The 57,671-nt window shown below is 35.1% G+C and carries 59 protein-coding genes and 6 pseudogenes (2 of these 65 cut by a window edge); 18 read left to right on the top strand and 47 right to left on the bottom strand.

The window, feature by feature from the left end:
* Together AN957_RS07270 and AN957_RS07265 are read left to right on the top strand one after the other, a co-directional pair.
* Nucleotides 1-36, top strand: partial view of an IS1595 family transposase gene (locus AN957_RS07270; RefSeq protein ID WP_056683171.1) — the final stretch only. The gene continues 993 nt to the left of window position 1, outside the view; only the last 36 of its 1,029 coding nucleotides appear in the window; the start codon falls outside the window, past its left edge; it ends in the stop codon at nucleotides 34-36.
* Nucleotides 37-127: 91 nt separating this feature from the next.
* Nucleotides 128-496: a hypothetical protein gene (locus AN957_RS07265; protein ID WP_053474947.1), complete on the top strand. Its 369-nt coding sequence runs from the start codon at nucleotides 128-130 to the stop codon at nucleotides 494-496.
* A 168-nt stretch (nucleotides 497-664) separates the two neighbouring features.
* Here AN957_RS07265 and AN957_RS27570 read toward each other — a convergent pair whose 3' ends face one another.
* Together AN957_RS27570 and AN957_RS07260 are read right to left on the bottom strand one after the other, a co-directional pair.
* Nucleotides 665-823, bottom strand: a complete 159-nt coding sequence (locus tag AN957_RS27570) for a hypothetical protein (protein WP_172797602.1) — start codon at nucleotides 821-823, stop codon at nucleotides 665-667.
* Nucleotides 824-1,560: 737 nt separating this feature from the next.
* Nucleotides 1,561-2,322: a TraX family protein gene (locus AN957_RS07260; RefSeq protein WP_056683168.1), complete on the bottom strand. Its 762-nt coding sequence runs from the start codon at nucleotides 2,320-2,322 to the stop codon at nucleotides 1,561-1,563.
* A gap of 129 nt (nucleotides 2,323-2,451) precedes the next feature.
* Here AN957_RS07260 and AN957_RS28985 point away from each other — a divergent pair, with 129 nt between their 5' ends.
* Nucleotides 2,452-2,670, top strand: coding sequence for a hypothetical protein (locus tag AN957_RS28985; protein ID WP_342668511.1), 219 nt, complete (start codon nucleotides 2,452-2,454; stop codon nucleotides 2,668-2,670).
* On the opposite strand, the pseudogene AN957_RS28980 reads toward AN957_RS28985, so the two are convergent.
* From AN957_RS28980 to AN957_RS07235, 5 genes and pseudogenes are all read right to left on the bottom strand, one after another.
* Nucleotides 2,565-2,801 (bottom strand): annotated as a pseudogene (locus AN957_RS28980) (DUF3267 domain-containing protein); the annotation flags it as partial. The gene AN957_RS28985 and the pseudogene AN957_RS28980 overlap by 106 nt on opposite strands.
* 165 nt (nucleotides 2,802-2,966) lie before the next feature.
* Nucleotides 2,967-3,149, bottom strand: a complete 183-nt coding sequence (locus AN957_RS07250) for a hypothetical protein (RefSeq protein ID WP_053474944.1) — start codon at nucleotides 3,147-3,149, stop codon at nucleotides 2,967-2,969.
* Nucleotides 3,150-3,348: 199 nt separating this feature from the next.
* Nucleotides 3,349-3,864 (bottom strand): hypothetical protein, encoded by a 516-nt coding sequence (locus AN957_RS07245; RefSeq protein ID WP_245637770.1) that lies wholly within the window; start codon nucleotides 3,862-3,864, stop codon nucleotides 3,349-3,351.
* Nucleotides 3,865-4,085: 221 nt separating this feature from the next.
* On the bottom strand, nucleotides 4,086-4,613 hold the full coding sequence (locus AN957_RS07240) for a hemerythrin domain-containing protein (RefSeq protein ID WP_056683164.1): 528 nt from the start codon (nucleotides 4,611-4,613) through the stop codon (nucleotides 4,086-4,088).
* A 380-nt stretch (nucleotides 4,614-4,993) separates the two neighbouring features.
* Nucleotides 4,994-6,421, bottom strand: coding sequence for a dipeptidase (locus AN957_RS07235; protein WP_056683162.1), 1,428 nt, complete (start codon nucleotides 6,419-6,421; stop codon nucleotides 4,994-4,996).
* Between the two features lie 399 nt (nucleotides 6,422-6,820).
* Between AN957_RS07235 and AN957_RS07230 the strand changes: the two genes are divergently transcribed.
* Nucleotides 6,821-7,531 (top strand): anthrax toxin lethal factor-related metalloendopeptidase, encoded by a 711-nt coding sequence (locus AN957_RS07230; protein WP_075209103.1) that lies wholly within the window; start codon nucleotides 6,821-6,823, stop codon nucleotides 7,529-7,531.
* A 78-nt stretch (nucleotides 7,532-7,609) separates the two neighbouring features.
* On the opposite strand, the gene AN957_RS27565 is transcribed toward AN957_RS07230, so the two are convergent.
* From AN957_RS27565 to AN957_RS07220, 3 genes are all read right to left on the bottom strand, one after another.
* The gene (locus AN957_RS27565; protein ID WP_156341123.1) at nucleotides 7,610-7,780 is read right to left on the bottom strand and encodes a hypothetical protein; all 171 of its coding nucleotides are present in this window, start codon (nucleotides 7,778-7,780) and stop codon (nucleotides 7,610-7,612) included.
* A gap of 388 nt (nucleotides 7,781-8,168) precedes the next feature.
* Nucleotides 8,169-8,402, bottom strand: coding sequence for a DUF3953 domain-containing protein (locus AN957_RS07225; protein ID WP_056687098.1), 234 nt, complete (start codon nucleotides 8,400-8,402; stop codon nucleotides 8,169-8,171).
* A gap of 122 nt (nucleotides 8,403-8,524) precedes the next feature.
* Nucleotides 8,525-9,058, bottom strand: a complete 534-nt coding sequence (locus tag AN957_RS07220; protein ID WP_056683159.1) for a ClbS/DfsB family four-helix bundle protein — start codon at nucleotides 9,056-9,058, stop codon at nucleotides 8,525-8,527.
* Nucleotides 9,059-9,367: 309 nt separating this feature from the next.
* Between AN957_RS07220 and AN957_RS07215 the strand changes: the two genes are divergently transcribed.
* Entirely contained in the window at nucleotides 9,368-9,847 is a 480-nt protein-coding gene (locus AN957_RS07215) for a pyridoxamine 5'-phosphate oxidase family protein (protein WP_056683157.1), read from the top strand.
* Nucleotides 9,848-10,001: 154 nt separating this feature from the next.
* On the opposite strand, the gene AN957_RS07210 is transcribed toward AN957_RS07215, so the two are convergent.
* From AN957_RS07210 to AN957_RS07130, 18 genes and pseudogenes are all read right to left on the bottom strand, one after another.
* Nucleotides 10,002-10,337, bottom strand: coding sequence for a DUF6054 family protein (locus AN957_RS07210; RefSeq protein ID WP_056683154.1), 336 nt, complete (start codon nucleotides 10,335-10,337; stop codon nucleotides 10,002-10,004).
* 36 nt (nucleotides 10,338-10,373) lie between these two features.
* Nucleotides 10,374-10,544, bottom strand: coding sequence for a hypothetical protein (locus tag AN957_RS27560; protein WP_156341122.1), 171 nt, complete (start codon nucleotides 10,542-10,544; stop codon nucleotides 10,374-10,376).
* Between the two features lie 322 nt (nucleotides 10,545-10,866).
* Complete coding sequence (locus tag AN957_RS07205) at nucleotides 10,867-11,589, bottom strand: class I SAM-dependent methyltransferase (RefSeq protein WP_056683150.1); 723 nt, start codon at nucleotides 11,587-11,589, stop codon at nucleotides 10,867-10,869.
* Between the two features lie 25 nt (nucleotides 11,590-11,614).
* Nucleotides 11,615-12,136: a GNAT family N-acetyltransferase gene (locus AN957_RS07200; protein ID WP_056683147.1), complete on the bottom strand. Its 522-nt coding sequence runs from the start codon at nucleotides 12,134-12,136 to the stop codon at nucleotides 11,615-11,617.
* A gap of 282 nt (nucleotides 12,137-12,418) precedes the next feature.
* On the bottom strand, nucleotides 12,419-13,717 hold the full coding sequence (locus AN957_RS07195; RefSeq protein WP_056683144.1) for an alpha/beta hydrolase family protein: 1,299 nt from the start codon (nucleotides 13,715-13,717) through the stop codon (nucleotides 12,419-12,421).
* A 179-nt stretch (nucleotides 13,718-13,896) separates the two neighbouring features.
* A complete protein-coding gene (locus AN957_RS07190; RefSeq protein WP_056683141.1) occupies nucleotides 13,897-14,331 on the bottom strand; it encodes a DUF3021 family protein in 435 nt (144 codons plus the stop codon).
* 16 nt (nucleotides 14,332-14,347) lie between these two features.
* Nucleotides 14,348-14,785 (bottom strand): LytTR family DNA-binding domain-containing protein, encoded by a 438-nt coding sequence (locus AN957_RS07185; protein ID WP_056683138.1) that lies wholly within the window; start codon nucleotides 14,783-14,785, stop codon nucleotides 14,348-14,350.
* A gap of 72 nt (nucleotides 14,786-14,857) precedes the next feature.
* Nucleotides 14,858-15,616 carry an ABC transporter permease gene (locus AN957_RS07180; RefSeq protein WP_056683135.1) on the bottom strand — a complete coding sequence of 253 codons (759 nt, stop codon included), beginning with the start codon at nucleotides 15,614-15,616 and terminating at the stop codon, nucleotides 14,858-14,860.
* Nucleotides 15,613-16,356, bottom strand: coding sequence for an ABC transporter permease (locus AN957_RS07175; RefSeq protein WP_056683132.1), 744 nt, complete (start codon nucleotides 16,354-16,356; stop codon nucleotides 15,613-15,615). Before AN957_RS07175 ends, AN957_RS07180 begins: the two co-directional genes overlap by 4 nt.
* Nucleotides 16,353-17,075 (bottom strand): ABC transporter ATP-binding protein, encoded by a 723-nt coding sequence (locus tag AN957_RS07170; protein ID WP_425388873.1) that lies wholly within the window; start codon nucleotides 17,073-17,075, stop codon nucleotides 16,353-16,355. Before AN957_RS07170 ends, AN957_RS07175 begins: the two co-directional genes overlap by 4 nt.
* Before the next feature lie 83 nt (nucleotides 17,076-17,158).
* Nucleotides 17,159-18,169 (bottom strand): sensor histidine kinase, encoded by a 1,011-nt coding sequence (locus AN957_RS07165; RefSeq protein ID WP_056683125.1) that lies wholly within the window; start codon nucleotides 18,167-18,169, stop codon nucleotides 17,159-17,161.
* Nucleotides 18,166-18,842, bottom strand: a pseudogene (locus AN957_RS07160) (response regulator transcription factor). The gene AN957_RS07165 and the pseudogene AN957_RS07160 overlap by 4 nt, the downstream one beginning before the upstream one ends.
* A 103-nt stretch (nucleotides 18,843-18,945) precedes the next feature.
* The gene (locus AN957_RS28285) at nucleotides 18,946-19,140 is read right to left on the bottom strand and encodes a hypothetical protein (RefSeq protein ID WP_056683122.1); all 195 of its coding nucleotides are present in this window, start codon (nucleotides 19,138-19,140) and stop codon (nucleotides 18,946-18,948) included.
* 51 nt (nucleotides 19,141-19,191) lie between these two features.
* Nucleotides 19,192-19,686, bottom strand: coding sequence for a S4 domain-containing protein (locus tag AN957_RS07150; RefSeq protein ID WP_056683117.1), 495 nt, complete (start codon nucleotides 19,684-19,686; stop codon nucleotides 19,192-19,194).
* Nucleotides 19,687-20,162: 476 nt separating this feature from the next.
* A pseudogene (locus AN957_RS07145) lies at nucleotides 20,163-20,480 on the bottom strand (hypothetical protein); the annotation flags it as partial.
* Between the two features lie 8 nt (nucleotides 20,481-20,488).
* Nucleotides 20,489-21,196 (bottom strand): aspartate/glutamate racemase family protein, encoded by a 708-nt coding sequence (locus tag AN957_RS07140; RefSeq protein WP_056683114.1) that lies wholly within the window; start codon nucleotides 21,194-21,196, stop codon nucleotides 20,489-20,491.
* 542 nt (nucleotides 21,197-21,738) lie between these two features.
* Nucleotides 21,739-23,016, bottom strand: a complete 1,278-nt coding sequence (locus AN957_RS07135) for an ATP-grasp domain-containing protein (RefSeq protein ID WP_056683112.1) — start codon at nucleotides 23,014-23,016, stop codon at nucleotides 21,739-21,741.
* 14 nt (nucleotides 23,017-23,030) lie between these two features.
* Nucleotides 23,031-24,275: an MFS transporter gene (locus AN957_RS07130; protein ID WP_056683109.1), complete on the bottom strand. Its 1,245-nt coding sequence runs from the start codon at nucleotides 24,273-24,275 to the stop codon at nucleotides 23,031-23,033.
* Nucleotides 24,276-24,836: 561 nt separating this feature from the next.
* On the opposite strand from AN957_RS07130, the gene AN957_RS07125 reads away from it, so the two are divergent.
* Nucleotides 24,837-25,748 carry a DNA glycosylase gene (locus tag AN957_RS07125; protein WP_056683105.1) on the top strand — a complete coding sequence of 304 codons (912 nt, stop codon included), beginning with the start codon at nucleotides 24,837-24,839 and terminating at the stop codon, nucleotides 25,746-25,748.
* 444 nt (nucleotides 25,749-26,192) lie between these two features.
* On the top strand, nucleotides 26,193-28,481 hold the full coding sequence (locus AN957_RS07120; protein ID WP_056683101.1) for a nitric-oxide reductase large subunit: 2,289 nt from the start codon (nucleotides 26,193-26,195) through the stop codon (nucleotides 28,479-28,481).
* A gap of 382 nt (nucleotides 28,482-28,863) precedes the next feature.
* Here AN957_RS07120 and AN957_RS07115 read toward each other — a convergent pair whose 3' ends face one another.
* The 4 genes from AN957_RS07115 to AN957_RS28415 all read right to left on the bottom strand — a co-directional run bounded on the left by AN957_RS07115 (nucleotide 28,864) and on the right by AN957_RS28415 (nucleotide 31,598).
* The gene (locus AN957_RS07115; protein ID WP_075209102.1) at nucleotides 28,864-29,307 is read right to left on the bottom strand and encodes a GNAT family N-acetyltransferase; all 444 of its coding nucleotides are present in this window, start codon (nucleotides 29,305-29,307) and stop codon (nucleotides 28,864-28,866) included.
* A 186-nt stretch (nucleotides 29,308-29,493) separates the two neighbouring features.
* Nucleotides 29,494-30,336 carry a site-specific tyrosine recombinase/integron integrase gene (xerA, locus tag AN957_RS07110; protein WP_056683098.1) on the bottom strand — a complete coding sequence of 281 codons (843 nt, stop codon included), beginning with the start codon at nucleotides 30,334-30,336 and terminating at the stop codon, nucleotides 29,494-29,496.
* A gap of 268 nt (nucleotides 30,337-30,604) precedes the next feature.
* Nucleotides 30,605-30,853: a hypothetical protein gene (locus tag AN957_RS28420; protein ID WP_245637826.1), complete on the bottom strand. Its 249-nt coding sequence runs from the start codon at nucleotides 30,851-30,853 to the stop codon at nucleotides 30,605-30,607.
* 112 nt (nucleotides 30,854-30,965) lie between these two features.
* Nucleotides 30,966-31,598, bottom strand: a complete 633-nt coding sequence (locus tag AN957_RS28415) for a reverse transcriptase domain-containing protein (protein ID WP_056683092.1) — start codon at nucleotides 31,596-31,598, stop codon at nucleotides 30,966-30,968.
* Between the two features lie 730 nt (nucleotides 31,599-32,328).
* Here AN957_RS28415 and AN957_RS07095 point away from each other — a divergent pair.
* From AN957_RS07095 to AN957_RS07085, 3 genes are all read left to right on the top strand, one after another.
* Nucleotides 32,329-32,622 (top strand): hypothetical protein, encoded by a 294-nt coding sequence (locus tag AN957_RS07095; RefSeq protein WP_075209101.1) that lies wholly within the window; start codon nucleotides 32,329-32,331, stop codon nucleotides 32,620-32,622.
* 338 nt (nucleotides 32,623-32,960) lie between these two features.
* Nucleotides 32,961-33,308, top strand: a complete 348-nt coding sequence (locus AN957_RS07090; RefSeq protein WP_056683088.1) for a YkgJ family cysteine cluster protein — start codon at nucleotides 32,961-32,963, stop codon at nucleotides 33,306-33,308.
* 816 nt (nucleotides 33,309-34,124) lie between these two features.
* Nucleotides 34,125-35,363 carry an IS110 family RNA-guided transposase gene (locus AN957_RS07085; RefSeq protein ID WP_056683085.1) on the top strand — a complete coding sequence of 413 codons (1,239 nt, stop codon included), beginning with the start codon at nucleotides 34,125-34,127 and terminating at the stop codon, nucleotides 35,361-35,363.
* Between the two features lie 501 nt (nucleotides 35,364-35,864).
* Here AN957_RS07085 and AN957_RS07080 read toward each other — a convergent pair.
* Complete coding sequence (locus tag AN957_RS07080; protein WP_056683082.1) at nucleotides 35,865-36,920, bottom strand: alpha/beta hydrolase; 1,056 nt, start codon at nucleotides 36,918-36,920, stop codon at nucleotides 35,865-35,867.
* A gap of 436 nt (nucleotides 36,921-37,356) precedes the next feature.
* Complete coding sequence (locus AN957_RS28780; protein ID WP_281176491.1) at nucleotides 37,357-37,488, bottom strand: hypothetical protein; 132 nt, start codon at nucleotides 37,486-37,488, stop codon at nucleotides 37,357-37,359.
* A 331-nt stretch (nucleotides 37,489-37,819) separates the two neighbouring features.
* Between AN957_RS28780 and AN957_RS07075 the strand changes: the two genes are divergently transcribed.
* Together AN957_RS07075 and AN957_RS07070 are read left to right on the top strand one after the other, a co-directional pair.
* Nucleotides 37,820-39,067, top strand: coding sequence for an IS110 family RNA-guided transposase (locus AN957_RS07075; protein ID WP_056683079.1), 1,248 nt, complete (start codon nucleotides 37,820-37,822; stop codon nucleotides 39,065-39,067).
* A gap of 304 nt (nucleotides 39,068-39,371) precedes the next feature.
* Nucleotides 39,372-40,061: a YfjL-like protein gene (locus tag AN957_RS07070; RefSeq protein WP_056683076.1), complete on the top strand. Its 690-nt coding sequence runs from the start codon at nucleotides 39,372-39,374 to the stop codon at nucleotides 40,059-40,061.
* A gap of 111 nt (nucleotides 40,062-40,172) precedes the next feature.
* On the opposite strand, the gene AN957_RS07065 is transcribed toward AN957_RS07070, so the two are convergent.
* The 3 genes and pseudogenes from AN957_RS07065 to AN957_RS07055 form a co-directional block, all read right to left on the bottom strand.
* Nucleotides 40,173-40,538: a nuclear transport factor 2 family protein gene (locus AN957_RS07065; protein WP_053474854.1), complete on the bottom strand. Its 366-nt coding sequence runs from the start codon at nucleotides 40,536-40,538 to the stop codon at nucleotides 40,173-40,175.
* Nucleotides 40,539-40,662: 124 nt separating this feature from the next.
* Nucleotides 40,663-42,284: pseudogene (locus tag AN957_RS07060) on the bottom strand (Tn3 family transposase); the annotation flags it as partial.
* A 219-nt stretch (nucleotides 42,285-42,503) separates the two neighbouring features.
* A complete protein-coding gene (locus AN957_RS07055) occupies nucleotides 42,504-43,361 on the bottom strand; it encodes a LysR family transcriptional regulator (protein WP_053474853.1) in 858 nt (285 codons plus the stop codon).
* Nucleotides 43,362-43,598: 237 nt separating this feature from the next.
* Here AN957_RS07055 and AN957_RS07050 point away from each other — a divergent pair, with 237 nt between their 5' ends.
* Nucleotides 43,599-44,741 (top strand): MFS transporter, encoded by a 1,143-nt coding sequence (locus AN957_RS07050; protein ID WP_053474852.1) that lies wholly within the window; start codon nucleotides 43,599-43,601, stop codon nucleotides 44,739-44,741.
* A gap of 167 nt (nucleotides 44,742-44,908) precedes the next feature.
* On the opposite strand, the pseudogene AN957_RS28975 reads toward AN957_RS07050, so the two are convergent.
* Nucleotides 44,909-45,151, bottom strand: a pseudogene (locus tag AN957_RS28975) (hypothetical protein); the annotation flags it as partial.
* Between the two features lie 144 nt (nucleotides 45,152-45,295).
* Between AN957_RS28975 and AN957_RS07045 the strand changes: the two are divergent.
* The gene (locus tag AN957_RS07045; RefSeq protein ID WP_056683073.1) at nucleotides 45,296-45,487 is read left to right on the top strand and encodes a hypothetical protein; all 192 of its coding nucleotides are present in this window, start codon (nucleotides 45,296-45,298) and stop codon (nucleotides 45,485-45,487) included.
* 270 nt (nucleotides 45,488-45,757) lie between these two features.
* Here AN957_RS07045 and AN957_RS07040 read toward each other — a convergent pair whose 3' ends face one another.
* The 5 genes from AN957_RS07040 to AN957_RS07020 all read right to left on the bottom strand — a co-directional run bounded on the left by AN957_RS07040 (nucleotide 45,758) and on the right by AN957_RS07020 (nucleotide 48,897).
* Nucleotides 45,758-46,135 carry a hypothetical protein gene (locus AN957_RS07040; RefSeq protein WP_156341121.1) on the bottom strand — a complete coding sequence of 126 codons (378 nt, stop codon included), beginning with the start codon at nucleotides 46,133-46,135 and terminating at the stop codon, nucleotides 45,758-45,760.
* A gap of 138 nt (nucleotides 46,136-46,273) precedes the next feature.
* A complete protein-coding gene (locus tag AN957_RS07035; protein WP_056683068.1) occupies nucleotides 46,274-46,789 on the bottom strand; it encodes a hypothetical protein in 516 nt (171 codons plus the stop codon).
* 325 nt (nucleotides 46,790-47,114) lie between these two features.
* Nucleotides 47,115-47,690 (bottom strand): DUF6744 family protein, encoded by a 576-nt coding sequence (locus AN957_RS07030; protein WP_056683065.1) that lies wholly within the window; start codon nucleotides 47,688-47,690, stop codon nucleotides 47,115-47,117.
* 515 nt (nucleotides 47,691-48,205) lie between these two features.
* Nucleotides 48,206-48,565 carry a YhjD family protein gene (locus AN957_RS07025; protein ID WP_053474848.1) on the bottom strand — a complete coding sequence of 120 codons (360 nt, stop codon included), beginning with the start codon at nucleotides 48,563-48,565 and terminating at the stop codon, nucleotides 48,206-48,208.
* A gap of 2 nt (nucleotides 48,566-48,567) precedes the next feature.
* Nucleotides 48,568-48,897, bottom strand: a complete 330-nt coding sequence (locus tag AN957_RS07020) for a YolD-like family protein (protein WP_053474847.1) — start codon at nucleotides 48,895-48,897, stop codon at nucleotides 48,568-48,570.
* A 302-nt stretch (nucleotides 48,898-49,199) separates the two neighbouring features.
* Between AN957_RS07020 and AN957_RS07015 the strand changes: the two genes are divergently transcribed.
* Both AN957_RS07015 and AN957_RS07010 read left to right on the top strand, forming a co-directional pair.
* Nucleotides 49,200-49,676: a hypothetical protein gene (locus tag AN957_RS07015; protein WP_231690031.1), complete on the top strand. Its 477-nt coding sequence runs from the start codon at nucleotides 49,200-49,202 to the stop codon at nucleotides 49,674-49,676.
* Between the two features lie 405 nt (nucleotides 49,677-50,081).
* Nucleotides 50,082-51,159: pseudogene (locus tag AN957_RS07010) on the top strand (IS110 family RNA-guided transposase); the annotation flags it as partial.
* A 358-nt stretch (nucleotides 51,160-51,517) separates the two neighbouring features.
* Here the strand turns inward: AN957_RS07010 and AN957_RS07005 are convergent.
* Genes AN957_RS07005 through AN957_RS06995 form a run of 3 tightly spaced genes read right to left on the bottom strand, consistent with a single transcriptional unit; the run spans nucleotide 51,518 to nucleotide 53,405 of the window.
* The gene (locus AN957_RS07005) at nucleotides 51,518-52,168 is read right to left on the bottom strand and encodes an ABC-2 transporter permease (protein ID WP_053474823.1); all 651 of its coding nucleotides are present in this window, start codon (nucleotides 52,166-52,168) and stop codon (nucleotides 51,518-51,520) included.
* 2 nt (nucleotides 52,169-52,170) lie between these two features.
* Nucleotides 52,171-53,025 (bottom strand): ABC transporter ATP-binding protein, encoded by an 855-nt coding sequence (locus AN957_RS07000; protein WP_056683062.1) that lies wholly within the window; start codon nucleotides 53,023-53,025, stop codon nucleotides 52,171-52,173.
* Nucleotides 53,025-53,405 carry a GntR family transcriptional regulator gene (locus AN957_RS06995; protein WP_053474821.1) on the bottom strand — a complete coding sequence of 127 codons (381 nt, stop codon included), beginning with the start codon at nucleotides 53,403-53,405 and terminating at the stop codon, nucleotides 53,025-53,027. The genes AN957_RS07000 and AN957_RS06995 overlap by 1 nt, the downstream gene beginning before the upstream one ends.
* A gap of 299 nt (nucleotides 53,406-53,704) precedes the next feature.
* Between AN957_RS06995 and AN957_RS06990 the strand changes: the two genes are divergently transcribed.
* Nucleotides 53,705-54,256 (top strand): recombinase family protein, encoded by a 552-nt coding sequence (locus AN957_RS06990; RefSeq protein WP_056683059.1) that lies wholly within the window; start codon nucleotides 53,705-53,707, stop codon nucleotides 54,254-54,256.
* Between the two features lie 36 nt (nucleotides 54,257-54,292).
* Nucleotides 54,293-57,241: a Tn3 family transposase gene (locus tag AN957_RS06985; RefSeq protein WP_056683056.1), complete on the top strand. Its 2,949-nt coding sequence runs from the start codon at nucleotides 54,293-54,295 to the stop codon at nucleotides 57,239-57,241.
* Nucleotides 57,242-57,266: 25 nt separating this feature from the next.
* On the opposite strand, the gene AN957_RS06980 is transcribed toward AN957_RS06985, so the two are convergent.
* Nucleotides 57,267-57,671 carry the 3' portion of an anthrone oxygenase family protein gene (locus AN957_RS06980; protein ID WP_053474818.1) on the bottom strand. 27 nt of this gene lie beyond the right edge of the window, so only the last 405 of its 432 coding nucleotides appear in the window; its start codon lies off the right edge, out of view; its stop codon occupies nucleotides 57,267-57,269.

Raw genomic sequence — 57,671 nt, 5'->3', positions numbered from 1 at the left:
TATGATAGTTTGCGACTATCAAAATTCAAAATATAACTTTTTATAAAATGGTGGTTCGGTAAAATGTTCCATATGTTATAATATTTTTACAGAAATAACCGTAACTTATGGAAAGGAGATTCGTAATATGGATTATACAAGTGTGGCTATGATGGCTCTTATATGGGGTGCTTTATTAGTTTATTTTTTGACACCTTTTCAAAGAAAAACAGAAACAAAATCATACGTGAAAATGAATTTTTCTGATGCTTTAAAATACAGTTTTATTAAGGTAACATTCCATAAAAAAGCGATTTTAGCCTTAGCTTTTATATTAATTTCCTTATCTGTAACTTCTTGGTCGCAAAACCAAGACGATTATTATAATGAGATACATGGCATTAGTTCCCAAACACAACCTATAAACTACACTATGGGAATTGTTGTGTTTTCAGTAATGATTTATTTATTAATTGTAGGAAGAAAAACCATAAAACTTTTTAGGGACAAATTATAATGCAATGAAAAATAACAGTGGGAAATCCTATATTTGGGTTTCCTAAATTTATAGCTATTTTTCAACATTAAACATTAACAGAGCCTAAACTTTAATAAAATTTTCGTTTTTCAAAGCTAATTATCCAGTGAAGCTATGAGAAAATAAAATTATCATCACAGCAATGTTTCAGCATTTTGTGGAAAACTTAATTGTCCAGGCTAGTGCTTTATTTGATACCTCGTTTGCTCGATCAATATCACTAATGATAAATGCACAAACAATGGCAATTAATATTAATGGCGGCCAAAAAAGTACATGGTCAATTTTCATTTTCTTTTTTTCCAAAGCAATTCGACTTCCTTCCCTTAACATTATTGTGAGTACTGGCCTTGTCACTCAATTTGAATGTTTCAACTCACTTTGAAACTATGCTTTTTCTTACAACCTCCTTCCATTCACTTTGTGTTTGTGAAAAAATGAGCAAATAAAACATCATTTCCCCTTGTCGCTAATATATAATGCAAGTAACGTGCCAAAATTTAAGAGAGAATTTTTATAAAAAAGGCTCTAAAACGCGTATTTTCGGATAGAATGACCACTAAAAAAATGGATTTCTTTTATCTTGTTGTTAAATATTTTTTACATGTTAAATATTTTTACCAGCAGGGATCGCCATGTATCAAACAAGAGCTACTAGTCGTTAAATTTTTTTCACAAGATTTCTTTAAGCCTGCAACCAAAGATATTAGAAAACAAGTATTAGCGGTGCCTAATCTGTTTTATTTCCTTTAATCTCATTTTTTTGATCTTTTTCTCAATGTTTCAATCGAATCTTGAAAAAACATTTTCCCTTTTCATGTTCCGCTGCTTGAATAAGAAAAAAAATGCGACCTTCATCATTGAAGAATCGCACTCATTAATCAAATATGATGTTTTTTGAAACACTAAATAACCATCCAATAACTCAAAACTCTCGAATGTCAGATAATCATCTAAGACATTATATGAAAAATATTGCTGTTCCTTTTCATACTCCCAAATATTATCCCAGTAATTTTGAAAGTGTGAACTCAATCTTAATATTATTGTAAGCTTCTACCGATAAAATAAAGAACAATTATATGTATGGGATAGAAGAAATAGAAAAAGTATTTTAATCCAACCCCTTTTTTGCCGTTATAGAGCAATAATAAGGGGAGTGCCAAAAGCATTAGCCACTGAATATCTCCAAATTTAAAAAAGAGTCTATTATGAAGTTCAAACATATGGCCACGCTTTATTGTTATCACGAAAATAAGTGCAGAAAATAATAGATAGTATAGCGTTAATTGTTTTTTAGTTTGAAAGTAATAAAACCCAACACCTAACAAAACAAATAAAATGCCACCTTCAACAAATAACGAATTCCCTAATACTGCTCCAAGGAAATACTCATCCAATAGCTTATTAGTAACAACGAATTCAATGAAAAAAATAATAGGCACAGCACTAATTAACTGCCAAAGGAGAATATAGGTAAACTTCTTTTTCTCAATGGCGTAAAGAAAAAGACCTATTAAAAATAATGGCGCAAAAAAATTATAGTTGTCATTATAGTTTGATCCTGGCATTGCTATTAATACAAGATTAACTAATGCCATTCCAACACTAGCAATATATAAACGTAATAAAAACTTCTTTTTATTCGTGGTATGGCGATAGCCAATCCCAACGAAATAAATGAATATAGGTGCTGCGATCCGCCCTATCCATCTTAAATATTCTGGCATATTGGGTATGAAGACACCGATATGGTCAAGTAGCATTGCGACTAAGGCAATGATTTTTAGCGTGGTAGTAGTCACTTAAGGATTCTCCTTTTCAACAAATGGTTACATGCCTCATACTATTGCAAACGGTAATATCCTTTGCAAAATATGGCGTTCTTCGGTTTAATAGCAATTAAAAAAGAATTAATGATGTCTGAGCTAGAAATCACAGCGTTTATCCAGCTCACAAATAATAAGATTTACTTGAGATCTCAAGATAGAAAAAACGATGCAATGGCAGGCACTACTGATAAAACAATGAGGGGTAAGCTCATAAAGACCCAAAATCTCGGTTTGGATAGAATTGCATTTGTATGTAGCCAGAAAAAGATGCCGCTAAACGTTAAACTAATATCACCTTTTTTGATTATGACAATGATGTGAAGGGTTTCATGAATGATGAAGATGAGGATACCTATTAAAACAAGAGCAAATACAGGGATCGGGGGGAACCATTCTCTAAAGAAATATGGAATCAGAAATATCATGACCTGGAGTAGATAAACAAACTTCATATAGTGCGTTTGTAACCATTGATTCCGTATAAAAGGGGTCCATTCTGACAAATCAATCCTTACTTGTGGTAAATGTCTGAACCACAATATCATAAGATTTCACTCCTTCTATCAATCTATACCGCACTCCATTAAAAAACACTGTTGGGAATTTAACGACTTTGTTTAAGCCTTAATAATTTTCTTAGCAATTAAGCTACCAACGAAAGCAGATACTACTGCTATTATTGGGATAAATAGTGTTGAGTTACTATACAATGTAGTAAAATAACCACAACTAGGGACTAACACTAAAACAAATAAAACTGCAAAAATAGATTGTCGAAAATTTAATTTCATTATGTTCATATAAATCCTCCATTTATTTAGTACCAGCAACCATCCTAACCGTTTAGGTTAAGTACACGTATTAACAATCTATTTATAGAGTTTTGAATAGGCTAGACTAAGTATGGATGCAAGGTTTCAGTTCCTACTGATAATATTGAAAAAATAGGAGAAGGACCTTAGTGGACACCTGCTTCTCATTTAAAACTTTCTGATTTTTTTACTGCATGGCATCCACATTTAATGGGTTTCGGACAGATGAGATTATCAAAATTATTTTGAGAACATCATTTTTATCAGTTTGTAAAAGACACCGATAATCAAACGGGCAAAAGGAGTTGTTATTGGTAGTAATACAAAAGCATAATGTTCCCCAAACCAATGTATCCTCGACATTTATTGTTTCCATACCGCCTCTTACAATTGTTTCACCTAAAATTGCTCCAATTGTTCCACTAAATAAAGTTACGAAAAATGCACTTAAAAGACTTATTAGCCAGAGCCGTTTATTGGATATTTCATTTTTCTTATGAAAATATCTACCCAACACTCCAAACGTAATCGCAAAAGGAATGATCACAGAGAAATACAGCCAACTTTCCCCCCAATACGTAGTCATTCCACCAGCCCATACCTGAGCTATTAACATAAATAACAATGCCGTAATAAAAGAAATTATTATTCCGAAAACGACACCTGCAATTTTTTTGCTCATAATTCTCCATGCCTTTTTCATTATAAGGACCCCATCCTCGCTCATCTCTAAACTCTATTATTCATTAATTCTTTCATTTCTTCCCCACCTATTTATAATTCCATTTTTGTAAATATCTCCTATTTTAACATTAGATGTAATGTAATTAAATAGAAGCAGGCACCTAAGTGGATGCCTGCTTCTATTATTTAGTAAATATCAATTCGCCGTATCGAGACCTTTTCTGCGGTGAGGCGAAGTTCCTAGCGCGCTCGAAACCGTCTTTCAAGCTCCTCCTTCTCCCCAGCCGACAGTATTTTCTCTGCCAATGGAAACAGCACTTTTTCTTCTCTATCAAAGTGCTGAATTAAAGTTGCATATGCTTGGACAGCGTATACGGCAATCGCTTGGGCTTCATCTATATCAATAGCGGGTCCAGCTTGTTCCGCTTCAATCAGAAAACCCTGTAAATGCAGTTCAGCCTTTTCATGTTCAAATTCCATCACTTCAATGGTTTTGTCATTCTTTCCAAGGTGGTTGGTCATCATAGGGAACAGCCAGTCATCTTCTTTTTTTGAATGTGCCTTTAGCTTGCCATTGAAGGCCGAAATCTGCTCGTATAATTTCGTAAACTCTTGAATGACAGCAGGACCTGATTCGAATTCTATCTCTTCTGTGATCTCATAGAAGAGATTCATCTCTTCCCGGAGTGACACATGCTCGTCCTTTAATTGCTGCAGTGGAAACTTAATACAACGTTTGAAGCCTCCATCCTCCCATTCCTCCTCCATATCCTTCACTCATCATCAGCATTCTTATCACCCATGATGGCGTTGGTCTCGTTCTTCTTAAAAGAATACGCCAAACCCACTGACAATTTTGTGAGGATCATCACAAGAATACAATGAGTCCGGCACACATCCAATGGCCAATCTCAAATGCAAAAATAGGTCCTGCCCTAATTACGCTTACTTAATGGAGTCAGGTCCAGTGCCCATCTTTCTTTTCGATTTTACTCATTATCAAAATTTTGTGCAGTAAAACAACTTCTGATTATGTTTATTATGTAAAATAACCTTGAGGGATTGATGCCTGGTTCATTCAAAAAAAGAAGAACACAATGCTTTTGCACGTGTTCTTTTGCCTTTTTCTTTAAATGAAACTTCCCGTTTTATTGATTGACATAAAAAATTCTAGTTTCTCTGGTGATTTTACCTGCATGATTAGCAACTTCGAACGTAACTACATGGAATTTTTCTTTTAACGGTTCTTTCACCTGGAAGGATAAAGTTGAATTTTCTTTGTCAAAGGTTGGCTGATATTCCATGCCATCGACGATCACACGCATACTGGCCTCATCTAATTTAGATCCTTTATCGCGTACGATAGCAGCTTTCAAAAGAGGCGTATTGCTTTGAATCACTTCACCCATTTTGAATGCTGGGATAATAGAAAGCTTTTGGCCGACATTGTTAGGGTTATGGGCTGCCGCCTTTTCTACTTCTTTTAAAACACGCAATGTATTTTTTCCTAATAGCTTCTCAAGATCTTGTTTTGAATAACCTCTTTTAACTAATTCCTCTGTTACCTTATACAATTCCGAAGAATCTTTTATATCGGCTGGCAGTGGCCCTCCATCAAAATCAGAGCCTAGCGCTACATGATCGATGCCAATTAACTTAACAGCGTAATCAATATGATCAACATAGTCCTTTATATAGTTTGGTTTAGTTGGATACCCATACGTCAAAAATTCAGGGTAAAAAACAATGCCTACTACCCCACCATTTTTTGCTAATGCCTTAAGCTGATCATCTGTTAAGTTTCGTTGATGATTTCTTAATGAATGGACGGCTGAGTGACTTGCAATAATTGGAGCTTTAGAAACCTCTATAACATCCCAAAAGGTATTTTCAGACATATGTGATACATCAATGATCATTCCTAGTCTATTCATTTCTTGTGCGACCTTTTTACCCAGTCCAGTTAGCCCGCCTTGAGAAGGGGTTCTGTTTGGATCCCCATATACTCTGTTTGCTCCTTCTCCTAAGGCATTTGAATAGTTCCACGTAAATCCAACTGCTCTTATCCCAAGGTCGTAATATTGATGGAGTAATCCAATTGCATTATGTTCCTCTAAGGAATAGGCACCTTCAACAGTTGGCACAGCTGCGATTTTTCCATCGCGAACAGCTTTCTCAATTTCCTTTAAAGAAGGAGTGATACTGAAAATATCTGAATTCCTTTCTTCAGTCCAATAAAGTGCATTAATTAAAGCTAATGTTCTGCTTATGCTGCGCTCATTATTTCCGTAATAGCCTGATGTATAAGCTGCAAAAAACGGAACTTTAAGCCCTCCCTCATGAAGTTTCGGTATATCAATATGGAATGGTGTATTATTTTTAATATCGGTCGCTGGCAGCCATGTATTTGGATCAACAACCTTCATCATCGTATCATTATGGCTATCTACGACTGTTGAGTTAAAATGTATATCTAATGCCGTTGAATCCTTTGCAGATACATTACTTTGTTGATATGTAAGTGTGCAAGAAAATGCTAAAATGACAGCCGCAAGTAGAACAGACAATTTTTTCATGAAAAACCTCCTCGTAAGTTCGTACACTATAAATCTTGCTATGATCGTTTTCACTAGATGAGTTACTATTTAGAAGTAAATCCCTCCATTCATTCCTATGATTTAGAAGCAAGTGATTCTTGTCGTTTAGATCATTATATAACCGTGCTTTGCCATTTTCAAATATTACTGAATATTCAGTAATATAGTCCTGTCCTCATATATTCCTTTAATCATACGTAAGAAAAAAGAATGTTACAAAGTACTTAATCCCTTCGATAATGCAATAACTCTATGAAATTATTAAAACAATAAAAATATCTTAGGTACTTTATCCTGAAATGAACAATTATGAAGGGAAACTACTGAATTCAATAGAATATTTTTTACTTAAATACTACTAAATTTAGGAGGATTAATATGAAGAATATCTTACTGAAAGGAAAAAGGGCATTTTCCACGCTATTATTGGCGACTATTTTAACATTCTCTTTTTCTACTGCTGCTTTAGGGGAATCTGGAAATACACAATCACTTAAAATGAATAATGTCCTTGAAAGGGTTGTGATTGTTGAAACAAAAGGGGATTATGATCAGGAAGAGGCTTTAAATATGGTTAATCGTATCTGGAGCATTCCAACTAATATTTTGAATGTTATGTATAAGCAAGGGGTTCAGGTTAAATTTATCAATTTTCCTCTTACTGATTTGCCAGAATACGCATATTTAAAGGGAGAAGTTCCTAGGGGATGGGAACATACTCCATATACTTGGGATGATGTACCTGGTATAGGAGGGCAGACAGTTGTTGCACGAATTGGCTATAGTTATAAAAAAATGCATAGCTCTGTAAACCTTGAGCTTCATGAGACAGCACATGCCATTGATAATTATGTATTTAACAATATTAGTTATTCTGATGAGTTTACCAAAATTCACACTCTAGAGCATGATGATTTTAACGACAATCCCTATTTCGATTACAAGGAAGAATATTTAGCCGAAGCTTTTGCCTATTTTTATGCTGGTTCAGATACTAATGAGGAGTTAAAAGAAAAAGCACCATTAACTTATAAATTTATTAATGAGCTTCAACGAAATATCCCGTCAGAGAAGCATTCAAATAAGTAGAAATATAGAAAAGACCATTCGATAAGTCCTGCTTCATGGAAAAATCACGATGCGTGCATGGTGATTTTTTTCTATTGCTTAATTAAAGCCTCCATCCTCCCATCCCTCCTCAATATCCTCACTATACTCTATAATAGCGTCAATCTCTTTCTTGTTAAAAGAATACGCCAAATGTGCTGACAATTTCGTGACGATCATCACAAGAAAAAATGGAGGCGGTACCCATCCAATGACCAATCTTAAGTGCAAAATCAGCCCTTCACCTTCAATCCATTTAGCCTGATTGACGCCTAATACTTGTTTTCACCGCTTTTGTAATAAGGCTCTGTTATAACTGAATATTGATTTTACTGTATTTAAAAAATAAACGGAAAAATTCCGTTTAAATTGGGAAACACCCATATTTTCTTAAAAATAAAGGAAGTTTTTCCGGTTATAGTATCCAAATTTTGCGATTGTATCTGAATTAGAGCAGTTAAGCGGAATATTTCCGCTTATATCTGCTTCTTAAGCTTCCTCTTTATACATTAGGCGGAAATTCTCCGCTTATGAATTCTCGACCTACATGAAAATCACCAATGAATAATAACAGAGTCTTAAATAAAAATGCGATTACATGATTCTGCAACCGCACCCTTCAGCTTAATAGGAATCCTTTTATTGATACAAAAAATGAAAATAAAAAAACAGCAATTAGAAGACATCCCATTCCTTTGTGTCCTTTTTTAAATTCTTCTAACCCCATAACCAGCATGGTTAGAGCTAAGAAAAAAATCATAAAACTCCCAAACGTAAAATCTTCCGTAAACAGTCCATATGAAGCAATTAAAAAAGTTATTACGGTAAATACAAAACGAAGAATTTTTAACAATAGATCATTTCCTTTCTGCTTAAACAACAACAGTTGGAACTCTTATTACAGCGATTACAAAAGTAATGAGCATTATTCTGTTCCATTTATCAATCATACCATATTAAAAAAGTCCCTTTAAATTAATTCACAAAATGCTCCTCTTTCCTTTCTTTTATAGACTTTGCGATTGCTTCACATTTCTTTATTGCCCACATGTAATGATCGGAAGTGTTTGCTGCAAAGTAACTGTGTAAATTACTAGTTTTTGTCCATTTATAGTATTTCTTTGTCATGATTTCTTCATTGGTATGTGATTGAATGAGTTCCATCACTCTTTTATGACTTAGCTTCAATTTTTTTATCGCTTGATTGAATGTTACATCTTGATAGGTTTCCAAAATTTGCCGATTCAATAGATTAATTGTTCGCCATTTGTACCCAGGTGCTGGAACAAAAGGGGTATCTCCATCCATCCCTTCTCTATACCACCTCTCAAGCATTGCGTGCCATTCATACAGATGCATCAAGACATCGCGAAAATTCTTATCTCTTTCTTGCGTTTCAATAGAAATGTCCCTTTTTCTGCTAGGGATGGATTCTATGATTTCAAGTAAAGCTTTAAAATTGTTGTCGCTATTCAGTAATAGATTTTCTTTTTCACTTATTGTTAGCATGAGCATTTCCTCCTCTTCGACGACATCGCTCCTAATATATATTAGAGGCAGATTGAAAAAGATTGATTTTCTAAGCATTTAGGTTTCACGTCGCCCTTGTGTTGATGAAAAAAAGCTGCCACAGTAATCCATTGCTCCAACATGACTGTGTAAATTCTTAGGCCCTTGTATTTTCGCCATTCAATCGTTTAAATCCTCTATTTGTTCCAGGTCTTTTGTTTCCAATTGGTTTGAGTCCATTTAATAAGAATAAAAGCTAGTATAAAGGGTAGTATACCTCTATAAACATGAATGAGGTGACGAAAAAACATGATAAAACAAGAAGAAATGGAAACATTAAGAGAGTTAATCAAAGAAGTAGACACGGCCATGCTGACTACGGTAACGGAAGAAGGGCTTGTTTCTCGTCCTATGAAAACACAAGAAGTTGAGTTTGATGGGGACTTATGGTTTTTCACGAAAAAAGAGACGAATAAATATGAAGAAATTAAACATGATCAAGATGTGAATGTGGCTTATGCAGGTAAATCCTATGTTTCCGTCCGTGGAAGAGCAGAAATCGTTGAGGATTTAGACAAGAAAAAGGAGTTGTGGAGCAAAGCATATGAGACAATCATGCAAACCTCTTATGATGATCCGAACGTTGTCTTGATCAAGGTAAAAGCGGAATCAGCCGAATATTGGGAAACCGGCAATTTTACGAAGAAGATCGCCTTTCTCTATAAACGCATGACAGGGCAAAGCGCTAAATCGACTGATGGGAATGAAACGGTTGAATTGAATCATTAACAGCAAAAATGGGTTGTCTGGTTATAGGACAATCCCTTTTTATATGTTGAGTGATGTTGATCCATTTGTTTCTATATAATAAGTGAAAAAAGTGTCTCCAGATTACAATGAGAACCATCTATATCGTTCATCCACCTCAGACATAGAATGAAGTTTATTTCATTTGTTCTACACTTTTTTTCACGATTTCTACCATTTCGTTTTCAGTCCCAAGACTAAAGTTTAAAAAAACTCCGCTTCCTCCGCCAGCTCCAATAGCTGAAATAAAAATATTATGGTTATCACCAACTACAGTTAGGCTCAAACTTGCTCTGTTGCCATTTCTCATAAAATATTTATCATAGACTCGCACAGCTATTTTAGTAGTCCCCATCATATGATTACTATCATCAACTAATTTCATGCTGATTCCACTATTGCCAATATCGTTTTCCAAATGCTTAACTACTTTCTCAAATTCACCAGTCAATGTGTTTTCATACTTTGCCATGATCCCATCTCCCCTTGCTAAATAGTATTTCAACCTTTAGAATCCAGCGGGACCATCCCCACTATTCCAATCACTACCCACTTTTCCTTTGTTTATACTAGGATCAATGCTCATGGTATGCTTATCATTTCTTCTTTTCTTCCTTCTGCAATCGATCCATAAAGAAAACAACAATATTCCCACAGTTAATTTAATAAACCACCACATATAAATCCCCCCTTTAATAATTATACGTTTATCACATTATAAAGTTTTAATTTTCAGTTACTTCAAACAAGAAACACCTACGTATGTTTAGGCAAAATCTGAATCAAAGCCTATTTGGTAATGCTTTATTTATTCATTCAGGAAAACTCTTTTTGCTAAGAAAAAAAAGCTACTCTCCCCTTGGAAGAATAGCAGCCCTTCAGTGAAATAGAAATGAAATTCTACACCTAACTGTTTACAACCAGTACTGTATTAGCTTTAGTTCTGATAACATTTGTGGCGATCAAAAATTTAAAGGAATATCCCTTATTACCCACAAAAGCTAGTATTCCATTGACTTTTTTGACGCTGCCTTTACGATAAGGAAATGGGGACTGGTCATGAGGTAGTTATAAGCTGTTTCCTTCACTTCTTTCATCTTTTCTTGGGGTTGGGGTTCAATCAGCTGATTGAGATTAAAATATTCGGTTGTTTCATTTACGATGCTTTGCAAGGGTCTTCTGTAAAAGCTGACATCAATGGTCATATTAGGTTTGTTCCAGGTTTCTGATAAGACTTGGGTTTCAAAGTAATCTTCACACTTGAATCTCGTATAGTCCATAAATGGGTGATGAACGGAAAATATTAAAGTCCCGCCTGCTTTTAGAATGCGATTGAATTCTTGAAAAGTGTAAGTCCAATCCTTTAGATAATGAAGCGTCAGTGAGCTGATAATTATATCAAAGGAATCATCCTTAAATGGCAGGGCTTCTTGAAGGTCCTGACAAAGAAATGCTGCTGCATCCCCTAATCGCTGCTTCGCTGCTTTCACCATTTCAGGACTTACGTCTATACCCGTCACAACTGCCCCTTGATGCAATAATTGAGAAGAATACCATCCAGCTGCACATCCTGCATCAAGTATCTTTTTCCCCTTTAATTCAGGAGGCAAAGCTGCCATCATAGCTGGGCGTTCATAATAGGCGTTATAGGGACTCCCTTCATCAACATCGTATCGATAGGTATTGGCTAACTTATTATAAATCTCTCTCGTAAAATCTTTCATTTCATTCCCTCCTGTGTAAAAAACATTAAAATTTATAATACCAAAAGATTGCAATTTCTTTAGCAGTTGGTAAGTTTGAATAAAGCATCGTATCAATTGCACCGATGACAAAGTTATTTTTGGCATAAAAATGGCAAGCTGAAACATTAATATCTTGCGTTTCTAGCATAAGACCACAAAGGTTATTCTCCTTTGCCCATTCAATCGCTTTATTCAATAATGCTGTTCCAACTCCCTTTTTTCGATATTCTTCAGCGACAGCAATATCTTCAATAAAGGCATATCCATTCCAGCTAGATCGTATTCTAATCTGACCAATACAGGTATTTTCAGCATAAAAGAAATAAACAACCTTCCCTTCTTCTTCAATATAGCTGTCATCCATTTCTTCATCTTCATATTTCTTGAAATATGGCTCAGAAAAGACCTCCTCCGTAAATTCCCAAACATTGTTTTCATATGTAGGTAGAATTCTCCCAGTAACAATGAAACCTTCATTCGATTTATTAAAATCATTCATATTAGATTTTGTCATTTTAATGATCATGGTAATCCCCTCCTCTTGGAAAATAGATGTAATCTCTCATCAAGCATTGCTAGGAAAATTCAAAGCTACTGCCTTTTGTACAATAAGTTCTACGAAAATAAGCGTTAAACCTTCTTAACATTCATTAGGATATAATAAAAAAAATGTACGCAAAATGATTGTATTTTATTTTAGATTTCTCAAAAACATTTTTTTATTTTACAATTACCCTTATTAAGTTATTAGTTACAATACAAAAAAATATGGCAGTAATTTTGTACAAACGTCTATTTAGATACAAAATCAATATGTCTTCTTGGGATTGAAATGACCAATGGCTTTTAATTCATAGTCAAAAAATTCAAGAATTAATTCATTTTCCATTTCAATGCAGTAATACGGATCGATGTTAGCTTTTCCACCTTGTAGCGTATTTGCAAGTATAGGAGAGAAAAGCTGTAAATCGGTCAAGCTTAAATGTTTTGCCCCTTTAAAATGAGTAGTATATGCTCCTTCGAACTGTTTATTGTTGAGTTTGTTTGCTACATAAACAGGAGTACTATCCAGTTGTCTCCAAACATCGTCCGAATAAATGTTAAAAAGTGGGGTTGTGTAGGCTTTGCTGCTTGCCATAAAATTATTATCTGCTTTGTTATAAACAAGTTCACTAAAGAAAGGGGCATCGATATTTACTACTGCACTCACATCATCGCGCTCTCTGCTTAGCCATACGCTTGCGGCACCTCCCATTGAGTGCCCGAACACACCAATTTTCTCTGTATTGATATGTTGATAAAGGGGATTATTATCATTTTTAGCTTTTTTAAGGATTGTATCAATGACAAAATTCATATCGTCTGTTCGCAGTTTCATCCATTTTTGAATGATATTGTACAGTTCTTCATTCGAGTACATGCCTCTATTCATATTTTCGACTTCTTGGCTAAAATCTGAATTGATCATAGTTACTGTTCCATCCTCTGAACGAGTATAGAAGGAATGATAAGGATGATCGATGGAAACGACTACATAACCGTGGCTTGCAAGTTCAGTATAGGTAGAGCTATTGCCATCCTTAATGCCATATGCTCCATGTGAGAACACCAAAAGTGGGTATATGCCATTGCCGTTTTTCGGATACCAAAACCCTACATTCACAAACCTGTGCTGCTCCTTATCCGTAAATTCTTCCATACGGTTTTTATCCGTATATGTGTAAGTAGCGGTTGCCACTTGATATTCACCAGTTACTTTTGGTGATTTATGCTGCGGAAAAACAATTGCAGGTGCAAGTGAAAATACTGTTACAACTATCATTCCAATGGATTTCCACACAATTTTAGACGTTTTATATTTTTTGTTTTCCTTATTACGAATAAGAGAAACTGTCGCCTTTCCCGCTAATAGGAGAAGCAGTATACCTAGCATTACCCAGCGTAAACTCCACACAATCACAGAGGAAAGTGTGAGAATGACAAATGTTATAAAAATAGCAATCCTAATCCAATTCTTTGTTTTTTGATGGTTTTGCTTCATTACAATACAGTTGATTGCAAAAGCAATCTCGAAAATCAAAACGATCAATAATATTAAATTTGCCATAGTAGTTACTCCCTCTTTCCGATCAATTTTATGAACTCATCATAATAAGCGGCCGAAAAGAAGTATATAGAAAAACGGTAAGTTGCTTTTACAGGCAAATAAGATGCAAAAAAACGGTAAACTATAAAGCTTACCGTAAAACAATCTGTTGAATAAAAAACTGCATAATGATTTCTCGACTACTCATTATCATTTTTCTTAAATGTTTTTAGTTTTTCGTTAATTGCTTTGGCTTCTTTTATATCATTTTTCCATGACAACAGACGAACTAGTATATAGATAACAGCAATTTGCAGTGCAAAAATAATTACATCTAATCCACTTTTCACAATACCAAAAACGATCCCAATGGTAATCAATAGAATCTCCAAGGTAAAAAAATGAATAGCCATTCTTATACGCATTTTCTTCTCACTTATATCATTAGGAGAATACAAAATAAATCCCATTAATACACTTACAAATGAGAATGCCATAATGATATAAATCGATTTCAAGTCAAAGGCCATAGTAGGATCATATATTTGTCGCAAAATAGTAATTATAATGATTATAGATGCGAAGATGATCAAGAAATCCTTAACCATGTTTCGTATAAATTCAGAAAGTTTCATATATGTATCCCACCTTTTACAATCCAAGCATTTTTTTAAGGACCGGCACATACTGCCTTGATATAACAGCACGTTCCCCATTATCAAGCACTGCCTCGAATCGGCCATTAAAGGAAGGGTGAACGGATGAAATTTTAACTATGTTTAGTATGGTTGATTTGGTTGCACGGAAAAAGTCCTTTTCTTTACATATTTCCTCTAACTCATAAAGCTTATGTTTCACCTCAAAAACGTTATCCTTGCAGTAAAGAAAAACCTTTCCGTCAACTGCCTCAAAATAATAGATATCTCTAAGATTAATACGATGAACTCGATCATTTTGATATCCGATTATTATGAGGGGTTCAGTTTTTAATTTACTTACGATTTCACGTATTTCTTCATCTACCTCATGACACATAATGAGGATTTCTTCTTCCAGTTCTCTACTTATTTCTTGTATTGAAATTTTCAAAATATCACCCACGAAAATTCAAACTATTTCAGATTAGATGCCCGTGATTCTACTAGCAGCTATTCCTTAACCTTAGGCATCTCGTTTACGGTAAAATACAATAGCTACTGTAATAAAGATCAGTGTCCATAACATTGAAATACCTGTTCCTTGCATTGGTGTAAGGACATTTATTTCATCAGAGGAAGGCGGCATATACATATAAGATCCTGCCGTATCCGGAAAATAATTTTTACTGCTAGGCAGAAAATCTCTCAACAATGGACTGACAATGAAATAATAACCAAGCAGCACCACTAAAGCAGGAGTTGTTCGTCTTAGTAAAGCCCCTATAGCTGCACTGAGAAGTGTGGTTAATGTTAGATAGCCTGTTGCACCTGCTATTGTTTTTATCATTATGTCTATTTCAATCACGACTGCTGTGTCTCTCATCATAATAAAAGCATATAGTACACCTGATGCAGCAATAATAAACGCCACCGGAATCGTTATGATTGCCAAGGCCAAATGCTTCGCGGATAATTGAAACCCACGCCAAGGTATCGTAGTTAAAGTCGTTCGAATCTGTCCACCCGTATACTCCGAACAAGTAGCTAAGATACCAAGAATGATGAACCCCGCTTGAAGATATCCCATAGAAGCAAGTCCTATATTCAGTATGCTTTGCGTTCCTGCTGCTCCTTGTAGACCAGCAGAAGTAAAAGCTCTGGTTAAAACTAAATTAATAATGAATGTACCCATAATAGTGAACCATATCAATGGTAATGTAATTAATTTATCCAGTTCCGCGCCAAGGATTTGTGTTATCTTTCTCCTAGATGAGACACTCATGATGCAACGTCCCTTCTATCGAATACAATGTCTGCTATAATGAAAAGAACGGCTACCCAAGCAAACATGATTAAACCACCTGTGAATGGGGTGTGAAATCCGCCGCTCATTAACATATCAGTGCCAGCTCTATCTGGTAAGTAAAACGCTAACTTTGTAACCTTAGTAAGGAGGTAAGAGACGGTCACAACAGATGAATTTATAATAAGCACAGTAAGCGGGATCATGCCATTCTTTGTTAGAACCGTAATCCCAAATGCCAAAAGAGCAGTAAATGTCCAGTAACAAACCACACCGATCAGTCTAGATGCTTCAAATGCAGGGGCGTATTCCCCAAGAATAAGGTTTGTTGCTGACACTGTTGCTAGAATAGCAACAATAGAAAGTAGTGCGCTGGTCACTGTCACAGCACCTGCTTTTGCCAGCAAAAAATGAAATCGGGATGAAACAACCGTTAAGCTCGTTGTTATCTGATTCCCTCCACCCGATTCACTGCTCTCTGTCAAATACTCACTGCTGACAGCAAGCACACCAAGAATAATGATACCTTGTACACCAAGACCTAATCCTATATAGCCAACTTCCGATAGTCGTATACTAACTCCAGCTATAATCTCCTCTTTTTCTGCTATGCTGTCCAAGGCAGCAATGGCGGCTGGGGCAAATGCGCCAATAAGAAAGGCAAGCCACATGCCCGGCAGGGAGAACAATTTAGATAGTTCCGCGTTAAATGCTCTCATACAGCATCACCTGCATGTTCAGATGTCAGGGCAAAAAAGGCTTCCTCCAGCGTGGCATGGTTACCGATTACTTCTTCCAATGTTCCTTCTGCAACGACTTTTCCATGATTAATAATCACCACATCATCAACAGTCTCTGCAAGCTCTCCCATTAGATGACTGGATAGTAACACCGTTTTTCCAGACGCAGCACGTTCGCGTAAAAATGTGCGAATCCAGCGAATTCCTTCCGGGTCGAGCCCGTTTACGGGTTCATCTAAAACCAATATTTTTGGATCCCCAAGTAGTGCAGCTGCCATTCCAAGTCTTCTCCCCATTCCAAGGGAGTAATTTCCCACTCTTTTCCCAGCTACTTTCGTAAGATCGACTATTTCCAGAACTTCCTCGACACGTGAGCGAGACAATCCTGCAGCACGAGCAATCCAGCGCAAGTGTGCCCGTCCTGTTCGCATACGATGAGCTCCAAATCCATCAAGCGCAGCACCTACTGTTGCTAGAGGATTCTGTAATTCTGCGAATGGCACTCCATTAATTAGTGCACTCCCTGAGGTGGCCCGATCCAATCCAAGCAGAATGCGAAGTGTAGAACTTTTCCCTGCCCCATTTGGACCTAAAAAACCAGTTACTCTACCGGGTCTAGCTTTAAAACTGACACCTGATAAGATTTCTTGCTTTCCGCGATGTTTGACTAAGTTATTAATTGTAAGCAACCATAACACTTCCTTTCTGTTATGGTTCTCATTATAAAGAAGCAAAGTTACATCTCGGTTATCATGTTGTTTACTTCTGGGTTAACTTTAGGTTAAGCTCGTCCAATAGCTACTCTTGTGCCATTTTCATTTGATGTAAAGTCAGCTTTCAGCTTCATTTTTTTCAGCATATAATTGGAAGCCGATAAACCAATTCCCGCCCCATGCTCATAGGAAGAGTGATCCATACCTGGACCTTTGTCTGCAACAATGATCTGTTCTTTTTCTACATCAACTACAATGCTTGCACATTTTCCCTCTGCTGCATGGCGAAGAATATTTTGAAATAAGTTATCCAGAACCCGTGTTATCCATTTAGGATCTACTTCCCAATAAAACGTCTCCTCTGTCGGTAAATCAACATCCAACTGAATTTCTTTTTCTTCAAATACAGGATACCATGCAGCAACAGATGCTCTTACTAAACGTGCAATATCTGTTGAAGTGGGTTGAAAAGGATGTTTCCCAGATGTAAGCAATGTATAGGAAAGTAAATCATCCATTAGATCTCCGACTCTTGTAACCGTATGGTTCACCTCTGATAATGAGTTTTGTCCTTCTAAACTCATGGATTCTTTATTTAATCTGGTGACATGTCCTCTCAAAATCGTAAGCGGCGTTCGTAAGTCGTGAGATAAATTCGCAATGAGTCGATGTCGTAATAATTCCTCTTCATATTCTCGCTTGCGACTTTCTTCAAGCTGCTGAATCATCCAATTAAAAGAACTTCCTAACTGGTCTATTTCATCCATACGATCCGTTTGAACAGATATTGGTTTAGGAAATGAGTGATTAGTAGCTGAAAATGACATGACTTCCTGTAAACGGGTAAGACGTTTACGAAGTCTTAAGAAGAAAAGCCAAGATATGACAACAAATGCGACAATAATAAAACCAAACAGAAGTAGTATAACGTAAAATGGATTTAACGTATTTAGATCTTTTTCATTAATATCCGAAAACCCAATGAACGAAAAGAAGATAATAAGCACAATTGGAGGAAAAAAGATAAATAGAAAATGTCCTACTAGAAAACGACGAAATAATGAGCCAGTTTGTTTCATAGTTTCACCCGATAGCCTATTCCCTTCAACGTTTCAATAATCTCCGGGGAATCTGGATACCGTTCCAACTTTTGACGCAGTCGACGGATATGCACTATTAATGTTTTATCACCAGTTATGTAAGATTCCTTCCAATTCGCTTCATAAATTTGTTCTTTTGGTAAAACTTGATTAGGGTGGCGTAAGAAATACATTAAAATTTGATGTTGTTTCCCTGTCAATATAATTTCTTCTCTGTGTGCTTGTCATATACCATTTGGACTTCTGGATCTACTTCAATATGATTTCCTAATGAAATTCGTTCGGAATGTGTTCTGCCACTGCGACGGATTAATACTTCTAATCTTGCAACTAATTCATCCGTATGGAAGGGTTTCGTTAAATAGTCATCAGCAAATTGTAAACCATCTACCTTATCATTTATCGATGTTCGAGCAGATAACAGCAAAATAGGAACAGCAGGAGCTGCCTTTTTTAATCGTTTTCCCACAGTAAATCCGTCTAAACCGGGTAACATGATATCCAGAATAACGATTTCATGCTGATGTACTTCTTCTTCCGCTCCTTCACCAGAAAGCAGCCATTGAACTGAAAATCCTCGCTGTTCCAATTCTTCTTTTACCCAGCTGCCTATTTTCTCATTATCTTCAATATATAATACGCTTCTTTTCAAGTAACATCCCTCTCTCTTGGTCAAAATTAGCTTGTATTATAACATAGTAATTTAAATGGCTTGTAGCAAGTATTCCAGTTCAGTAGAATACTTGCTACATCACTTACTCTAGAATCATCCAGTTAGGACCTTTTTCCAATATGAATTCATATTGTGAAAGTTGCATAGCTCTGCTTAATCCAAGATTAGCTAGATTAGGTAAAGCATATGAGAATATTGAAATCCAGTATTTTACTTCCGTGAACCAGCCAAGAAGCAGCAGATCTTCCCCACAGAAATGCAAGAAAATTGCGTTCATACATGGTATTCACTAATTTTAAAATGTAGTTCGGCTGCTAAATGTTTTTCATCAAATGAAAATGGAAATGCGTTTTCCCTTTGACAATCTTGAACTAGGTTTAATGACTTGTTCATTTATTTGAATGGCTCCTTTTTCAATCTTTTCTATGATCTGTGACCGACTCCAATCCTCAATTTGGTTTGCAAGCACTTTATCAATTCGGTGTGTTCCTATCACTTCATCTAGTACAATGTGGATCACCTTTACTCCTTGTTCTGCTAAGCTGGTTATTGAAATGGCTGACATAATTGGAGCTTCTTCTTTCTGCTCCTCAATTTCAGCAACATGCTCTGAGAACGTTTTATAGATTGCTAACTTTTTGTTCCATGTATGATTTTTTTCGCATTTATAGATCGCATATTTGTATATACTTTTTCCGTTTGCGTTATGCCTTCGCACATTGGTATCCGTAAAAACTGATAATTTGCCACACATTTTGCAGTGTTTCTTTACAGCTCGTTCTGGAATTTGAGAAAGTTTCCAGTGGAATGTTATATTTAGCATTAATCCTTCACCTCTTAATAAGATAAAGGAACGCAAGCATCTATTTGGATAACTTGCAGCGCAGTATAAAATTAAATGATAAAAAATAAAAAGGAGATCCTACACAAGGATCTCCTTTCGCATCAAGACTACAGGGTTGCTTGGTTCCTTTGTAATGAGAAAAATGGGCATACTACCCCCTTGAGAAAAAAACAATGTTTTTTGAGGGTGATGCTATCCAATTTATTGATCATTACAAAGTAAATATTGGCATACTTGTTCTCCTGTGTCCTTTCTATCCAAATAGAGTTATTCCCATTTTACCACATAATCCCATTTAAATACAAACGTTTACTTCCTTCTTTTCCAAGTACCATTCGTACAATAAGTTGGCATACAAAGATATATTGAATAATTTAATGTTTTCGATACTCAGGATCCACTCCCCCTAACCAGCTGTAAAACTTATTTTTATCAAGTTCATAGCCAATCTTGAATACTTTGTGATCTTCAAACTGAGCAGCCATTGTCAGGCAGTCATAATCCACTAAATATAGTTGGTTTTCCGTTACTTCTATATATCCTGCAGCTTTCCTAAAGCATGTATCAGCTATTTCTTCTGTCCCTACTCTAACATCTACTTTCCAAGAATATTCAATTCCTTCTTCCGCCATTTGAAAAACCAAAAGATGCCCTTGCTTCATCTCGTCTCCAAAATGCTGCAAAAGACTATCTAACTCTCAATCTTCATCTACGAAAGATTTGTATGTAGCCGTATTCGCAACTCCAATAAAATTTGCATCACCAAAATTCATACAAATTCTCATTTTATTTCTTCCCCTTTCGGCCATCTTTCCGTTAATGATAAATATTTATGTACAACGGCTTGTGCAAGACAAGTTGATGAATCGACAAAGTAAATATCGCTGGATTTTTTATCTGTAACAACATTTAAATCTGTACATGCAATAATAGCCGTATCAATTGTTTCGGCTAATTCCGAATAGAATTCATCCCATATATATTGGGACTCATTAATTTGACCTTGTTTAATCTTTACTATTATTTTATTCACATAGGTTTGCCAACTATTTTTATGTATCAAATCAAAACCATGTTTTAATAAAGATTCTTGAAATAATCCAGACTGAACCGTTGGATTGGTAGCTAAAAGGGCTACTTTTTTTGTGTTTTTTGGTATTTTCATTATTGTCTCATCGACCATGTTTAATAAGGGAACTGAAACTGAATTTTTTAACTGATTAAAATAGATATGTGCGGTATTACATGGGATGGCAATAAAATCAACACCTGTTTTTTCAAGCCTTTGAGCACCATTAGTAATTGCCATTTCCATGTCCGTATGATTGATAGGTTTATCAACATAGAAAGGCGTTGGACATGAATAAATCATCATGTGTGGAAAATCAATGTCATTTGTTGCTCCATATATCTTTTGGCATTCATCTACAATTTTATCGACAAATGGTCCAGTAGATTTTGGTCCCATTCCTGCTAATATTCCAATCATAAAATTTCCTCCTAAGAAATGTTTGCCTTTATATAATTTTCAAATCATGATTATACTTTATTATAGATCCTTATTAAACTTTCCTGCTACCCACAAGTACCTTACTGACTTTATCATAAGTATTCACTTTTTCTTGATATTCTTCCTCTACTAAATTGGTCCTTTACATAAAGAAAGAGCGTAATTCTTGTTTGCAGAATTACGCCCTTTAATGAAACAACAAGGAGTTTCTATTAGGTGGTTTTGTTGAATTGACAATTTGAATCGTTAATGTAATTTACAAAGGATATCTATGTAAACCTGGAAGGCTATTAGGATCATAATAATATAACTCTTCCTTTAGGCTTAGTTCATCTAACCCCTGTGGTAGTCCCCAAATTTCTAATAACAAAATATCTTTATGCTTTTTCTTGCCAATCGATTGGTTTTCTGAAATGGTTTCTTTTTTGAAAAGTTATGAACTCATTCACGAGAATACTCTTCCAATTTTTAGTTAATAGACACATGCGGTTTAAATTGTCCTTTTTCTTGATATAGACCAGTCATGTGCCACATTCCTTTTTAAATATTTTTTTAAAAGAAGGTTTCCATTCTGACAAATCCTGATAAACAAACGTTATATTGTCACATATTTTATCTGCAACTTCGTACATATGTTTTATATCATTAGCCGTAAATAATATATATCCTTTGCGGTGAGTACTATCTACAATAGTTGGTATGATGTCGCCCTCTTTTACTAATAGATCAATTAATACGACCTCGGATATGTTAGCTAACCCTTTATACTTGATTTCTTTTAAGCAGCCTGGTTTTGGAATCAAGCTTAAAGACATAGCTTGACGTTTTGAAGGTACACATCTAAATTCATCTATAGTCTTAGTAGCTAACGCATCATAATAGAATCCAAATTGAGATATACCGGTTGTTAGTTCTACCATTTTCCAAATATTACCTCCACCTATCCTGACTTGAGACTCTATGATTATTGGCTTATTTTGTTTGTCTATCTTTACTTCTGTATGAGTAATGCCGTCTTCCAGTTGCATGTCGTCCAAAAATAGCATGACTTTCTCAATAATTAATTTTTTTTGAGCTTCATCTATAGGTGCTGGCATAATAGTATAGTTTATTATAAACGTATCTTCTTTAAATATTTCAGCTGATATAGCTAGTATAGAATGTTTTTTGTTATAAGAAACGGCTTCGACCGTATAAACTACGTCACCTTCAACGTACTCTTCCACTAAAATAGGTAGTTGAATCCCATTATCTTTAATAAATACCTCCACGTCATCTCCCATGGCTAGCTTAGATACTCCTTTACCACCTGCGCCAATAGGGGGCTTTATTATAATACTATCTTTTTTGTTCAAAAATTCATCAATGTCTTTTATGTTATTACAAACGATCGAATCTATCGAATAGTCTTTGCCTGCTAGAATTTCACGCATCATGTCTTTATTGCGGGTTATCATATTAGCGTTGTAAGGAAATCCTTTAACATTAAAAATCTTTGCAATTATGCAAGCCGTATCTAAGGCTGCTTCGTTGAAAGATACAACCACATCAAACGGTTTCTCTTTGTGCAATTCTTCAGCATAGTATACACACACGGGTATGTTTGTTGTGTCTATTTCTTTTTTATAGAAACACTTTTCTAAGATCGTTCCATCGAAATATATGTGTTTAGTGTAAGACCCTATATACGAAACAGTATACCCCCTGTCTATAGCATCTTGTATTGGCTTTGTCCATCCCCCTATAAATAAAACGTGTGGTGTATTTTCTAAGTCAGTTCCTTTAAATTCCTTAAACATCATAATCATCTCCTCTAAATTGAATTCGTATATTCAATGTTGGTTCCTTTTGATACGCCTCGCCTTAACAACACGATTAAACACAATGTTGTTCCGAAGCCCCCTATAAATAACGTAGTTTGAAGCCCAAATATAGAAACTAAAAATGCACTAGCAAAACTCCCCAATGCCCATGCTCCCCAATTAAGGGTACGCTGTACAGCATTTACTCTGCCTAGCATGTGACTGGGTGAGGCAAGTTGTCGTATAGTTGCAGCGTAAGGGCCAAATACACCTTCTCCCATACCATGTATGATACTTGCAGCTACTATACCGTAAACGGTTCCTAAATATCCCATTATCGGTATTAAGGACAGACCGATAACTGATACAGTAGCGCTATAAATAAGCATTTTTGTATTATTAATTTGTTGACTTTTTTTTACGAGTATCGTATTGCCTATTAAAAATCCCACCGCTGCCGAACCTACAACAAAGCCTATTTCAAGTTCAGATAGACCCATAACCTTATAAAGGAATATTACTAAAATGCTATTTAGTATGTATTTAAAAAAACCGTAAACAGCGCCACAGCTTACAATTGGTTCCAATACAGGGTGTTTTTTAAAATATATCAAACCTTCATATATGTTTTTATATATGGATTTTATATTTACGTTTTTTAAAGAGCCTTCTGTATGCGGTTTAAACCTTGAAATAAATAATACACACAAAAAACAAACAAAATACGTTACTGCGTCAACAGTGAATAAGCCTGTTAATCCAACTAGAGTAATAATGATTCCTGCTAGCATAGGACCAATTACTATAGAAAGAGACTCCGAAAGGGCTAGTTGAGCATTTCCTTTTTTTAAGTTGTCTTTATCTGTTAATATTTCCGGTAAGAAAGAAGGAATGGCAATGTTGTAAAACGTGGTAAATATTCCATTTAAAAACATGAGAAACACCAATAAAGGGAACGTTATTATATTTGTTACAGTCAGTATGAATACTGATAAAAATAAAACGCCTTGACATATACTACAAACTAGCAAAACCTTTTTTCTATGAAGTATGTCTATCAAAGCACCGGCTACTAATCCGAAAATTAGGTAGGGTATGAATATAATCCCACGAAGCAAGGCAGCATTCGCCTCGCTTGTTTCTAGTACCTCTAATGCAAAAAGAGGCAAAGCTACTACTGTAAACTGGGTACCTAACAAACTTATAGACTGTCCTAGCCAAAGCTTGTAAAAATTAAAATGTTTGTTATTTTTCATAATACACCCCATTAGTTCATATTTTATAAATTTCCAAGTTTACGATATAAGTAAGATCAGGCGATACCTATCTTCCATCTAATGTCTGAACCATATAAAAATTCGAAACCTGTTATAAAAGCGATTTTAGTTCCAAAATGAAATGATAACGTTAGGGTTCGAAACCCATCTGGCTAATGAAAAGTTCATCTTCCGAAAAATACTGCCGCATTCGTTTATAAACCATTTGATAGACGGATGGATGATACCATTCTTCCATTTCCAGATTTCTATATAATGCTTGTAAGCCCATCTTGTGTGTTCATTTACCAATTACATCCCAATTTAAGTTTTCGACACGTGTTTTTATATCTTGGACCATTTTTATCCACTCCTATTCTTGATAACTAACACTATAACCTCATAAATAGAAAAAAATAAGGTGTTTAGAATGTAATAGCAAGATAACAAAATTAGTAAGGATTATTATGTGATAAAGTAAAATTTGAATCAGTGTGAGTTTTCTTATAATTATTTTGTAAATAGTTTAGAAAAGCGTAATAAGATGAGGAGAATGAAAAAGTGACATGGCATGAAGTCAATGATGTTATTGTCATTACATTACCTGAAAATTTCGACCTGAATGCTAACCTAGGCTATCTAACAAGGGGAAAAAATGAATGCATGTATGAAATAGAGAACGATATAATTACAAAAGTTATAGCCATTGGGGATATTCGGTCCTTAGTACAGGTAAGCGTAATCAATAATAAACAAATGGTTGTTCAATTCCTAAATGATTCTAGACCTATTGAAAAGTGGAAACGGGAAGAGATTGTAAAATATATTCATGAATGGTTTGATCTTGATAACGATTTAACGCCATTTTATAAAATGGCAAAAGCAGACCCATTACTTAAAATGCCTGCTCGAAAATTCTATGGATTGCGAGTTGTCGGCATTCCCGATTTATTTGAAGCTTTATGTTGGGGAGTTTTAGGGCAACAAATTAACTTAGCCTTCGCGTACTCCTTAAAGAAGCAATTTGTAGAAGGATTTGGCGATTCTATCGAATGGAATGGTAAAAAGTATTGGGTGTTCCCACCGTACAAAAGAATTGCACAGTTAACACCTACCGACCTAGCAGATATTAAAATGACGGTAAAAAAAAGTGAATATATCATTGGAATTGCGAAGTTAATGGCAGATGGGGAATTATCGAAGGAAAAATTATTGAAAATGAACTATAAAGAGGCTGAAAAAGACTTACTTAAAATACGAGGCATCGGTCCTTGGACTGCCAATTATGTCCTGATGCGCTGCCTTCGATTCCCAACAGCTTTTCCAATTGATGATGTGGGTCTTATTAATTCGATAAAACTATTACGTAATATGGACCGAAAGCCTACGAAAGATGAAATCTTAGAAATATCGTTTCCATGGAAAAACTGGGAATCATACGCTACCTTTTATTTATGGCGTGTCCTTTACTGAATAATTACAACTTAAACCGGAATGTACTCAATAAAAGGAGAATGAACTTTAAAAGCCTAATCCTTTCATTAATTAATTTTCCAGCTAGTTTGATAGCTTCTTTGTCTAGAAAATTTATAGCTTTTTTATTTAATTTGAATTCCTTTGTATCTATATCTAATTCAACATTTTGGGTCAACTCCAATTATAATGTGATTATTTTATATATATAATTACTCTCGAATCACAGTTAAAACAAGCTCGAATATATCTAACAAGAATACATTTTCCATTTTATACATTTTTTCAAAAATAGCAGGAAGGAATTAGTAGTAATTATTTGGTAATTATTAGATATTGCGTGTGATAATTGGATTATTTTACCAAAATTGTGATTTTAGTCACTATTTGAAATATACTACCCCCTATAATTGAGGTTGAAAATAAATTAGGGAGGTAGTGAATATGGAATACAAAAAACTGTGGTTGATACTGGCCTCCGTTTTTATAGGATCTTTCATTGTATTACTCTATTTCGGTGGAGAAATTTATCAGAAGAAACCACCCATTCCTAACCAGGTTGTGACAGAATCTGGAGATGTTGTCTTTGCAAAAGAAGATATACAAGATGGCCAAAAGGTTTGGCAGCGAATAGGTGGAAATGAAGTTGGAAGTATTTGGGGTCACGGGGCATATGTTGCTCCTGATTGGACAGCAGATTGGCTTCATCGGTCTTCCATATGGATTCTAGACACTTGGGCTCAAGAGCAGTATGGGAATGATTATCAGAGCTTGTCTGAGGAAAAACAAGCATCCTTAAAAGCCCATCTTAAAAAAGAAATAAGAACGAACACCTATAACCCGGAAACAGAGAATATTACTATTTCTGAAATACGCTCTAAATCCATTTCACATATGAGTGGCTATTATGCATCTGTATTTGGAGATGATCCGGCATTAGATGAATACCGTGAGAAAATTGCAATTCCCGCAAATACTGTTTCTAATGATGAAGATATGAAAAAACTCAATGCATTCTTTTGGTGGGCTACATGGTCTGTAGAAACTAATCGACCTGGAGAAGATATCACCTATTCAAACAATTGGCCGGGAGAGCCTTTAATTGATAATGTTCCAACTTCCTCTAACATCATATGGTCGGTTACAAGTATAGTAATTCTGATAGCGGGTATAGGAGCACTTGTCTGGTACTACGCATTTCAGCGTAAAGATGATTTGATTATAGCTCCAAAAATAGATCCTTTATTATCGATAAAACAGACACCATCGATGAAGGCTACAATCAAATATTTTTGGGTTGTAACCGCATTATTAGTACTACAAATTATTTTAGGTGTAATTACAGCACATTATGCAGTGGAAGGTAACGGTTTTTATGGTATTCCGCTAAATGAGTGGTTCCCTTACAGCGTTACGCGAACATGGCATCAGCAGATCGGAATTTTTTGGATTGCAACTGCATGGTTAGCGACTGGATTGTATATAGGTCCAGCAATTACTGGACACGAACCGAAATTTCAAAAATTTGGCGTAAACTTCTTATTTGTAGCCCTTTTGGTAGTAGTACTTGGTTCAATGGCAGGTGAATGGGCAGCTGTTAAAGGGTACATTACGAATCCAACAGGTAACTTCTACTTTGGACACCAAGGATATGAATATGTGGACCTTGGACGAATGTGGCAAATCTTATTAACGATAGGGTTATTTTTATGGTTCTTCTTAATGGCGAGGGCTATTTGGCCGGCCCTTAAGAAAAAAGGCGAAAATCGCCATTTATTAATCCTTTTCTTACTTGCATCAGTAGCCATTCCGGTTTTCTACGTACCTGGTCTCATGTGGGGAGAGACAGCCCACTTGTCTATGGTTACTTATTGGCGGTGGTGGGTTGTACACTTATGGGTAGAAGGGTTTTTTGAGGTATTTGCTGTCGCTGTTTTAGCTTTTATTTTTACTCGTATGGGATTGGTCGGAACGAAAATTGCAACAACATCTGTTTTATTGTCAACATCTATCTTTTTATTTGGAGGAATACTAGGAACATTCCATCACTTGTATTTTGCTGGTACACCGGTAGGGGTATTAGCAGTTGGTGCTTCCTTCAGTGCACTGGAGGTTGTTCCACTTGCATTAATTGGTTATGAAGCATTTGAAAATTATCGTCATAGTTTTGCTAAGCCATGGATGAGACGGTATAAATGGCCGATTATGTTCTTTGTATCTGTTTCTTTCTGGAATCTACTTGGTGCAGGTGTATTCGGCTTTTTGATTAATCCGCCAATATCGTTGTATTATATTCAAGGATTGAATACGACGCCGTTACATGCTCACACAGCATTATTTGGTGTGTACGGTATGCTCGGAATTGGTTTAATGCTATTCTGCTTGCGTGGATTGTCTGGTAAAAGACCATGGAAAACAAAATTGCTTCGCTTTTCTTTCTGGGCTTTGAATATAGGTTTGTTACTGATGGCTTTCACTAGCCTTCTTCCCGTCGGGATTTTGCAGGCAATTGCCAGTATAGAACATGGTATGTGGTATGCTCGATCTGCCGAATTTCTTAACCAAAAGATTATCCACAATCTTGTGTATTTCAGATCAGTTGGGGATACAATCTTTGCTCTTGGGGTAATGGGTATTGCTTGGTTTGTTATTAGTTTGAAAACTGGTAAGGCGTTCGTACAGAATGAAGAAGATAGTTCTGTTAAAAATAATACTACGGATACGTTTTTCTAAAAAAAACGGTACATTAAATTATAATATTCCTAAGCAGGTTACTGGAAGTATATGGTGGAACAAAAAGGATTTCAAATTTTGAAGTCCTTTTTGTTTGTAAATTTAATTGAATTTAACTTAGCTACTTTGTTGACTTAAAGAAAGCCAACTAGAATGCCAATTAATAATAATATTCCTATTGAAATATTACGCATCTACAGTTAAATGTCACATTCTCACTACTTTTTTTCATGAAGAACAATTCCTTTATATAATTGAACTGTAATAAAGTAATAGATTGAATAGATAACTACGAAAATCGAGATTGGTAACCAAATACGGAAATATGGGATCACTGATGTGGGGATTTAAATTGCCAGTTGGTTGAATAAGACTTACTTAATTAAATTAGTGGTTTTACCATAGTATAATAACTGCTACCAGGAGGATAATCATTAATTTCACCAACAACTTGATACCCTTTGATTTCATAAAACGACCGAGCTTGAAATTCAAAAGTGGTCAAAAGTGCGTTCTTTGCACCCTTCTCTTTGGCGATTTTTTCCGCTTTATCAAGAAGAAGCCCGCCTAAACCTTTACCTCTGTATTTTTCACTAAACCAAAAATCATTAATTTCTAGCCAGTTCCAATAAACATCAGCATTTAAACCACCAATCCAATTTTCTTTGTTATCTGAAACAATAATATTTATCGGCTGTACAGCTTCTTTTTTCCTTGCTTCTTTATGATGAATAGAATGTTCATTATTAAATTCCCTAATATTTTCATGTAAAAAAGTCGAAAATTTTTCGTTATTATCCAACGAAATTTCTATTTTATAATTCATCTTCCTTCCCCCCATATTTGATTTATACAATATCTTTATTCTACAATCCTGTTAGTTACTTTAAGTACAATCATTCACAACCTATAATTATTTTAACATAAATAACCATTTTCCTTACTGAGTGTTATTCCAGAAAATGGCCCGATAACAAAAAAAGACATGCCTTGTTATATGCATGTCTCGATTTCAAAAATATTTACTATAAAAATCTTGCCTCAACTTTCCGCTTAGCTGGGCATATATTTTTGTGGTCTCACTCTTCTCATGACCAAGCAAGCTCTGGATCACTTCAAGTGGTGCACCATTATTAATCATATGTGTAGCATAGCTGTGTCGTAATTGATGAGGATGAATACTCTTTTTTATCCCCGCACGATTTGATATGCGTTTAATAATATATCTCAGATTATCTATACTCATACACCTGTTTGGCCTTCTTTCAGTAATAAACAAACAAGGCTCCTCATCATCTCGCTCATCTAAATACCTTTTTATCCAAATAGAACAACGAGTATTAAAGTACACTTCCCTTTCCTTATCACCTTTCCCATGTACAATGACTGAATTCGTAGAGAAATTAATATCATCTCGATTTAATTTTACAACTTCCCCAATACGGCAGCCGGTCGAATACATAAACTCAAACAGCGCATTTTCCATCGTTGTGTGACAAGCCTCTCTTAGATGTTCTATTTCTAGTTCTGAAAGGAACTTTGGAATTCTTTTACCCAATTTCGGTTCTTTTAATTTAGCAGCAGGATTTTTAAGGATATAGCCTTCTTCATGTGTCCATTTGAATAGTGATTTAATGCAACGAACCCTGTGCCCTAAACTAGATGGCTTTAAGTGATCTCCTGCCTGTATTAAATATTCTTTTAGCTTCTCAGTAGAAATTTCACTCATGTCAATGTCACCAAAAAATCGTAACAAGAGATTATATTGAAAACAATATGTTTTTAATGTTAGTGGTGAATATCCCTCAATCTTTTTATCTTGTTGATACTTTTTCCATGTTTCTGATAATAACATGACTCTTTCACTCTCCTACTATCTAAATCCATTAATCTAGATTCTATTATGTTCAAGGAGAGTCATTTCTATACGCAAGTTATTCAATAATCGCAGACAATAAATATTTAACCTTCCATGAAAAACCTTGAAACAAAAGAAAAGGACACTCCCTGTACTCAGGAAGTCGAGTAGAATGGAGCCTTTTTACCTTACGGTAAATTGTGCTCCAGACCCTCACAGAACCGTGCTTGCACTATTAATGCACACGGCTCCTCCTAGTCATCATTCACAGAATGTAGCTAATCTCTTTTCTTAAATTGTATATATTCACTTTAATTTTTGGTGAAGGTAGTGGATATTTATCAAGAAATAGTCTGAATTTATCCCATGTAAAGGATTTCCTTTGACTTCTTCTATTGAGCCATTTAAACAGTAGTCCCTCAATTTTGCACTTGAAGTTGCTGACATTTAGGCTATTATCAGTGATGCAATAATAGTTGTAATAACCGATAAGCGAGCGTCGAAATCTATCCATGATTATATGGATATTCTTATTTCTATTCTTCTTCATCCATTCTTTAGATTCTTTTAATTTATTTTGGACTTTCTTTCTACTCGATTTCCGTTTCACCCGAAATTTCCCTTGTTTACTTTGTGCCATTGTCTGTTTTGTATTTCTTTCCTTCCTCCATATATCCACCTTTAAGAAACCTGCCAATTATTCTTAGTAAGTTAGGGTCTGCAATTCGCAGTTTTAAGAACTCCATCATCCATTTGTGGTCAACGTTGTCAAAGAATCCTTTAATATCAACATCTACTACATAATTTACTGATCTCTTTTCAATATAGAAGTTCAGTATTTTCAAAGCATCATGGCAACAACGGTTTGGACGAAACCCAAAGGAACAGTCTAGAAAATCATTTTCGTAGATGGTGTTTAGTATCTTGGTAATGCCTTTTTGAACAATCTTGTCTTCGTGTTCCGGTATTCCTAATGGTCTTTTCTTGTTTGAATTGAGCTTTGGAATATACATTCTCCTGACTGGAACAGGACGATAACTTTTGCTTTTAAGTCTACTTACTAACACCTCTATATTTTCTTCTAAATTTTCACCGTACTGCTCCTTAGTTGTACCGTTAATCCCTGTTGCTTTCCTATTGGGTAGTTCATGATGACATTGAGCTAGTGCTTGCTTGTTTAATAGATGTGCAAGAGATGTAAACTTTATTTTAGGATCAGACTTTGCTAATTCTGCTATCCTTAGTAGTTTTGTTTCCATTTAAAATACCTACCTCTGTGTGTAGTAAATGTGTCTCTAGTAAGGGTGATAATTAGGTAGCAGCCTTTCCTCCATCGGCATTACCCAACTTCATTGGTACTACGCTGCTATCCGACTCCCTACAACGGCATTTGGTTTCCTTGCTTTTTATCGCTTGTACACCATACTCTTCTAAAAAAAAGAAAAGACCGGTAGGGTCTCCTGAGTTGCCGTATCATATCAATGTATGACGTGCCAAGGTCTATGACTCCAGAGAGGTTTTATCATTCTTGCCTTTAACGAAAGATAAAATGTAGCTTTCTGCAGCGCTTAAAGCATCAGCCCTCTCGAACTACAATCATTATGGAGCTCAATCCCTTCAACCATTAGGCTTTCGGCCCGCCACCTCACTGTCTACGCTTAAAAACTAAAGTTACCTTTAGTCCTCCAAGACTTGTTACGAGCGAATGGCTAGTTCTTACTCGACGGGAATCCCACCCGTTATATGATACGACCTTGCTCAGCCGCACAAGCGCCCGATTGTGGAAGATCAAGATAAAGATTGGCTGCCTTAATCTTGTTAAACTAAAGCTATCCGTTAGTTGAACAAGAAAAAATGGCTGCCGATAAGACAACTATATCTTGAATCAACATATAGTGAGTAAAACTACTTCAGCTGGGTAGTATATGTTTGGGATGGTGTGCTTTCATCATCAGCATATTCCCCATTAATAAACAAGGAAGTGAATAGATGAATCAGAATAACGAACGCAATAACTTTGGTGGAAATGTAGAAGAAAGTGGCAACAATCAAGCTGGTAGTAATGCTAATCAAGATGCAAGTGACTTTGGTGAAGCAGCAGGAACTTTTAATGGAGCCGTTACGGGTGCTATGATAGGTGCTCCATTTGGACTAATTGGCACTGTAATAGGCGGTGTTTCAGGCGGTGCTATTGGTAACCAGATCGTAGAGGGGGCTGAAGTCGATGACAAAACAGCTTCCAAAAACCGTGATGAGAGCAATAATAACTCTATAAATAAGTAGCAGGCACTTTACAAAAATGTATTTGTGTTAATCTCACCAAAAAGGACCGTCAAAAGACAGTCTTTTTTTTTTCACTAAAGCACCCGTTCGTAACATAAGATCAGCCAGATATTTCTGGTTGATCATTTTTTAATACCTTTTTGTGTTTTGGTAAATTTGTTATACTTCAAGGAAATTGGTATAATATGTTTGTTGAGATATATTTCTGATTTTATATCCTTAAAACATACACAAACCAAAGTCTTTAGATCTTCGCTGAAAGCGTCATTCTTTCAGCCGTTCTAAAGGCTTTTTTGTTGTGTCTGCATGTTTAATAACAGTTAGAGGAGATAATGAATATGGAAATTTTGCCTTGTAAAGGCTGTAAAGGAATGTGTTGTGGTCCTGTCCCTATTACTGAAAATGAACGAATGAAAATTCAAAAAGCAATTCGAAAGATGCCTGTTAAAAAACGTATGGAATTAAAAAACCAGCAACGTTATATAGGGACATGCATTTTTTTTGATGAAAAGAATGATCGATGCGGGATTCATTCGGCACGCCCCTCCATCTGCAAAGCATTTGGTCATTATCAGAATTTAGTTTGTTTTAAAAGTCCAAATACTGTTTCCGCAAAAAAGTATTATGCTAATGAACCTCCTATCGGTTTGTTAAGCGTCGATTTCACCTGGAAGGATTTCACTTGATCTGAAAAAATAGAAGAACCAATAGGTGTGAGGATAATAAATAGTATCGGAAGGAAGAAACCTCAATAGATTGATAATTGTCTATTGTTGTTAAGATGGCAAACGAAAAGAGATTTACCCGCAATGGTTTTCAAATGATCGAGAAAATGTTACCTCGGTAATCAATGAAAAAGTATTGGATGAACTTCAAAGGATGTTAAAATCGGAATATTTAAGTTGAAGGTAAATCATCATAAAAGGTGATGGAACCTACGATAAAATCCCTACCTTTAGATAGATAAGGTGTATCTATTTTATAGATGATTTAAGATTGGACACTGACAGAGAAATAAAAAAGGTAAGAAAATCAAAACCTCTTACTATTGTTGTAAGAGGTTTTGGGAAACTATTTAAGCACCAATCTTTTAATTTATTTACGTGTTTTAGAATTTTTTAGATGGTCTAATGTCGTGTAGACTCCTCTTTGTAAACCAGTAAGTCAGTATTTTGATAAGTACAAAACTGCATAATCTCTTTTGAACTTTAAGCTATATATCTAGGTGTTATTCAACAATATGGCCCGATCGTAATATAAGGTTAGCCAGATTTTTCTGGTTGACCTTTTTCTTTTAGGTCTTATTATAACGGTAGTCGGGGTAGAACGTCTGGCCCGTGGGACTTGATCCCGTCCGGAAAACTGTTCACCCCCTACTTGTATAAACATGTTTCAAGCTGGTTGGGACAAGGATCCCGTTTAACAAGCGAACCTATGATATTACAAGCAGCTTTAGGGGTTACCGACGAATTTAGTATTTTCTTAGAGGAGGAGATTTCAATATGAATCCAGTCGTTGGTCTGGATATTTTTAAAGGAGAAAGTCAGGTTCAAGCCTTTTTGGATAAAAGTCAGCCCTATCGTAAGAGCTTTAGTATTAAACATACTCTAGATGGTTTAGGAGGTTTATTAGAATTTCTAAAAGAGATTGAGAGACTGGCTGATGGAAAGCAACCTTCGGTTATTTTAGAATCTACAGGCCAGTACCATATCCCTGTCATTCAATTTTTGGAGGAACAACAGTATGTCTATATTATTGTTAACCCACTTGTCTCTCATCGAGCCAGAAGTACAAATTTACGAAAGGTAAAGACAGATGCCATCGATGCCTATCATCTATGTGAATTGTATTATAAGGAAGAGTTAGAACCATACAAAAAAAGAGGAATTCAACTCTTAAATCTTCGTAATCTCACGAGACAACAAGAAACGATATCAAGCACAGCTGCACAAACGAAATTACAGCTACAATCGATTTTAGATCAGATATTTCCTGAATATAGAGGTGTCTTTGGGAATCTATATTCAAAAATCTCGCTACAGATTCTATCACTCTTTCCGACTTCAGAAGATGTTCTAAGTGTCGGTGAATGTGATCTTACTGATAAAATCGCAGAATTATGTACAACTCGTTCAGAAAAATGGGCAAAGGAAAAAGCTCATAAATTGAGAGAAGCTGCATTACGTAATCCGTTTCAAAACAACTTGTACCAGAGCCATATCTTTAACCTAAAAATGTTTATCAACATTGTTCTTCAATATCAAGAGCATCTATCAAAGTTAGCAGCAGAAATAGATGCCCTCGCGAAAGAAATTGAAGAATATGAGATTATCCAGTCTATCCCTGGTATTGGAGAAAAGATTGCGGCAACAATCATCTCTGAAATTGGAGAGGTAGAGCGGTTTAACCACCCTAAAAAGCTAGTGGCTTTCGCCGGGATAGATCCTAGCGTTTACTCTTCTGGTAGGTTTACTGCTTCCATAAATCGCATAACCAAAAGAGGTTCTAGCAGACCAAGGCAAGCGTTGTTTATGGCTGTACAATGCGGTATAAGAGATGCACGTAAGCAAAAAACAAGTAATGAGATTATCCCTAGAAATAAGCGATTAAGAGAATTCTACGATAAAAAACGAGAAGAAGGAAAACCATTTAGAGTAGCCATAATTGCCTGTGCAAATAAGCTTTTACATTGGATTTATGCACTATTAAAAAGGAAAATGACCTTCCAAAATGCGGCTTAAAAATCAAATCTAAGTATATAAAACAAAACCTTCCAATTATATATAGGAAGGCTTATTTGGTGTACCCTTTTTTAGTATATCATGTCCGTTTTATATTTTTTATTGAAAAATCTTGACAAACTATTAGCTGGTTTTGTGGAATAGAGTGACTTACATCTTTTAACTACTTTATTATTTATTAAAAGACTTTATTGTAAATTAAACAACTTTATTATCTTTGTACAATAACCCCGTTCTAAATTTAGGACGGGGTTAAAAATATAGTAAAGCAAATAGAACAACAAAAGAAAAAACCTTCTTCAAGTGAGCAAGGACAAGGAGAAGGCAACAACGATAATACGACTATTCAAAAAGCTTATAAGAGGTATTCAACTACTCCTTATAAGTGTCTTTATATCACACGCTCAAAAAATCATGCAATCACTTAGGGAATATTCTGATTTATTACTCCTTGTATTTGTTGCTTGTTATATCTTTACTTGACTATCTTCAGACTATTTTTTATTTCTTTTTGTATTTAATACCTACGAAAACAATGAGTAAGAACAGCACTCCCAATCCGATAATCATAAGTGGATACATCATGGTACTGTCGTTAGTGTTTTCAGTACGGTTGATTATTCCTTCGGTTTTAGGCGTGGATGTCTGCGCATCTGTTTTGCCTTCGTCAGGTTTAGGCGTGGATGTCAGCGTTTCAGTTTCGCCTGCCTTTTTGTCAAAGGTTTCATTTACAAAACGCATCAAATCGTCGGCCAACTGCCTGCGCTCCTGTTTTTGTTCCTCTGTAGACCCAACCTTGGCGGAATAGCGATCCACATCCGAAAGTAAATCCGTTCCATGTTCGTAGCTGGTTAAGAGGTGAAACTCCTTTTGCTCCGAAGCGCTGGCGTCATAAAGGGGCTTTACTTCGTCATAGAAATTTCCGACGGGGTCATCGCTCGATACAGCGAAAAAAGCAGGAACGTCTATCTTTGCAACGGCTTCCAATGCGTTTCCCCTTGAATTTTTCGGAGAAGATAATAACGCCAACCCTACCAAGTCGGGAATATGAGGTGCGGCGACAGCCGTGGCGTTACCGCCGTCAGACGCCCCCATGCCCAATATTTCAGTGGCGCCTCGCTCCCTTAATACATGCGCTGCTGCAAGCACATCCAAATCCCAGCGCTGGCTTTCCGATTGAGGGGACGACCCAGACGGGAGAATATTTCTGAATTCCCAAATTATTACCATATATCCCTCATCCACAAGCCGTTCGCCAAAGGGAAGCCAGCTCGAAACCATCCAACCATTTGCGTGGCCAAGCGTGATCCCTTGGTTGCCCTCGCCCAACACATAACCGGACAGCAAAACCCCATCCTCAGTACGGAATTGGACGGCTTTATCACGGTATTTTTCTGGGAAACGGTATCCCTCCGGCAAATGGTCGTCTGTGGGAACATCCTTCCCGGTCGCTACGATGATGCTTGTTCCATTTTCAACTTCGGCGTGTGCAAGAGGCGGCAAAAACAATATTCCCGCACAAAGCACCATAAGAATACATATAGATGTTTTTTTCAATGAGAATACCTCCAAATATTTATTTCTTGTTGCATATAATTATTACGATTAACACCTGAACAATGAGTAAGAACAGCGTTCCCAATCCGATAATCAACGGAAATAGATGGTACTTTTCCTAAAACGATAACAGATGAGAGAGCCCTATCATCTGTTTTTAAACTAGCCTGCATTTTTTTGTAAGTCCTTAGGTATATGCTCCTTTAGTGGATGGTTGTGTAGGAACTTCCATTTTAATCAATAAAGCGGATTCTGTCTTTTTATTTGTTGTGTAGAAATTATTTGAAGTGAAATTGCTTTTTATGAGTAACGTAAATAAAAAGCCTAATTCCTCTTTCTTTTATCAAGGAATTAGACTTTTTATCCTCCACAATCTGGTCCTTTAACTGAATAACAAATGAGCATCTATTAGCTGGTTTAGTTGAAGAGGAAATCTTTATTTTTCGTTCAACTGTTTTAGTAATTCAATTATTTTTTTATTTTGCTCCCTTGTTATTCTTAGATTCACTTCAATTGATAAGCATGTAATAACTAAGGCAATAACACCAATTGTGATAATAAGTGCCATTTCAATTCTCCCCTCATTCCAATTAATACATTACCACAAACATCCAATCTAATTCTTTAAGTAACCTGCCCTTTCGTATTATAAGGTTAGCCAGAATGCTAAATTTTTCTGGTTGACCTTATTTATATTGGTCTTATTATATCAGTAGCCAGGGTAGAACGTAACTGCTCGTGGGGCTTCGACCCCGTCAACTAAACGGTTCGCCCCCTACTTGTAGAAACATGATTGAGGCTGGTTGGGACTTAGATCTCGTATAACAAGCGAAGCTGTGATACTGCATGGAGGAATTAGGGGTTACTGGCAACTTACTAGTTTAGGAGGAGATTTGAAAATGAATCCAGTCGTTGGTCTGGATGTATTAAAGGGAGAAAGTCAGGTTCAAGCATTTTTGGGAAAAGGAAAACCATTTCGAAAAAGTTTTAAAGTTTCTCATACTCTTGAAGGTCTTGGTTTACTTGTAGAATTTTTGGAGGAAGTTAAGAGAGCAACAGGACAGAAACCACCGATAATCTTAGAATCAACAGGACACTATCATTCCTCAGTTGTTCAATACTTGGAGGACCGTGGATATTTATTGATAATCGTTAATCCATTGATTTCTTATAAGGCTAAAAGTTCAAGTCTCAGGAAAGTAAAAACAGATGCAGCTGATGCTTACCATCTCTGCGAGCTGTTTTATAAAGAGGACTTAGAGCCTTATAAAAAGCGAGGAGTTCAACTTTTAAACCTTCGAAATCTTACCAGACAGCACGAGAATATAACTGGGGTATTAATCCAAACAAAGCTACAATTTCAAGCCATTCTGGACCAGGTCTTTCCTGAATATAGAGGGGTTTTTGGCGACTTATATTCAGTAGTATCACTGTTAACTCTTTCAGAGTTTCCCTCATCTGAAGATATATTAGAGGCAAGTGTTGAAACCTTAGCTGACAAAATCGCTCAATTATGTAAAAGCCGTTCATACAGATGGGCAAATGAAAAAGCTATTCAACTCAAAGCTGCCGCAGACCGAAATCCGTTTGAAAAGACTTTGTATCAAAGTCATATTTTGAGTCTAGGTATGTATATTAACATCATTCTTCAATACAAAGAGCACCTATCCAAGTTAGAGTCAGAGATAGATGCCCTCGCTAAAGAAGTTGAAGAATATAATATTATCAAATCTATCCCAGGTATCGGTGAAAAGATCGCTGCAACGATCTTTTCAGAAATTGGGGAGATAGATCGTTTTACTGATCCTAAAAAACTCGTAGCTTTCGCTGGAGTTGATCCTAGTGTATTCGAATCTGGTAAGTTCACAGCCACCAAAAACCGAATTACGAAAAGAGGCTCCAGTAGGCTTCGTCACGCCTTATATATGGCTGTTCGTTGTGCGATTCGTGACTGTCGTAAGAGCAAAACAAGCGATGAAATTATTCCTCGAAATAAGAAATTACGAGAGTTCTATGATAAAAAACGTGAAGAAGGAAAACCTTTTAAAGTAGCTGTTATCGCTTGTGTAAATAAGCTCTTACACTGGATATTTGCCCTTTTAAAAAGCAAAACGACTTTCCAAGATATAGATTATAACCTAAATTAAACCAAATAGAACAAAACCTTCCAAAAATAGACTAAAGGAAGGTTATTTGGCGTGCACATTTTTAGTATAGCATGAGATATTTTAAGTTTTTATTGAAAAATATTGACAAACTATTAGCTAGTTTAGTGCCATAACAAAAAAGACTGCTCATTAGCAGCCTTGATCTTTAACTCTAGCACCTGTTTGTTCCATAGCGAAAACTTAATTTGGTGAACAATTTGCTAACAGTATAGACTAAAATGAACATTTGAGATAAATTTAATCTAAAAGTGTAAAATTACACAAATGGAAAAGAGGCACTAAAATGAAAAAGAAAATAGTATGGGGATCATTCCTAGTTGCAACCATAGCAATTTGCATCTTCCTATTTATAAGCTTTTTTGGCAATCCCATAAAAAAATATATTGTTTCACGAGAGCTTACAAATAAATTAGAAGAAAAATATGATGAAAAATTTACATTAGTAAAGTCATCTTATTATTGGAAGTTTGGTACATATGGAGGCGTGTATCAACCAGAGAAACACAAAAATATTCAGTTCACAGCAGAAAAGTACCAAACGGGTAATTTTAGTGACTACTATCCCGAAGAAATATGGCTATATGAAATGGAAAAAGAGTTAATTCCTAAAGCAAAAGAGATATTCTCTGATTATGACCAGGTGGAGGCAAGTACTGTTTGGGGTATTGGGAGTGACGAAGTTAAGGAAGGAAGTATTCCAACCTATAAGGATATTTCAAATGGTGATGCACTCCAAATTATTATAAGAGCAAAAGTAGCTTATACTGATGTTAATAAAGAAGAAGTAGAACAACAAATTTTCACTCTAGTGCAATTTTTGAAAGAGAAATCGAACACAGTTGGTCTTATGGTAGCCTTCGACAGCCCAGAAGCAGCTGCAAATAATGAGTCTGGTTTTTATAATATTGCAGGACAAAACCTGCGTGATATTAGTAACGTTTCAGATATTAAGAAGTATTTAATAGAGTTGTAAAGTATATTAATTAGTAACCATATCACCTTTATTCAACTATCCTGCGCCGTTAGCAGCAAAAGAAAAGCGAGCCTTCATAATGAAGAATCGCTTCTGTCTGTGTTATAAGCATTAATGAGAAGGAGTTGTTAGTGTACCTTGATGAAAATGCATCTTCCACGTTCCATCTATTAATTTCCATATCGAACTCCGTAATGAATGTTGTTTATTTAACTCGTTATAGATTCTATATGTTGTTAAAACTATTTCCTCAGACAATGGATGGATTTCAAAATCGCTCAATTTCATACATACCGTACTAAGATTCACTTCACCAATACTCTCATTTTTATACAAAACTTTACCAGAGCTTCCGAATTCAAAAAAATCTTCTGAAAGTATGTTAGTAAGCTCATCTTTTGATGCTCTGATTTCTGGTTTTAACAATTTTTCTTCTAACTCAAGTAACAGTTCTTTTAAAGAAGATTTGTCTACCATTTACATTCACCTTTCTTTATATCCTGGGGTCCCGCCAACCAAATGACATAAAACCCACGCTAAGACATTTTAAGGAAGATAAAAAGCCGATTTTCCTACGTTAAGGAATTTCGGCCTTTATGCTTTATCTTCGGAGTGGTCGTAATGATTCTAAAGTAGTTGATTGCTTAAATTTAAACTTATACTCACCAAGGAAATTGATATGTTCCCATCCAAGCGGTGAAATATGATGTAATAGTTCTTCTTGCAAGACATCTTTCTTTTTTTTATATTCTACTGCTTTGGTTAAATATACCGTATTCCATATACTAATGGCATTAATAATAATATTTAATGCACTAGCTCTTTGAAGTTGATCCTGCAGCGCACGTTCACGCAACTCTCCACGTTTACCAAAAAAAATAGATCTAGCCAAAGAGTTCATAGCTTCACCTTTATTTAATCCACGATGAATTTTTCTCCTTAATGTTTCACTTGAGATGTAATCTAAGATGAAAATTGTTTTTTCAATCCTTCCCATCTCACGAAGTGCTGTAGCCAAACTATTTTTCCGAGCGTAAGAACCAAGCTTTCCCATAATAAGAGAAGCAGATACAGTACCCTTCCGAATAGAATGAGCTAATCGTAATACATCATCGTAATTTTTTCGAATAACATTTACATTGATTTGACCACGCAATAATTTTTCTAATTGTGGCAAATTACTAGACTTTCCTATCGTGTAAAGCTTTGAGTCAGCTAAATCTCGTAAACGCGGTGCAAAACGAAAACCGAGTAAATGGGCTAAACCAAAAACTTGATCAGTATAACCAGCTGTATCTGTATAATGTTCTTCAATCGCTAAATCTGTCTCATGGTGAAGGAGTCCATCAATGACATGTACAGCATCTCTAGCGTTTGTATTAATAACCTTTGTATAAAAACTTGAAAATTGGTCACTAACAAAACGATAAATTGTAGCACCTTTTCCAGTACCATAATGAGGATTAGCATCTGCATGAAGTGCAGAAACACCAATTTGTACACGCATGCCGTCTGATGAAGATGTTGTTCCATCTCCCCAATAGGAGGAAAGAGATAATTTATGATGGAAATTAACGAGTACAGATTACGCTTTACTCATTGCATCCTCATATAATCTCCATTGTGTTGCATTTGCCATTTGTCTATAGGAAATGGCAGGCGTAGCTTCAGCCATCTTTGTCATACCTATGTTTGTTCCCAATGCCATAAGTGCAGCCATAAGAATAGTGGTCTCTTCCTCATTTGGGATACGATTGGTTGAAGCGTGAACAAACTGTTCATGGAAACCAGTCCAATGAGCTACTTCCATTAATAAGTCAGTGAGCTTCACACGTGGAAGTAAGTCATAAAGAGATGAGCTAAAATCTTTTGCTTCTTGTGGTGTGTCTTTTTCTAAACGGCTTAAATGCAGTCTTCCATTCTCTAAACTCACCCCATTTAATTCGCCTATGTGACTTGACACCCATTTTAAGCGTTTTAATAATGAAGATGTTCGTTCTTCTAAATATTCATGAGCAGATAGACTAACAGCTAACTCGGATGTTCCAGGCTGAATCTCGTTCCACTCTTCTTTTGAAACAAGGTACTTATCAAAATCCTTATGTTGTCTACTACCACTAATAGATATATTACCTACCGAATAGAATTTCGTAGTTCAGTTAAAACAGCCATTTCATAATAATGCCTGTTAATGGTTCCATCTTCATCATATACGTGCTTTTGCTATATATTTAAAACAAAGTTTAACCGTTTGTAATAAAGTTGCACCGTTTTGAAAAAAGATTAACCGTTTATAAAAAAGTTAAACTGATTACCCCTTTAGATATGATCGTCTAAAGGGGTGTTTTTATAATGAAAAGGAAAAGAACATCTTTTGGGTTTTAACAATTATTGGCTTAAATGATTAAACAAATAATACCTTATAAATTTTTTATGAAAAGTTTAATCAATTCCAGATAAAAATTGATATAATTTTGATCCAAGTTTATTATTCCGAGCGACTAATGAAACAGTTCTTTTTCTTCCGAAATTATCAATTGGTAAAGCAAAAAGTTCGAGATGACCGATATTTTTAGCCATTAACTCTGGTACTATGGTTATCCCCATTCCAGCAGTTACGGCTCCAAAGATAAAATCACCAAAAGCTACCTCGCTTATTATGTTAGGCTTGTAACCGAGCGATGCCATTTGTTCAATAATATGCTTCCTTGTATCACAAGGAGCCTGATGAGCAATAAGTGGTTCTTCGCACAGTTCGGCAAGCTCAACCGTTTTTTTCGATTTGAATCGATGATCTAAAGGAAACACCGCATAGTAAGGCTCCGTAAACAACTCGCAACTCCACAACGATTCTCTCGTATTTAAAGCCTCAACAAAGACCGCATCAAGTCTTCCTTCCTGTAATGACTGTAGCAGTTCGCTAGAAGTATTTTGAATCATTAATGTCAAGGGTCTACCCAATAGCCGAAGTCCCTTAATCCTAGAGGGTAAATAGTAAGTGGCTAAACTAGGAAGACTGCCTATAGCTATAGGATTAGTACGACAAAATTGTTGTAATTCTTGATGAATTGCGGTTAATTCAGAGATAACAGGCGTAATTCGAGTATAGAAACGTTCACCAGCTTCCGTCAATTCAATACCAGTTGATGTTCTGTGAAATAACTCAATATCGAGATTATTTTCCAAATTCCGAATATGTTTGCTCAATGCTGGTTGGGAAAGATTATTTGCTTTTGCAGCCTTAGAAAAGCTTTTTTGTTTAGCTGCTTCAGCAAAGCTGTGCAACCACTCTATATTCATTATATTCCTCCATACCTTATAACGATTTGTTATATCCTTATAAAATAATGATTCTTCCATACTCATTGTTCTTTGGTAACATATTAAATATGGAAGATGTTTTGATTATAACATAATGTTATAGGTTATCGTCTAATGTGGTTTGTTTTTGTACTGGAATGAACAAAAGAGAAACCGGTAACTGAACATAGAATTAATCGACAGAATATTCATCACCTAGTTAGGAAGGATTAATTTATGAAAAAAGTTTTATTACTATCATTGGGTATGTTTGCCTTGGGTTTTGATGCTTATATAATTGCAGGGCTTATTCCAGGGATTAGTGAGACATATCATAAAGATGTGTCTCAAGTAGGGCAAGCCGTTAGCATATTTACTTTATTTTATGCTATATCAGCACCCTTATTTTCTTCTCTACTTGCCGGAAAACCAATCCAAAAAGTATTATTATGTTCAATGCTAGTCTTTACTATTGCTAATGGTATTACAGCTCTTGCTCCAACATTTTCTATTCTCCTATTATCTAGAGCAATTGCTGGGGTAGGAGCTGGTTTATTCTCACCATTAGCTGTAGCAGCTTCTGCACAGCTTGTTTCAAGTGAAAAGAAAGGGAGGGCTCTAGGATTGACTATAGGTGGAATGAGCATAGGAACAGTTTTGGGTGTCCCTTTAGGTCTATATATATCCGACTTGTTTGATTGGAAATCAACAATTTGGCTATTAGTTATCATTGGTGTAATTGCTGTTTTAGGTATGCTTAGATTTCTCCCGAATTTTCCAACTACACCTCCTCCTGCACTAAACGAACGATTAAAGATGTTTCTAGATAAAAGGGTAACCATAACTGTATTTATAACATTTTTTGCTAGCATTGCTAGCTTAGGCCTATACACATACCTATCACCAATATTAGAAGAAATTGCAGTTTCTAGTAATTTAACGATGTATCTTTGGGCATGGGGATTTGGAGGTTTGTTTGGCAGTTTGATGATTGGTTATCTGATCGACTATTTTAAAAAGCCAAAAACTTTGGTTACAATAATTTTAATAACTTTAACACTATCTATTATATGTATACCACTAATGATTAACTTACCAATATTAAAGTATCTACCGTTCTTTGTCTGGGGAGCAATGGGGTGGGCATGTCAAGCACCACAACAGCATATTTTACTATCATACCAGCCGAATAATGGAAGTTCAACGGTGGCATTAAACAGTTCTGTCAATTATTTAGGGAGTGCAATAGGTGCTACCTTAGGTGGGGTTGTATTGTCTTTAGAGATGGGAGCTATTACACTGGTTTATTTTGCAGTTCTTTCTATGGTGTTCTCCCTTTGTTTACAATTTTATAGCATGAAAAAAGGTGACAGAGGATAGTAAATGCTGATTGAGAAAATGATCAAACTTTTTTATAAAAATTAAATAATTTATTTCAAATGTGGAATCTATTTTGATCAAACTTTTTTCAAAATAGATTCTTTTTGTTTGCTGTAAAATGTGGGTTTACAAAGTGTTTTTGATTAAACTTTATTCTAAACCAACATTTGCCATCTATTTGATACAAAATCAAGAGGTGCACCCTCCGGTACTTTCCGTTTACCTGTTTCGTTCATTTCTCTAACCGTGTGAATTGCACGTATTAATGGCTCTGCTGATTTCGTAGAATGAAACTCAATTGATTTTAACAAGAGGGGTGTATACTTTCTCAATGTGTAGAATTTCTTCTCTAATAAGTCTAGATAATCATAGTCGATTGGACGTGCTAATTGCTTTGCTTCTTCTACATTCTTTTAAAAGACAGAGTTTAAACTATGGATATGGAGCCTCCGCAAGTATTTCCTCTCTAAAAGCCAGAAATCTTAATATCATTAATAGGTTATAAAGGGGTGTTGCTCTATCCATAATGACTAATAGGATTTGAGGGTGGAAGTATGGAAGAAATTCGTGCATTCCATGCAACACCTGTTGGGCAAAAAATAGATTCATTGCATACTTTCCTAGAAAATTACATGAAAACTTTGAACTTTGATGATGTGAAAATGCTCCAAACCGTAATGTATCTTGGAGGGATCAGGATTATGATAAATCACTATTACCCCAAGATATTTATAATGACTATCTAGACTACTTTTATAAAAAAGGCTGGGATAGCAAGGAAATTGAAATTGACCAGATGACTGAAAAAGTACCGTTAGCTGAGTATTTGAAAGCTGGTCTAGAAATTCTTAAAGTTTCTATTTAGTTAATCCAGTTTCGCTTTCTAATCAAGATTATAATGCTTCAAACAATTACAGCAGAAGGTTTAGAAAACTATTCTTTGTAAATTGAAGCAGGTATATCTTAATAAAATTTAAACACCGTTCAATTTTACTGATGAACGGTGTTTTTTATTTTTAAATTTCAATAACAGTACTTTTATATATTGGCTGTTCTGCCATAATTATATCATTAAAGCAGACTGCATACTTTGCACTGGTAATCTCTTCTCCCTTTGTTGTATAGAAACTATTATCTACACAGTACAGTATTTGATTTCGATTTGGTGCAATTGGCAGATTGCTAACGTAATTCCCTCTTACTATTTTGCGGCCGCATCGAACCCGTAATTCAACATCCATTAAATGTAGGTATTTTGCGTGTGCTACAATCCGATTATAATTTTCATTATCAATGTCAACCGAACGAATAGAAATAAGCCCATTACGCTTATTGAAGTAGCACTCTACTTTTTCTCCTAATTTTAAAGTTGCATCTTTATTAAGTTGCAACATAATTTCTAGCAATATTATTCAATAAAACTAAATAAACTTAATGCATTTTTTTCTTCCCAGTGTGAATAATAAATTTCCCAAAGTTCATTTTCAGTCGGAGTAAAGAATTGACCGTCTGCGGTTTTTATTTCTATTGTTTTATAAAAATTTATTGTAAGAAATCATTCTTCCACCTGAACCTGACTCATTTATCATTCTTTTGAATTCTTTAAAAGCTGTGATTTTATCCCCTTTTGATAATGCTCCTTCGATGATATTTGTTAAACCACTCATACGAACCCAATCTTTCACTGTCCATTGAAGAATATCTAATTTAGACATAATAGAAAGTGTACTAATCCACTGGTTAATTACTTTTTTATCTTCAAGTGATTCCTGTTTAATTAAGTTGTTATGTTTATCTACCTTTTGAAAAATAGCATCCAAATTCTCTACTTGGACTGAATTAAATAATTCAACTAGTTCTGAATGCTGTTTTTCTTTGTTATTCCGTTGAAAGCAATGACAATATTGCGCAGCTTCATTGTCTTTATTAGCGATAGTACATCCATTTTTCCCGTAATTACAGATATTCCAATCTGAATAACAAGAAAAACCACTCTTTGAAAATCCCATAACTGTAAAACCTTGTCTTGAAGGCTTACCCTGATTCATAGATAGCGCCCGGGTGAATTCATTAATTTATCTTCACCCTGTAGGCTCCCCTCCTTGCGTTAAAAATCTGATCCTTAATTTTTTAATGGCTATAAAAGAATAAACTCTAGTTGACCTTTAAGAGTGATTCTTACACCTTCATTGGTTTTAGACTCAATATCTAATGTATTTGAAATCGCTAATTCAACCCACTCAATGGGAAAACAACCTTTGAAAGTCCCATTTAAAGTATAAAAATAGAAGTGAGTACCTTTATTTAATCGTGTTGGACCAACTAAGTACGTCTCCCCAATCTGCAGGGTTGGGTACAGATTTATCGGTTTATTTACGGTACAAAGTAAACTCCACCACTTGGTCTGACAGGAGTAGGAGACATTGTTTTTAAAATGTCATTGGCCATGTATCGAACAGCTTGTCCGTTATGACAAGTTTTATATAGTTCGAACAAGTTGCATGCTTCTTCAGCCAATTCCTCAGCCATTCCGCCAGCATTGACTATTGCCTTACTAATAGTTTCGTTATTTCGATTAAAGAGCAATATCGCTTCATTCTCTTTATAAGATAATTTCTGCCCTTTTGAGTCTACAGTCTCTTCAACGATGTTACGTTGAATGAATTGTGCGTTTGTGCATACGTTTCTGACAATATAATTCTTATAGACTCCTTCTTTTTTTGCTTCAACCTTTTTAGTTTCAATGTCTTTAGTTGCTCTTCGGAAAGCATTAGTTGCTCGAATTTCATTAGGTAAGTCACTCTCTTCAAATCCATTTTGGAGTAGTGCCTTTCTTAACTCATTTCGATCATAGTTATCTTCACCTACAGAATACCAACAAAGGTGACCAATAATGCTTTTTTCCTTTTCATTTTCGATTGCAGCTACTTGACTTAAATCCATTGTCATTTTGAATCCTCTCCCTTTTTAGTTTTAGAAACAAAAAAAAGAGCAGAAATTAGTCCATTGTAATGAACTGAAATCTGCTCTTTTCGCGACAACACAAAATAAGACCTACAATAATTGTACGTCCCTCGTATTGCCAATACCTATTAAATTTTCTGCACACAAAAAATACCATGTACAGTTTTTTCTTCTAGCTTTTTGGCTAGACATGTCTCTCATCCAGCACGTAGAACGGGGAATTCGAAAGACTTACTGCTAATATAGCAGTCTTTTATGAAGGTGCTTTCGCAAGCCTTCTGTCCAACTTCACTCGGCATATATCCTAAATGGACAAAGAAGTGTGCAAGGACTGTAAAATTAAATAAAACTATATTTACATTATACATAATTCAACAACAACCATCAACGTTAGAAATGAAACTATTATTTTTTTTTCAAAAATAAAAATCTCAATGAGAAATGAAATTTTAAATCAATAAATCCCTCTGGTGTGTCATTACATAGCAACAAGAGGGATTTCATTTAAATCGGTTATACAAATAATGCTCCATTAATTCATGTACCTTGTTACGTATCCTCGGATTAAAGTAATTATGTTGCTCTTCGAATCCTTTATATAAAAATGAATACATCGTAAATGCTTCGTCATGACCAATTTGCTGAACCTTCATATTCTCCTGCCGCATCTTATCCTTAACAACTTTTAAATCCTTTTGTACAGCTCTTATTGTTTCCTCCACAAGATTTAGATAAGGCTCCTTTAATTTAAATGGTGCTTTTTCTATAATAATTCGATCTTTTTCCAACACGGTAAGAACCATAGGTAAATACATAGCTTGCTCGATTATATCTCTATCTTCATTAGGTATCCTGGTCATCCTTAAATCCTCTCCACACCAGTAATATCATTGATCATTATTCTTTCAGTATTTTTGTTAATCTCCATTAGTATGCACAACTTTATTGGGTCAACTTTAGCAACTATACCTATAAAATTAATAAAAAAGCCATTACGCCAAATAGTTACTTTTATAGGCAAGGTGTAGTTTAGTGACTCCATGACAATAATATTTATGTCTTCAAGTTCTTGTTCATCTAAGGTTGGCTTTTTCACTTTAGTATCATCATGGTATATCCCCTTTAACATCGTCCATTGCTGGGGTAAAAAGCTTGCAGCCTGCCATTTTTTTAAACCTCGGTCACGAATCATCCGAATCAACTCCTTATCACTAGTTACACAAACACTTGTTCGTAAATCAAGTTAGAATCGAGTCACGATATCGTGTTGCTTCAAATGTAGCATTGGAACAAAGTTTGATTTAAAATATCCCTCAATCCTTATCTAACAGCAACTTCATAAACCCCATTTTGAAAAAATTGATCAAAATGGAGTTTTTCTTTAGATAGTTTCCGTACTTCAAATCTTACTGTATAGTTTTAAATTGTTTCGATTAGTACAATAATTGAAACCTTTGGAAAAACCCATCGTCAAATCCGTAAAGGGGTGATATTTTGAGATTAAAATATTTCTTTTTAATGATATTTGTGTTATCAATATTTTCGGTTATAGGTTGTTCAAATAATGTAGATAAAAATAACGAAGACATAGACAGTGAGTTCCCTCCATCTCTGAATGGGCTAATCATTATTAATGGTACGGAATATCAGATTGAAAGAGGCGGTTATAGATGGGAAAGAAAGAAAGGTTTAGGAACTGAGGTTGTACAAACAGACCACGCATCTCCGTACCAAATGGCAGAGCATATAGAATCAATTAGCTCAAATCCAAATCAAAAAGTTGAGATTATGATTGAAGGAAATCCAAACATCGAAGTTTATTTATGGAATGAAAAAGGAAGAGAAATAGAAATAGAACAAAATGATAATCAAATAACCCTTCCTTCAAGTAAAGGTAAATATATCTATGAAGCATTAGCAGAATGGACTAACGGAACAATTTCCTACACATTTGTTGTGGAAATTAAATAGATTAGTCATAAAAACAAAGGGAAACCTTAACAATCTGGTTTCCCTTTGTTTTTGTGTAAATATCAACATTCAAATTTAATTGAGCCTTTAAATAAGTATGAGATTTTTATAAAAAAATTTGATCACTTTCCATCTATGTTATTCAAGAAAAGCGCCCGATCGTAATATAAGTTTAACCAGTTTTTACTGGTTGAATTTTTTTTATTTGGTTTTATTATAGCGGTAGTCGGAGTAGAACGTAGCGCCCGTGGGACTCGATCCCGTCCGCAAAACGGTTCACTCCCTACTTGTATAAGCATGTTTCAGGCTGGTTGGGACAATGATCCCGTTTAACAAGCGAACCTATGACAGTACAAGGAGCCTAGGGACAACCGACTAATCTTAATTTCCAAGGAGGAGATAATGATGAATCCAGTAGTAGGGCTGGATGTTTCTAAGGGGGAAAGTCAGGTACAAGCATTCTTGGATAAGGGACAGCCTTTTCGTAAAAGTTTTAGTGTAAAACATACAGTGGAGGGCTTTGAGAATTTATTAGGATTCTTAAAAGAGATTGAAAGAGTAGCTGATGGTAAGCAACCTTCGGTTATATTAGAATCAACAGGACATTACCACTCTCCTGTTATTCAATTTTTGGAGGAACAGCAATATGTTTATATTATTGTGAATCCCCTTATCTCTCATCGTGCAAGGAGTACAAGTTTAAGAAAGGTAAAAACAGACGCTGTCGATGCCTTTCTTCTTTGCGAACTATACTACAAAGAAGAAGTTGAGCCGTATAAGAAAAGAGGTATTCAACTCTTAAACCTTCGTAATCTTACAAGGCAACAAGAGACAATTTCAAGTATCTCTGCACAAACCAAGGTACAGCTTCTAACAGTGCTAGATCAAATATTCCCTGAATATAGAGGTGTCTTTGGTAATTTATATTCAAAAGTCTCATTACAGACTCTTTTCTTATTTCCTACTTCTGAACATGTACTAAATACTACCGAATCCGTTTTAACTGAAAAGATTGTATCGTTATGTACCAGACGTTCAGAAAAGTGGGCAAAAGAAACAGCACAAAAGCTTATTGAGGCTGCAGTACAAAATCCATTTCAAAGCAATTTGTATGAAAGCCATATATTTAACCTAAAGATGTTTATTACCATTGTTCTTCAATATCAAGAGCATCTATCACAACTAGAAACTGAAATAGATGCCCTCGCTAAAGAAATTGAAGAATATAAGATTATCCAATCTATCCCTGGTATCGGAGAAAAGATTGCAGCAACAATCATATCCGAAATTGGAGGAATAGATCGGTTTAATCATCCTAAAAAGTTAGTTGCCTTTTCAGGAATAGATCCTACTGTTTACTCTTCTGGAAGGTTTACAGCGACCAACAATCGCATAACTAAAAGAGGATTCTAGAAGGTTAAGGCAAGCATTATATATGGCTGTGTACTGTGGAATTCGAGATGCCCGTAAACAAAAGACGAGCGAGTGTTAACCCTTATATGATTAATGCTACTTGTTAGTTTATTACAGCGCTAGAATAAATAATACCATCGATGCAAAACTTGCTAATGTGATTCCATATCGTCCATTTTGACAGATAATTTTTCCATAAAATGAAACTTTCTCCTTCTTTAGTATCTACACGGGGTACAGCCAACATTTCGGAAATTTTGTACGCTAAGCAAATTTCAATCTAAAAAAGCCGATATCCTTGATGGATTCGACTTTTTTTATATGGATTTCTATTTGCTCCTAATTTTTTTAATTACAAATGCTAAAACTGCAAACAGTATTACAAATATTATTATTGTTTTCATTTATATTCACCTCAAAAGAAGAAGCTATAAGTTTTTCTTTGAAAAGATTTGGATTGATATAATCATTGAAATTAAGATAATAAAAATAGATATTACAAAAGGCACCCAAACCATTACTGTTTGAGGTAGTGGTAATTGAAAATTGATATTAAAATTCATCGATTGGTACCACTCAATAATAGTGGGTAGTATAAATGGAGTTAAAAATATTAAAATAAAAAAGATATACTTTGTTTTTTCATAGCCAAATTTAGTTTGAATAGGTATTAATATTCCGAAAAAAACAGAAATGATCAAAAGAGCTATTCCTATACTATAAATATTTAATCTTGCTAGCCCTGTAGAAAAACCAATTGCTACTGCAAGGTTAAATAAAAGGAAACAGCCAATAAAAATCACAAGAACAAATAGATATTTTGCTTTAATGACACCATTACGAGTATGTGGGGTTGTACAAAGAAGTGCTGATCCCCTATATTTATCCTCTTGCATCGAAACCATATTAAACAAAATATATTCCGTAAATAAAACGGTAATAAGAAAACTTGTAAAGCTACCGTTATCAAATCCTAACTTTGAATAAATAAACATGGGTCCAATAACTGCAAAAACAAGCATAAATAATAGATATTTTTTGGCTAGAATGAAATCCTTTTTGACAAGATGAAATAACATTTTTATCCCTCCTTTACATAGGCTAACATTATATTTTCAATGGAAGGCCTCTCTATTAAACAATCGTTCATTTGTTCACGTACTACGTCTAATTTGTCGGTAATTCCTTCGAAGCCAACTGCTGTTTGACGCAAACTTAAAAATAATCTTCTTGTATGTTCATTGATTAAACTATTATCTCCTTTTACCAAAGCATGCCTATCCAGTAGTTCATCTTTACTTTCGTTGAATATGATTCTGCCTTTATCAATCAATATAAGCATGTCAGCTACTTTATCTAAATCAGAAGTTATATGAGTAGAAAAGAATACACTCTTTCCATCCTCTTCCATGAAATCTAAAAGTATCTCCATTAACTCATTACGAATTAATGGGTCAAGACCACTTGTGGGCTCATCCATTATCAATAAATCAGCATGATGAGAAAGAGCTAAAGTAAGGGCAAATTTCATTCGCATACCTTTCGATAAGGTTGCAATTTTTTGGTTTAATTTCAAATTAAATCGATTGATATACTTTAAAAAAATAGATTCATCCCAGTTCGTATATGCAGGGGCAATAACACTTTTCATTTCTTTCAATGTCATATCTTCATAAAAATAGCCTTCATCTAAAACTACCCCAATACGATTCTTTATTATGTACTCATTTTTTTCTATTTCTTTGCCAAAAAACTTAATGCTACCTTCGTCCCTTGGATAGAGTCCAAGTATAGTTTTTATAGTTGTTGTTTTTCCGGAACCATTAATTCCGATAAAACCAGTTATACAACCTTCTTTTAATAAAAAGTCCACTTTAGCTAAGCTGAAAGTATCTAACTCTTTCTTTAAGTTTTTCACATCTAAAACAGTTGTCATCACTCATCATCCTCTTCAAAAATGATATCCATCATTAAATAAAGTTCTTGTTTATTTATTCCTAGGGTTTTAGCCATTTGCCACGCCTCTGAGAGCTTTTTTTCAATCATGTGTCTTTTAGATTCCGACAACATCTCTAAGTTGTCGGATGCTACAAATGAACCCTTTCCAACGGTTGTTACAATAAATCCTTCCTTTTCTAATTCGTCATATACTCTTTTTGTTGTAAGAACACTAACATGTAAATCATTTGCTAATGAACGAATGGACGGAAGTTTTTCACCTTCTTTTAATTCCTGACGGAGAATTCCACCTTTAATTTGATCCTTTATTTGTTGATATAACGGTTGTTCGGAACCATTTTTAATAATTATTTTCATAGAAACCCTCTTTTTTAAACTGTATATGTAATTGATATACACCATATACATAATATACAATTATTATAACTTAATTTCAATATCTAAAATAAGATAATGTCTTAATCCAATTATTGTAAAGAGTTGATGAACCATAAACGACCGTTTTTGGTTCTGATAAATATTTTAAAAAAAACAATCTATTTCTATTAATCTGTAGAACCAAAACTCATTCCTAAAATCAAAGTAACATTTTTAATATCTAATACTGTTTTTGGTGCTAATATGAGGTTATAAACTACTTTTGCAGGTGATGAATGATGATATTTGGTTATGCACGTGTAAGTACGGAGGAACAAAACTTGGATATGCAAGTTGATGCCCTTACAAAATTTGGAGTAGAGAAAATTTATAAAGAAAAGTTGACCGGAACTAGAAAAGATAGACCCCAACTAGAAGAACTTCTTAAGGTCTTACGCAGTGGCGACAAAATTGTTGTATATAAACTTGATCGTATTTCAAGTTCTACAAAACATCTAATTGAACTTAGTGAATTATTCAATGATATGGGCGTAGATTTTGTCTCTATTAATGACAGTATTGATACTTCAACTGCAATGGGGAAGTTTTTCTTTCGTACAATGGCAAATATTGCAGAGTTAGAACGAGATATTATTAGCGAAAGGACAAAATCAGGACTTCAAGCAGCAAGATCCAGAGGAAGGAAAGGTGGCAGACCATCGAAGAAAAAGGAAAAAGTTGAAATGGCAATAAAAATGTATAAAAGTAAGGATTATACAATCAACGAAATAACAGAAGCAACGGGAGTCAGCAAAACCTCGCTGTATAGATACTTAGATAAAGTAAATTAGGCTCATACCAAAATTATTTATAAGGATTGATTTAACTTGAGTGTGAAAGAACTGCTGACACCAGAACAGCGCAAGGAAATTTTAAACCTTAATAATTTATCAGAATTTGAATTTACTTCTTATTACAGTCTATCTGACTATGATATTGATGTTATAAATCGTCATAGAAGAGATCATAATCGCTTGGGGTTTGCACTCCAATTATGCATTCTTAGAAACCCCGGTTGTTCTTTAATTAATATGTCAGATATACCCGAAAACCTTATTAAATACATCGCTAATCAAATTAATGTAGATCCAGAGGTTTACACTTCATATGCTCAACGTGATACAACTAGACGTGAGCATTTAGACGAAATACGTCAAGTATATGGATACAGAAACTTTAATAACAGTGATTATCGTACGATTTCTAATGTTCTTTTAAAATCTGCATTGGAAAATGGAAATTCGATGTATCTAGTACGCACTGCAATCGATTTATTAAGAAAGGAAAAAATAATCCTTCCTGCAATACCAACAATCGAGAGGATGGTTTGGCTAACAAGAACGCGTGCAGAGAAAAAAATATATGCCATACTAACAAGTAATCTTTCTGAAAGACATAAGTGTGAACTAGAAAAGTTGATCGATTTAACGGTAAATAATATTAAAACCCAATTAGCTTGGCTTCGGGAAATTCCCGGACAGTCGTCACCAGATTCTTTTTTAAAGGTCATACAAAGACTAAAGTACATTAAAGAAATGAATATTGCAGCCAATACGGCATTAATACACCCCAATAGACTCTTACAATTAGCACGAATTGGGGCAAGATATGAACCCCATTCTTTTAGACGATTTAAAGAAGATAAAAGATATGCATTATTAGTCGCTCACTTAATCACTCTTTCCCAAGACTTAACTGACCATGCCATTGAAATTCATGATAGGCAAATGGTGGTGTTACAAGCAAAGGGTAGAAAAACTCAAGAAGAGATGCAAAAACAAAATGAAAAGTCAGTAAATGAAAAAGTTGTGCATTACGCAGATATAGGAACGGCTTTAATTAAAGCCAAAGAAGAAGGGATCGATCCTTATGCGGCACTAGACCAAGTAATGCCGTGGGAGAAGATTGTAGAATCAATTGAAGAAGCTAAATTATTATCAAGACCAATGGATTATGATTATCTCGATTTAATAAAAGCCCGATATAACTATTTAAGGAAATATACTCCAAGCCTGTTGGATTCTTTAGTGTTCAAATCTACTAAATCAGCAGAGCCTTTATTGAAGGCATTAGATACCATACGGGAATTAAATGATTCTGGAAAAAGGAAAATCCCTGATGGCTCACCTTTGAGTTTTGTTCCTAAACGTTGGCAAAAACATGTTTTTGATGATGAAGGTAACATTAACCGTCAATATTATGAAATGGCTGCCTTAACAGAACTCAAAAACTATATCCGTTCCGGTGATGTTTGGGTTGAAGGTAGTCAATTACATAAGGATTTTGAAGAATATTTAGTGTCAAAAGATGATTGGGGAAAAGCAAAGATTAAAGGGACTAATATAGCTGTTAATGTAAGTTTTGAACAGTATATACAGGAAAGATGTGAAACTTTAAATACTAAGCTTCAATGGATATCCAAAAATATTGATAAAGTTGAAAGTATCAACATTGAAAAACAAAAGATACATGTTGAGAGACTTCAAGCTGATACTCCTGAAGAAGCTAGAAATTTCAGCTTATCGCTTTATAATATGATTCCAAGAGTTAAACTTACTGATTTATTAATGGAGGTAGCTGAATGGACTGGATTTAAAGAGTCATTTGTTCACGCTTCTTCAAATCAACCGCCTAAAGGTGAGGAAAAGTCTATTGTGATGGCTTCATTAATGGCGATGGGGACAAATATTGAATTAACTAAAATGGCAGAAGCAACTCCTGATATTTCATATCGCCAGATGGCCAATGTTATGCAATGGAGATTACATGAAGATGCGATGACTCGCGCTCAAGCTACACTGGTAAATTATCAGCACCGTCTATCTTTATCTACATATTGGGGAGATGGGACGACATCATCTTCCGATGGTATGCGTGTTCCTGTCGGTGTATCATCGTTACATGCAGATTCAAATCCGCATTACGGTACTGGGAAAGGTACGACCATTTATCGTTTTACAAGTGATCAGTTTTCTTCCTTTTATGCCAAAGTTATTAATGCAAATGCAAGGGATGCCGTACATGTGATAGATGGATTATTACATCATGAATCTGACCTTACAATTGAAGAACATTACACTGATACAGCCGGTTACACGGATCAAGTTTTCGGATTAAGTCATTTGTTAGGGTTTCGTTTTGCACCAAGACTAAGAGATATAAGTGATGCTAAATTATATACCATTTCTTCTCCTAATGATTTTCCAAACATAAAAGGCATACTTCGAGGTAAGATTAACACAAACGTTATTAAAGAGAATTTTGATGATGTATTAAGGCTGGCACATTCAATTCGAGAAGGAAGAGTTTCTGGATCATTAATCATGGGGAAATTAGGTTCGTATGCAAGACAAAATAAAATAGCTACATCTCTTCGGGAGATTGGAAGAATTGAAAAAACAATCTTTATTCTTGACTATATTACGAATGAAACATTAAGAAGAAGGATACATCGTGGACTAAATAAAGGGGAAGCCATGAATGGATTGGCCAGAGCTTTATTTTTTGGTAAACGTGGTGAATTCAGAGAACGAGGCATACAAGGTCAACTACAAAGAGCTAGTGCATTAAATATATTAATCAATGCAATAAGCGTATGGAATACTGTGTATTTGAGTGAAGTGACAAAAGAATTTAAGAAAAGGAATAGTCTAAAGGAAGAATTACTTCCACACATTTCACCGTTAGGATGGGAGCATATTAATTTTCTTGGAGAATATAAATTTGATTCACATCGATTACCCACAAATTCTCTAAGACCATTAAATAAAAATTAACCTATAACACATAAAGCCAAATTCCTTAACGTACAGGTATTTGGCTATTTCTATGTCGAATTTTGCTTAGCGTACAAAATTCCCGAAATGTTGGCTGTACCCCTACACGAGCTAATTCATCATTTAGAGGAACATTGCGTACAACCGTGACTAGAAAACTGCCAACAAAATATAGCAAACTTCCAGCAAATAAAGGAATGGCATTTGCACTTTTCCAATTAAAAATAGAATGGGTTATAAGTAGTATAGTAACTAAAGCTGTTCCCAAAAATACAGTTAAAAAAGATCGGTTTAGTACCACTACATTAATTGACTGCATCGCAGCAACTCCCTGCTCATCCGGTAGCCGAGCAAGTGCTTTCATAACAAATGAAGAAAGTGCGAAGAACACTCCAGCAACCAAGCCTGAACCCGTAGCTCCAAATAAGAT

Source organism: Cytobacillus solani (assembly GCF_001420595.1).
Classification (GTDB): domain Bacteria; phylum Bacillota; class Bacilli; order Bacillales; family Cytobacillaceae; genus Cytobacillus; species Cytobacillus solani.
This window is presented reverse-complemented; position numbering and strand designations above follow the sequence as displayed.

Coding starts and splice junctions, on each gene's coding strand:
- AN957_RS07265 (WP_053474947.1), top strand. CDS start 128: ATGGATTATACAAGTGTGGCTATGATGGCTCTTATATGGGGTGCTTTA.
- AN957_RS07250 (WP_053474944.1), bottom strand. CDS start 3,149: ATGAACATAATGAAATTAAATTTTCGACAATCTATTTTTGCAGTTTTA.
- AN957_RS07245 (WP_245637770.1), bottom strand. CDS start 3,864: ATGAAAAAGGCATGGAGAATTATGAGCAAAAAAATTGCAGGTGTCGTT.
- AN957_RS07240 (WP_056683164.1), bottom strand. CDS start 4,613: ATGGAGGAGGAATGGGAGGATGGAGGCTTCAAACGTTGTATTAAGTTT.
- AN957_RS07235 (WP_056683162.1), bottom strand. CDS start 6,421: ATGAAAAAATTGTCTGTTCTACTTGCGGCTGTCATTTTAGCATTTTCT.
- AN957_RS07230 (WP_075209103.1), top strand. CDS start 6,821: ATGAAGAATATCTTACTGAAAGGAAAAAGGGCATTTTCCACGCTATTA.
- AN957_RS07220 (WP_056683159.1), bottom strand. CDS start 9,058: ATGCTAACAATAAGTGAAAAAGAAAATCTATTACTGAATAGCGACAAC.
- AN957_RS07215 (WP_056683157.1), top strand. CDS start 9,368: ATGATAAAACAAGAAGAAATGGAAACATTAAGAGAGTTAATCAAAGAA.
- AN957_RS07210 (WP_056683154.1), bottom strand. CDS start 10,337: ATGGCAAAGTATGAAAACACATTGACTGGTGAATTTGAGAAAGTAGTT.
- AN957_RS27560 (WP_156341122.1), bottom strand. CDS start 10,544: ATGTGGTGGTTTATTAAATTAACTGTGGGAATATTGTTGTTTTCTTTA.
- AN957_RS07205 (WP_056683150.1), bottom strand. CDS start 11,589: ATGAAAGATTTTACGAGAGAGATTTATAATAAGTTAGCCAATACCTAT.
- AN957_RS07200 (WP_056683147.1), bottom strand. CDS start 12,136: ATGATCATTAAAATGACAAAATCTAATATGAATGATTTTAATAAATCG.
- AN957_RS07195 (WP_056683144.1), bottom strand. CDS start 13,717: ATGGCAAATTTAATATTATTGATCGTTTTGATTTTCGAGATTGCTTTT.
- AN957_RS07190 (WP_056683141.1), bottom strand. CDS start 14,331: ATGAAACTTTCTGAATTTATACGAAACATGGTTAAGGATTTCTTGATC.
- AN957_RS07180 (WP_056683135.1), bottom strand. CDS start 15,616: ATGAGTGTCTCATCTAGGAGAAAGATAACACAAATCCTTGGCGCGGAA.
- AN957_RS07175 (WP_056683132.1), bottom strand. CDS start 16,356: ATGAGAGCATTTAACGCGGAACTATCTAAATTGTTCTCCCTGCCGGGC.
- AN957_RS07165 (WP_056683125.1), bottom strand. CDS start 18,169: ATGAAACAAACTGGCTCATTATTTCGTCGTTTTCTAGTAGGACATTTT.
- AN957_RS28285 (WP_056683122.1), bottom strand. CDS start 19,140: ATGAACGCAATTTTCTTGCATTTCTGTGGGGAAGATCTGCTGCTTCTT.
- AN957_RS07150 (WP_056683117.1), bottom strand. CDS start 19,686: ATGCTAAATATAACATTCCACTGGAAACTTTCTCAAATTCCAGAACGA.
- AN957_RS07140 (WP_056683114.1), bottom strand. CDS start 21,196: ATGATTGGAATATTAGCAGGAATGGGACCAAAATCTACTGGACCATTT.
- AN957_RS07135 (WP_056683112.1), bottom strand. CDS start 23,016: ATGTTTAAGGAATTTAAAGGAACTGACTTAGAAAATACACCACACGTT.
- AN957_RS07130 (WP_056683109.1), bottom strand. CDS start 24,275: ATGAAAAATAACAAACATTTTAATTTTTACAAGCTTTGGCTAGGACAG.
- AN957_RS07120 (WP_056683101.1), top strand. CDS start 26,193: ATGGAATACAAAAAACTGTGGTTGATACTGGCCTCCGTTTTTATAGGA.
- AN957_RS07115 (WP_075209102.1), bottom strand. CDS start 29,307: ATGAATTATAAAATAGAAATTTCGTTGGATAATAACGAAAAATTTTCG.
- xerA (WP_056683098.1), bottom strand. CDS start 30,336: ATGTTATTATCAGAAACATGGAAAAAGTATCAACAAGATAAAAAGATT.
- AN957_RS28420 (WP_245637826.1), bottom strand. CDS start 30,853: ATGGATAGATTTCGACGCTCGCTTATCGGTTATTACAACTATTATTGC.
- AN957_RS28415 (WP_056683092.1), bottom strand. CDS start 31,598: ATGGAAACAAAACTACTAAGGATAGCAGAATTAGCAAAGTCTGATCCT.
- AN957_RS07095 (WP_075209101.1), top strand. CDS start 32,329: ATGAATCAGAATAACGAACGCAATAACTTTGGTGGAAATGTAGAAGAA.
- AN957_RS07090 (WP_056683088.1), top strand. CDS start 32,961: ATGGAAATTTTGCCTTGTAAAGGCTGTAAAGGAATGTGTTGTGGTCCT.
- AN957_RS07085 (WP_056683085.1), top strand. CDS start 34,125: ATGAATCCAGTCGTTGGTCTGGATATTTTTAAAGGAGAAAGTCAGGTT.
- AN957_RS28780 (WP_281176491.1), bottom strand. CDS start 37,488: ATGGCACTTATTATCACAATTGGTGTTATTGCCTTAGTTATTACATGC.
- AN957_RS07075 (WP_056683079.1), top strand. CDS start 37,820: ATGAATCCAGTCGTTGGTCTGGATGTATTAAAGGGAGAAAGTCAGGTT.
- AN957_RS07070 (WP_056683076.1), top strand. CDS start 39,372: ATGAAAAAGAAAATAGTATGGGGATCATTCCTAGTTGCAACCATAGCA.
- AN957_RS07065 (WP_053474854.1), bottom strand. CDS start 40,538: ATGGTAGACAAATCTTCTTTAAAAGAACTGTTACTTGAGTTAGAAGAA.
- AN957_RS07055 (WP_053474853.1), bottom strand. CDS start 43,361: ATGAATATAGAGTGGTTGCACAGCTTTGCTGAAGCAGCTAAACAAAAA.
- AN957_RS07050 (WP_053474852.1), top strand. CDS start 43,599: ATGAAAAAAGTTTTATTACTATCATTGGGTATGTTTGCCTTGGGTTTT.
- AN957_RS07045 (WP_056683073.1), top strand. CDS start 45,296: ATGGAAGAAATTCGTGCATTCCATGCAACACCTGTTGGGCAAAAAATA.
- AN957_RS07040 (WP_156341121.1), bottom strand. CDS start 46,135: ATGTTGCAACTTAATAAAGATGCAACTTTAAAATTAGGAGAAAAAGTA.
- AN957_RS07035 (WP_056683068.1), bottom strand. CDS start 46,789: ATGAATCAGGGTAAGCCTTCAAGACAAGGTTTTACAGTTATGGGATTT.
- AN957_RS07030 (WP_056683065.1), bottom strand. CDS start 47,690: ATGACAATGGATTTAAGTCAAGTAGCTGCAATCGAAAATGAAAAGGAA.
- AN957_RS07025 (WP_053474848.1), bottom strand. CDS start 48,565: ATGACCAGGATACCTAATGAAGATAGAGATATAATCGAGCAAGCTATG.
- AN957_RS07020 (WP_053474847.1), bottom strand. CDS start 48,897: ATGATTCGTGACCGAGGTTTAAAAAAATGGCAGGCTGCAAGCTTTTTA.
- AN957_RS07005 (WP_053474823.1), bottom strand. CDS start 52,168: ATGTTATTTCATCTTGTCAAAAAGGATTTCATTCTAGCCAAAAAATAT.
- AN957_RS07000 (WP_056683062.1), bottom strand. CDS start 53,025: ATGACAACTGTTTTAGATGTGAAAAACTTAAAGAAAGAGTTAGATACT.
- AN957_RS06995 (WP_053474821.1), bottom strand. CDS start 53,405: ATGAAAATAATTATTAAAAATGGTTCCGAACAACCGTTATATCAACAA.
- AN957_RS06990 (WP_056683059.1), top strand. CDS start 53,705: ATGATATTTGGTTATGCACGTGTAAGTACGGAGGAACAAAACTTGGAT.